We start from the raw sequence: 56,579 nt of genomic DNA, 5'->3' as shown, positions 1-56,579 counted from the left end.
CACCGACAGCGCCGACTCCTTCCAGCAGCTGGATCTGTTGGAGGCCCCGGTGGTTTCCCGGCAGCAGGAAAAGCAGGAGAAGCTGGAGCGCACCATGGACGCCATCCGTGGAAAATACGGCCGGGGTTCCATCTCCTTCGGCCTACCGGGGGAGGATCGTGCTGGCTGGGACGACTGACCCATAGCGCCGCACAGGGGCAGGGCCATCCCCAAGGCTCCCAACCTCCGCCCTCAGGTCCGTTCCCCTGAGAACCATTTCCATCCAGTACAGCGTAAAAGCATGTCCGCATAAATAGCGCAGCCGCATAAAATGTGCCTGCGTAAAGGGTTCAGCTGCGTAAAAGCGTGACCGTGTAAAGGCTTCGTCCGCATAGAAAAGCATGACAGCGCAAAAGCACGACTGCATGAAAGGACTGCACAAAAGAGTGGCCGCATAAGCGGTACAGAGGCGTACTGCATAAAAGTATGACGGCATAGAAGTGCGTCGGCGCAAAAACGTAACTGCATAAAAAAGAGACGCACCCGCAGGTGCGTCTCTTTTTCACGCCGGGATGCCCCGGCCTTGGATCACAAAATGGCTTACAGCTTCTCCCGAACCTTGGCGGCCTTGCCGACACGGTCACGCAGGTAGTAGAGCTTGGCACGACGGACATAGCCGTGGCGCACAGTCTCCACCTTCACGATAGAGGGAGAGTGAACGGGGAACACCTTCTCCACGCCTACGCCGTAGGAGATACGACGGACGGTGAAGGTCTCCTCGATGCCGCCGTGCTTCTTGGCGATGACGGTACCCTCGAACACCTGAACACGCTCGCGGGCGCCTTCCTTGACCTTCACGTGGACACGGACAGTATCGCCCACTTCCACCTGAGGCACGTCGTTCTGCAGCTGCTTTTCATTCAGTGCTTTGATGAGATCCATGGATTTTTCCTCCTAAATTATAGGCGTTCATGCCGTCATTTCCGTGGCGTCCCACCTTTTTCGGGACACCGGCGACAGAGGACCGCCCTTTTCATGCCATGATAGAATATCACAGATGTCCGCCAAATGCAAGCATTATTTCCTGTTTTGACAAAAAAAGTATCGAAATAGGCTCCAACAAGCCCATTTCCCCTTGTTCATCCATGTACGCCAGCATGATACGGTGTACGCCAGCATGATACGGTGTACGCCAGCATGATACGGCTGAAAATCACTCGCCCTTCTGCAAAAGGTCCCGCAGCTCATACAGCCGCAGCCGGGCGGATGCGTCCGTGGGGTCTTGGGCCAGAGGTTCCATGACGGCGATGATCTCCGGCAGATGGGCCTTGGCTCCATCCGGGTGCAGCAGCTGCCCGTAAACGGCGCTGCATACGGCATCGCTCCCCTGCTCCGGCAAAAGGGCGCAGGCCTGCTGGAAGGTTCGGAAAGCAGCCACGCCGCCCCAGTAATCGCCATCATCCCCGTGGACCTGATAGTCCGAAAAGCGGGTACAGGTCTCCGCCGCTCCGGAGCGGGCCAGCGTCACAAGGTCTGAATGGTCCCGCCGTGCTCCTTGCCACAGGAGACAGAACACCATGGTGGCCAATGTCGTCAGGGTCAGCAAAATCAAGGGCCGTCGCTTCATCAGGGCATCCTCTTTTGTTTCTCTGTCCCCATTGTACCAAAAAGTACCGGAGCTGTCCATCAAAACGTCCACTTATGCGTCCACAATGTGTCCGCAATCCGTCCATTTTTACGGGCAAAATCACGCCCGGAGGGAAAAAGCATCCCTCCGGGTGGTACGGTTTTTCTACCGGAAAATTTCCCCTGCCTCGTCCAGCAGCTCCCGGCGGCGGACCCGAACAAAGTCCGGGGACAGATCCGGCCGGTAGCGGGCGATAGCCTTTTCCAGCAGCTGGGGGTTCAGGCCGGGGTTCTGCGCCCGGACCGTTACCGCCGCCCGGAGAAGATCCTTCTCCTCCGCAAAGGCGATGCTCCGGATCATGGGGGCGATATCCACCTCCGCCAGCTGCTTGCGCTTGGTGCGCTTTTCGATCAGCAGCTCCGGGCGGTGAAACAGCTCCATAAGCGCCTCTGCGGCGCCCTCCGGTACACCGTGGTCATACTCCATCTCCATGTCCGCCCGCAGATACGCCAGCTCCCGCACCGGACGCTTGGCCTCGTAGCAATCCAGCACCCGCAGCCCCTCCGGCAGGCCCTCGTTGAGCTTTTCGGCAATGCCGCTGCCGTCGGTATCCTGCGTCACCTCGAAGTCCAGCAGCTCGCAGTCGCTGGACTGGGCCACCGGCAGGGGCAGCACAATGGAGATGATGGGATGGGGATGGAAGCCCTGAGAGTGCTTGATCTCCAGCTCCGTCCGGGGAAAGGCCCGCTGCACCGTCCGCAGCAGATCCAGATGGGAGATATAGGCCGCCGTTCCCTCTTTCACAAACAGAAGCCGCAGCTTAGACATCGCACTTCCCTCCTACCAGTCGATTGGCGCCGCAGCCGTTGCAGTGGGTGCGGCAGTCTGGGGTGGTGACCCCGGCAAAGGCACGCTCCCGCTCCCGGCGGAGGTATGCCGTGGTAACGCCGCTGGAGATCATGTCCCAGGGCATCTTTTCATCCAGTGAACGGGTACGGTTGGCGTAGAAGTGGGGATCCAGCCCGCACTCCTCAAAGGCCTCCAGCCAGCGGTCCAGCGAGAAATACTCCTCCCATGCATCCAGCTTGGAGCCCTTGCGCCACGCCGTCTCCAACACCTTGCACATCCGGCGGTCGCCACGGGCCAGCACAGCCTCCAGAAAGCTGGTGTCGGAGTCGTGCCAGTTATAGGTGACGGTTTTGGTCTTGATGGCCTCCCGCAGCAAGGCCACCCGCCGCTCATACTCCTCCTTGGAGATCTGCGGCTCCCACTGAAAGGCCGTATGGGGCTTGGGAACGAACCACGATGTGGAGACGGTGATGCGGACGCCCCGGTTTTTATTGCTGGCGCTCTCCCGCCATGTATGCATGACACGGGCCGCCAGATCGGCAATGCCCAGCACGTCCTCATCGGTCTCCGTGGGCAAGCCCAGCATGAAGTACAGCTTCACGGCGTTATAGCCCCCGGCAAAGGCCGTGCGGCAGGACTGAAGCAGATCCTCCTGGGTGACATTTTTGTTGATGACATCCCGCAGCCGCTGGGTACCGGCCTCCGGGGCGAAGGTCAGGCCGCTCTTGCGGCCCTTGGCCAGCCGCTCCATCAGGTTCATGGAGAAGTTGTCCGCCCGCAGACTGGGCAGGGACAGATTCACATGGCGCTGCTGACAGAAATCCTCCAGCTGGTCGCACAGCTGGGTCAGGGGCGGGTAGTCGCTGGTGGAGAGGCTGGACAGCGTCACCTCCTGATACCCGGAGCCGTCGCAGCTCTCCACGGCGTACTGGGCGCACAGGGCCTCGCTGCGGTTGCGGACCGGACGGTACACATACCCCGCCTGACAGAACCGGCAGCCCCGGATGCAGCCCCGGAACAGCTCCAGCATCACCCGATCCTGCACGATCTCCGTGGAGGGGACGATGGTCTGAGTGGGGAAAAAGGCCTTGTCCATATCGTGGACGATACGCTTGGTGACCACCGTCGGAGCGCCCTCCAGCGGCGTGATCTCCGCCACGGTGCCGTCGTCATGATACGTCACCTCGTACAGACTGGGGACGTAGATGCCCGGCAGCTGGGCCGCCGCACGGAGAAACTGCGTCTTGCTCCAGCCCTCCCGGCGGGCCTTGCGGTGCAGCTCCACCAACTCCACGGTGATGTCCTCTCCCTCCCCCAGACTCACCAGATCGATGAAGTCGGCAATGGGCTCGGCATTATACATGGCGGTGCCGCCGGCGATGACCAGCGGCGTCAGACCGGTGCGCTCTGCGCTATGGATGGGGATGCCCGCCAGATCCAGCATATTCAGAATGGCAGGAAAGGCCATCTCATAGCCCACGGAAAAGGCCACGATATCAAAGTCCGTGATAGGCTCCCCGGACTCCAGGGCAAACAGGGGCATCCCGGCCCGGCGCATCTCCTCCTCCATGTCCCCCCAAGGGGCAAAGACCCGCTGGCACCATACACCGTCCATGTTGTTCATGACGCCGTAGAGGATCCGCATCCCCAGATTGGACATTCCGATCTCGTAGGTGTCCGGGAAGCAGAAGGCGATGCGGGTGTCCACCTGCGCCGGGTCCTTTTTCACAGCATTATATTCCCCGCCCACATAACGGGCAGGCTTCTGCACTCGTGGCAGAATACGTTCCAATCGTTTATCCACAGTATATCTCCTGTATTCTTTGGTTTAACATCTTATTTTACCCGTTTTATCCCCCTTTGGCAAGCTTTATTTCCCGCAGATTCCATCCGGTCAGCCCCACGGCCCCCACCAGCAAAAAGGGGCTGCCGCCCTGCCGCCAGATGAACCATCCGCCACCCAGCAGCAGCGCCAGCGACACCGCAAGGCTCACCGCCGACAGCACCCGCTGGGCGGTATAGGGCTCCGTCAGCCACGCCAGCGCCAGCCACAGGATACGGCCGCCATCCAGCGGCAGGGCAGGCAGCAGGTTGAAGGCCCCCAGTACCAGCTGCGCCCCGGCAAAGAGATACAGCGGCTCCCACCACCGGCCCAGAAGGCCCATGGCCGCCGCCAGCAGCAGATTGCTCACCGGGCCTGCGGCGGCGGTCAGCAGCTCGCCGCCGTAGGAGATGCGGCGGTCATCCACCTGCATCTCGGCGCCGAACACGGTGATATGCAGTCTTTGGATCCGGCCTCCTACCCTTCGCAGCACCAGCCAGTGGCCCAGCTCATGGCACACCGCCGCCGACAGGATAGCCCCCAGCAGCAGTGGGGAGGCCAGCCACACGAAGGCCGCCAGCAGCAGCGGCACCCCCGGCGAGATCCGCAGGCGCTCAGCCAATGCCATAGTAGGCGGGATCCAGATAGACGGTGTCCTTCTGGAGTGCGAAGTGGAGGTGCGGGCCAGTGGCGTTGCCGGTCTCCCCCACCTCGGCAATGGGATCGCCCAGCGCCACCTGCTGGCCGGAGGAGGCAGTAATGCGGCTGCAATGGGCATACAGGGTGGTAAAGGCCCCGGCGTGGGACACGGTCACATAGTTGCCCAGTTGGCTGCTGTCCCCCACCGCCGTGACGGTGCCGTCAGCGAAGCTGGAGATGACGGTCCCGGCGTCGGCGGCGATGTCCGTGCCGTAGTGGAAGGCGTTCTCCCGCCATCCGAAGCCGTCGGTGACGGTCCCCTGCACCGGGGCGGCGTAGGCAAAGCCCAGCACCTGCTGGGTCAGGCACACGTCCTCTGGGGTGTTCTCCGCCGTGTAGGTGGCTGCGGTGGGCTGCGCCTGCCGGGGGCCGAACACCGCCGTGTAGGCGTCGTCCAGTGCTCCGGTCAGAGAGCCGTCAAAGGCGTGACCTACGGCCGAAAAGGCCGCCGTAAAATCTGTGTCGCCGCCCATCAGCATCAAGAGTCTCTGACGGTAAGGCTCCAGCGTGTCCGGGGCCGTCAGCTTTATGGCCACCACCCCCAGCAGCAGCGCTCCGCACACCACCAGTTGCCACAGGCGGCCCACGGCGGGGCGGGGCCTCTGGCCTGCGGTGGGCCTGCGCTGCGGCGTGCGGCGGGCCATCGGGCGGCGCAGAGGCTGCCCGTGTGCCAGTGTGCGGCGGGCGGGCCGGCGGTGCTTTGTCTCGGTCATGCCATCCCCTCCTTTTGCGTTCAGTGTATGCGCCCTTCGGGCAGGGCAGAACCTCCGGGGCGGAGGGAAATTTCCCTCTTGACAGAAACGTTTCTGCACCGTATAATAGTTAGGCTGACGGGGTGTAGCGCAGCTGGTAGCGCGCTTGGTTCGGGACCAAGAGGCCGGGGGTTCAAGTCCCCCCACTCCGACCATGCAGAGTGTCCTTATAGGATCTGAGTATCCTGTAATGGACACTCTGCTTTTTTATTTCCCACAAAGTTCATACTGCAAGGCGTTCCGGGGCGTAGCTGAGTGCTACGCCTTTTCTTTTTTCCATGATAATGTCGGCCTCCGGGATCTTCCGGCGATCCGGCACATCAAAGGCACCGATGCAGTTGTAGTAGATCACGACACGCTGATTGGTAACGCCGTCCTGCTTTTCAGCGTGGTACACCTCAATGTGGTCGATCAGCTCTGCAACCATCCGCCTTGTAATGGTGGCTGCGTCTGTGTACCGCCGCACCGTTTCAAGAAAATCGTCAATGTCCATGCGCTTGCTCTCGTCCTTTTTCAGTTCCAGCCGCCACCAGCTCGGCGCAGGCCACCGGTACCAGCGCATAATACTCCCCCGCAGCGTCAAAAAAATCGTGAAAAACTCCATGCAGGCTCCTTTTATTCCCCGATGTCAGTCATCTCTCCACATGAAAACACGCCCCAATGTGGCGGAGCGTTGGATGGTCAGTGTGGAAAAAATTTCATCTGTGGAACGTCGGGCCGATGCTCCGTGCAGCTCAGGCCAAACCGGAGCGAGGCGACAAAAAAAGAGCGTTCCCTGCGGAACGCTCTTTTCCATATGAAGAATTACTTACTTCAGCTCGACCTTGCCGCCGACTTCCTCGACCTGCTTCTTCAGAGCCTCGGCATCCTCCTTGGACAGACCCTCCTTCATGGTGGTGGGAGCGCCCTCGACGGCAGCCTTGGCCTCGGCCAGACCCAGACCCATGACCTCACGGATGACCTTGATAACCTTGATCTTCTGAGCGGCATCGAAGCCAGTCAGAACGACGTCGAAGTCGGTCTTCTCCTCAGCAGCGGGAGCAGCAGCACCAGCAGCAGGAGCAGCCATGGCAGCGGCGGAAACGCCGAACTCCTCCTCCAGAGCGTGAACCAGCTCGCTGAGCTCCAGAACGGTCAGGCCCTTGATTTCTTCGATCATAGCAGTAACTTTCTCGGACATTTTGATAAGCCTCCTAATTGTAAGATGTTTTTTAGATAGGGGTCGAGACGAAACGTCTCATTACTCGGCAGCGGCTTCCTCAGCGGGAGCGCCCTGCTTCTCTGCAATTTGCTTCAGCACGCAGGCCAGAGCGGAAATGGGAGCCAGCATGGTACCCAGAACCTGAGCCTGCAGCACGGGCAGAGCGGGGATGGCAGCCAGAGCATTGACGGTCTCCAGGGAGACGACCTTGCCGTCCATGAAGCCGCCCTTGATCTCGAACTTGCCGTTGAGTTTCTTTGCGAACTCTGCGATCACACGGGCCGGAGCGACGGGGTCATCCATGCACACGGCCAGAGACGTGGCGCCGTTGAGCTGATCGTCCAGCTCGTTCAGGCCCACATTGTTGAAAGCAAAGCGCAGCAGGGTGTTCTTGACGACAGCGTAGTCAATGTTGTTCTCACGGCACTGGGTACGCAGAGTGGTATCCTCTGCCACCGTGATGCCCTTGTAATCAACGATGACACCGGCAGCTGCGTTCTGCAGCTTCTCGGTCAGCGCCGCCACGACGGCCTGCTTCTCAGACAGAACTTTTGCGTTGGGCATTCTTTGATTTCACCTCCGGAAAAATTGTCGGTGCGTTCAAAAAAAGGAAACCGTCCCTGTATCCAAGGACACAAGGACGGTGTAAGCAATCAAAATCGATTTGCCATCCTCGGCAGGACTTACGGCTTGCGCCACCTGCTGTCTTTGGAACGCATCAAATATTATACCAGCGGCCGGGCGCTTTGTCAAGCACCCTACCGAAGATATTGAAGCGTTTCGGGTCGAATCGGCCCGGTGCAGCGTCAGATCTGCTTGTTGGCGTTCATCTTCACGCCGGGGCCCATGGTGGCGGCAGCCACGCAGGACTTGATATACTGGCCCTTGGCAGCGGCGGGCTTGGCCTTGATGATGGCGCCGATGAGAGCAGAATAGTTCTCATACAGCTTGTCAGCGCCGAAGGACACCTTGCCGATGGGGCAGTGGATGATGTTGGTCTTGTCCAGACGATACTCCACCTTACCGGCCTTGACCTCCTTCACGGCCTTGGCCACGTCGGGAGTGACGGTGCCGGCCTTGGGGGAGGGCATCAGGCCCTTGGGGCCCAGCAGCTTACCCAGACGGCCCACAACACCCATCATGTCGGGGGAAGCGACCACCACGTCGAAGTCGAACCAGTTCTCCTTCTGGATCTTCTCCACCATGTCCATATCGCCCACGAAATCGGCGCCGGCCTCACGGGCAGCGTCGGCCTTGTCGCCCTTGGCGAACACCAGCACACGGGCGGTCTTGCCGGTACCGTTGGGCAGCACGATGGCGCCACGGACCTGCTGATCGGCGTGACGGGAGTCAACGCCCAGCTTCACGTGCAGCTCGACGGTCTCGTCGAACTTGGCGGAAGCGGTCTTGCATACCAGCTCCAGACCCTCCTTGGGATCGTACAGGGTCCCACGGTCGATCTGCTTTGCACTGTCTTTATACTTCTTACCTCTAAACATCTCTTACACCCTCCTTATTCGCCCACGACGACGCCCATAGAACGGGCGGTGCCGGCGATCATGCTCATGGCAGCTTCCAGAGAAGCAGCGTTCAGATCACGCATCTTCAGCTCAGCGATCTTCTGAATGGAGGCCTTGGAGATGGTGGCCACCTTGGTCTTGTTAGGCACACCGGAGCCGGACTCGATGTTGCACTCCTTCTTGATCAGCACCGCAGCCGGGGGGGTCTTGGTGATGAAGGTGAAAGAGCGATCGGCGTACACGGTGATGACCACGGGGATGATGAGACCCATGTCATTCTTGGTGCGCTCGTTGAACTCCTTGGTGAAAGCGGCGATGTTCACGCCGTGCTGACCCAGAGCGGGGCCAACGGGGGGTGCGGGGGTTGCCTTGCCTGCAGGGATCTGCAGTTTTACATAACCAACGACTTTCTGTGCCATAAAGAGGCACCTCCTTCATAAAAATGTGGTAGCAGCCGGTCAAATACCGGACCTGCTCTTGGCGAGACGCACAGCGTCTCTCCCACTTGCGCCGGAGGGGATGCTCCGGCCTGTGTGCGTCCGACGCACTCAGGGCTGGACGACCTCGACCTGATCGAGCTCCAGCTCTACGGGAGTCTCTCTCCCGAACATGGAGACCACCACACGGACCTTGTTCTTGTCGGCGTCGATCTCCTCCACGGTACCCATGAAGCTGGCCAGAGGGCCGTCCGTGATCTTCACGGTATCGCCCACGTTGTACAGCACCACGATCTCGTGCTTTTCCACACCCAGTGCAGCGACCTCCTCCTCCGTCAGGGGGATGGCCTTGTTGGCCTCTCCTACGAAGCCGGTGACGCCACGGATGTTGCGGATCAGATGCCAGGTGTCATCTGTCAAGATCATCTTAATGAGGACGTAACCGGGGAACACCTTGCGCTCCACTTCCTTCATGACACCCGACTCAGTGACCTCGGTGACGGTCTCCATAGGGATCTCCATCTTCAGGACCATGTCGGACATATTGCGGTTCACCACGGACTTTTCAATGGCCGCCTTCACCGCATTTTCATAGCCGGAATAGGTGTGGATGACATACCATTTTGCGTTATCAGCCATGCTCCGCTCCTTAGTGCGTAAACAGGCCGATCAGCGTCTTGACAGCCAGCACAGCCACGCCGTCAAAGATCCAGATGCAGGCGCCCACACCCAGAGAGCACAGCAGCACAGTGCCGGTGTTCTTGGCCGTGGTCTTGGCGCTGGGCCATACCACCTTCATCAGTTCGCTTCTCATTTCACGGAACCACTTGCCGTGATCCTTCTTGACTTTCTTTTCCTCTGCCATCGCTGTTTCTCCTTCCAATTACTTGGTTTCGGTATGGACCGTATGCTTTCTGCAGAAGGGGCAATACTTGTTCATTTCAAGACGGTCAGGGTTGTTCTTCTTGTTCTTCATCGTGTTGTAGTTTCTCTGCTTGCACTCATTGCATCTCAAAGTGATCTTCACTCGCATCTAACGGCACCTCCTTATTAGATTGACGGCTCCGGCCCCGCCGGACCGCCGCTTGCCTCCCTGAAGGGCGCAGCCTCTTTTCTGCGTCAGAAGCGAAAAAACGCATGAAAAGAAAGCCCATGTCCACAGGTAAGGACTATTCTAACACAGGCAAGTCCCTCCGTCAAGGCGTTTTTTCACGAAAAGGAGAAGATTTTTCATGAAAACGGCGCTTTTCTCCCCCTTCTCCGGTTTTTTCTCTGCCACCGGTTGCGCCGGAGGGAAAAGTTGTGTATGATAGAGAAAAATTCACCCTGCGAGGTATGCGAGAATGAAGATCATGGCCATTGATTACGGCGACGCCCACACCGGCATCGCCATCTCCGACGCCACCGGCACGCTGGCAGGCTTCACCACCGTCATCGACAGCCGCAAGGCGGAGGTGGTGGTACAGGAGATCCTCCGGCTGATCCCGGAGCATGGGGTCACGGAGCTGGTGCTGGGCTATCCCAAGAACATGGACGGCACCGTGGGTCCCCGTGCCGAGAAGGCCGCCGCCTTTGCTGAGACACTGCGGCAGGCAGCGGGCCTCCCCGTGACCCTGTGGGACGAGCGGCGCACCACGGTGGATGCCCACAACATCCTATTTAACAATGGAAAGAACGCCAAAAAGCGCAAAAAGGTGGTGGACGCCGTGGCGGCGTCCCTGATGCTGGAGGGCTATCTCACCCGCAAGCGGCTGGAGGCACAGCGCCATGAGTGAGGTCTGCATCATCGGCGGCGGGGCCTCCGGCCTGATGGCGGCGCTGACGGCCCTCTCCGACCCCCGGAACCGGGTGACGCTGCTGGAGCGGCAGGGCCGGGTAGGCCGCAAGCTGCTGTCCACCGGCAACGGGCGGTGCAACCTCTCCAACCGCCATGCCTCCCCGGCTCACTACCACGGAGCCGACTCGGACTTCTGCCGCCCTGCGCTGGAGGCCTTCCCGGTGGCGGAAACACTGCGCTTTTTCCACCAGCTGGGCCTTGTCACGGTGGAGGAGCCCGACGGCAAGCTATATCCCCGCTCCAACACCGCCAATTCCGTGCTGGATGTGCTGCGTCTGGCGCTGGAGGGACAGCCGGATCGGCTGACCCTGCGGACCGGCGACCCCGTCACGTCCCTGAAGCGCCGGGGACAGGGCTTTGCCGTGACACTGGAGAGCGGTGAGATCCTCCGGGACATGGACTGCGTCATTCTGGCCGCAGGCGGCGCTGCCGGCAGCAAGGTGGGCGGCGTGCTGGACGGCTATCGGCTGGCCAAGGGGCTGGGCCACCACCGCACGGCTCTGACCCCGGCGCTGGTGCAGCTCAAGACCGATCCCACCTATCCCCGCTCCCTGAAGGGCGTGAAAACCACCGCCCGCATTACTCTGCGGCGGGGCCGGGAGGTGCTGGCGGAGAACCACGGAGAAATTCTCTTCACCGAGTACGGCGTCAGCGGCCCCGCCATCTTCGAGATCTCCCGCTATGCCATTGGTGAGGACGTGACCCTGTCGCTGGATCTGTGGCCGGAACAGTCAGAAGCGGACACCGCCGCATGGCTCCGCCGCCGGCAGGCGCTGGCGCTCCGCAATCGGGAGCTCACCTGCGGACAGGCCTTCACCGGCGCCCTCCACAGCCGTCTGAGCCAGATGGCGGCCAAGTACGCCGGGCTCTCCCCCTCCCTCCCCCTGGCAGACGCCCCGGAGGAGGCACTGGCGGCGCTGGCCCACAGCTGCAAGCATTTTGACCTGCCCGTCACCGGCACCTGCGGCTTCGATCAGGCACAGGTCACTGCCGGAGGGCTCCGTACCGACGAGTTCGATCCCCACACCCTCCAAAGCCGTCTGGTCCCAGGCCTGTACGCCTGCGGTGAGGTGCTGGATGTGGACGGCGACTGCGGCGGCTACAATCTGCAATGGGCATGGTCCAGCGGCCATCTGGCCGGGCAGCTTCGATAAAAACAGCAGGATATTGCGTATGATACGCAATATCCTGCTGTTTTACGGCATTTCTCTGGCTTCCTTCTTGGTCTCCATGGGATATACCGCCAGCTGATCGCCGCCGGCCGCCATAGCCAGCAGCACCTCCTCCGGGCCGTGATATCCCTTCTCCCGCAGCTTCCGCTCCAGCCACACGCCGTCCCTTCCCGCCTTCTGCAAATTCTCCGGCAGCACCCGGCCGTCTTGCACCACCGGGGTCTGGAGCAGCTCCTGCCGGGGCTGCATGGACAGGTCCGCCGGCGTCACCGGCCGCTGCATGGCCGCCGGCAGGAACGTCACCGTGCCGTTGTGCTCTAAAATGGCGGTCTGGATCTGGTTGAGGTCAAAATACCCCGATACCCGGCAGTACATGAGAAATTCGTTGAGATCCATCCGGGCTCGCCGCAGGTTTTTCCGGTAGATGACGCCGCTGTCCATAAGGATCAGCGGCTTGCCGGTGATGAACCGCCGTACCCGGATGGATCTGTTGGTCAGCAGGGCGATGCCCCACGCCGTCAGCCCATACACCACCATGGCCCAAAGGGGCCGCAGAGGCGACTCCAGCTCCGAGGCCATTTCGGCGGCGATGGAGCCGATGGTAATGCCCATCACATAGTCAAACAGGTTCATCTGGGACACCTGCTTGTTGCCGGAGAGCTTGGTCAGCAAAAACAGGGCCGCCAGCGACCCCAGCGCCGTCAGGGCGATCTGTCCCCCCTGCTGCAGGATATCCTCCATAAAAAACACGCCTCCCGAAGCACTGATTTTCTCTCAGTATGCCCCGGCAGGCGTATTCTTATGTACCTTTACTCGTGGGTTCGGACGTTGATGAACTCCGCCCGCAGCTTGGAGTAGAGGATGGTCTGGCTGCTGTACAGCCCACAGTAGCCGGAGATCAGATAGCTGATGGAGCAGGCCATGGCGAAATACAGCAGATCGCCGGAGCCGAACAGCTCCACACTGAGGATGATGGAGGCCAGCGGGCAGTTCACCGCCCCGCAGAACACCGACACCAGCCCCATAGCGGCCCCGAAGCCCGCCGGAAGGCCCAGCCAGCCCGCCGCCACGCAGCCGAAGGCGGCTCCCACGAAGAAGGAGGGTACCACCTCGCCGCCCTTGAAGCCGCACCCGATGGTGATGGCGGTGAAGAGCAGCTTCCACACCCATGCCCACGGATCCGCCTGTCCGGCGATGGCCCGACCGATGACCTCCATGCCTGCGCCGTTGTAGTCTCCATTGGTAAGCAGCGTCAAGCCGATGAGCACCGCCGCTCCCACCGCCACCCGCAGGTAGGGGTTTTTCAGCGTCCGCTTCAGCAGACGCTCCACTCCGTGGAGCCCCCGGCAGAACAGGATGCTGACCACGGCGCACAGCAGCGCCAGCACCATCACCAGCAGCATGGTCCGCACCTCCAGCCCCGGAACCGTCACCGTGAACCGGGTGGGCGGCACCCCCATGAGCACCGACACCAGATAGCCCGTCAAGGCCGCCGTCAGGCACGGCACCAGTCCGGCATAGTACAGAACGCCCACGCTGATGACCTCCAGCGCAAACACCGTGGCCGTCAGGGGTGTGCCGAACAGGGCGGCGAACACGCCGCTCATGCCGCACAGGGTAGCCAGCGGCAGATCCTTCTCCCCCAGACGCAGCAGCCGCCCCGCCTGATAACCGATGCCGCCGCCGATCTGCAGGGCAGCGCCCTCACGGCCGGCGCTGCCGCCGCACAGGTGGGTGATGACCGTGGACACGAAGATCACCGGCACCAGCAGCCCCGGCACCTGTTCCCCGAAGTGGACGGAGGCGATGACGTCGTTGGTACCCTTTCCCTCCGTTTTGGTGAGCCGATACAGCCCCACGATGGCAAGGCCCCCCACCGGCATCAGGTACAGCACCCACGAATGGGCCAGACGCACCTGTGTGGCGGTGTCCACGCCGATGTGGAACAGGGAGCCAATGATCCCGCCCACCAGTCCGATGACACCGCCCAACACCATCCATTTCAGCAGCGTCACCGCATATTGTCCGATGTGGGCCACCCGCTCCTTCAGCCGTTCCATGTCCCGTCCCTCCGCTTTTTTACAGTATCTTTATATCCTGTCTGTTATATCATTTCCTGCGGCGCCTGTCAATCGCCGCCGCTGCCGCCCTACGAAATTTTTGTCAAGCTGAAAATCTTTCAGCCCATCTCACATTTTTTATTTTTCCCTGTTGATTCTCACGACGGGATGCACTATAATATGGGTAACTGGCAAAAACAAGGAAAACAACGCTTGAATGGAAAAAGGAGGAACCACAAGATGAAATACGGTCGTACATTCAATTTCTCCGCCGGTCCCGCTATGATGCCGGAGCCCGTGCTGGAGGAGATCCGGGACGAGATGATGAACTACCGCGGCAGCGGTATGTGCGTCATGGAGATGAGCCACCGCTCCAAGGTGTTCCAGCAGATCGCCGACGAGGCCGAGGCCGACCTGCGCAAGCTGATGCACATCCCCGACAACTACAAGGTCCTGTTCATTCAGGGCGGCGGCACTGTACAGTTCGCCATGGTGGCCATGAACCTCATGAAGAACGGTAAGGCCTGCTATGTGGAGACCGGCGCATGGTCCAAGAAGGCCATTGCCGAGGCCAAGAAGTTCGGCGAGGTGGACGTCATCGCCTCCTCCAAGGATAAGAACTTCTCCTATATCCCCGATTGCAGCGATCTGGACATCCCCGACGACTGCGACTATGTCTACATCTGCGAAAACGAGACCATCAACGGCACCACCTGGAACAAGCTGCCCAACACCAAGGGCCATGTGCTGGTGTCCGACCAGTCCTCCATGTTCCTCTCCCGCCCCTGCAACGTCTCCGACTACGGCCTGATCTGGGCCGGTGTGCAGAAGAACGTGGGCCCCGCCGGCATGGCCGTGGTCATCATCCGTGAGGATCTGATCCGTGACGATCTGGACCCCAAGACCCCCATCTACCTGATGTACAAGACCCATGCCGACAACGGCTCCATGTACAACACCCCCAACTGCTGGGCCATCTACTGCTGCGGCAAGGTATTCAAGTACCTGCTGAACATGGGCGGTCTGGAGGAGATGGAGAAGCGCAACATCGAAAAGGCCAAGGTGCTGTATGACTTCCTGGATTCCTCCAAGCTCTTCAAGGGCGCCGTGGTGCCTCAGGATCGCAGCCTCATGAACGTCCCCTTCGTCACCGGCGACAAGGATCTGGATGCCGCTGTGGTGGCCGCCTCCAAGGAGGCCGGCTTCGACAACCTGAAGGGCCACAAGTCTGTGGGCGGTCTCCGGGCCTCCATCTATAACGCCATGCCCAAGGAGGGTGTGGAGGCTCTGGTGGAGTTCCTCACCAAGTTCGAGGCTGAGCATCAGGCGTAACGTCTGTCTCTCGGGACGCAGGTCCGGAAAACCGGACAAATCGCCACATTCCGACAATAAAACGTATCATCGAAGGAGAATATTACTATGCGTATTCTTATTACAGACGGTATGGACAAGGCCGCCATGGCGCAGCTGCGTGAGCTGGGCCACGAGGTGGTGGAGCAGTTCTATGAGCCGGATCAGCTGGGCGCCGCCCTGCGGGACTTTGACGCCGTGGTGGTCCGCTCCAAGACCAAGGTCCGTGCCAATCATATCGACGAGGCCAAGGGCGGCAAGCTGAAGCTCATCATCCGCGGCGGCGTGGGCGTGGACAACATCGACGTCAAGTACGCCGAGGAGAACGGCATTGCCGTCCGCAACACCCCCGGTGCTTCCTCCCAGTCCGTGGCGGAGCTGGCCATGGGCCATATGTTCGCCTGCACCCGCTATATCTCCATCGCCGGTCATACCATGCGTGAGGGCAAGTGGGAGAAGAAGGCCTACGGCAAGGGCATCGAGCTGCAGGGCAAGGCTCTGGGCATCATCGGCTTCGGCCGCATCGGCCAGCATCTGGGCGTCATGGCCAAGGCCATCGGCATGAACGTCGCCGCTTACAGCACCACCCGCCGTCCGGAGGTGGAGGCCAAATTCGGCATCCCCTATGTGACGCTGGAGGAGCTGCTGGCTCAGTCTGACTTCATCTCTCTCCACGCTCCCGCTGCACCCGGCGCTCCCCTCATCAACGCCGATACCATCGCCAAGATGAAGGACGGCGTGGTCATCATCAACACCTCCCGTGGTGCCAACGTGGACGAGGACGCCCTGCTGGCCGCTCTGGAGTCCGGCAAGGTTCGGGCCGCCGGTCTGGACGTCTACGCCGACGAGCCCACTGCCAACGCCGCTCTGTACAGCCATCCCATGGTGTCCTGCACGCCCCACATCGGCGCTGCCACCGTGGAGGCTCAGAAGCGCATCGGCACCGAGATCGTGGATATCATCCGCAGCTTCTGATCTCCCTATTATGCAAGAAAAGAAGGGGTACGGCAGAGCCATACCCCTTCTTTTTCACCGCCTCGCAAGAATGCAGCCTGTGAGCACCGCTCACAGGCTGCATTTTCGTTTCTCTACTTACGGTCGTTTCCACCAGCTGCCGCCGCCTCTAACGCCGCCGGAGTCCCCAACGCCGCCGGAGTCCTCAGCGCCGCCGGTATCCGGCGTGGTGGGATCTGTCGGATCCGTGGGGGTCGTCGGTTTGGTGGGGGTTGTCGGTTTGGTGGGGTCGGTAGGTGTCACCGGTGTGATGGCCTTCTGGTGCGCCGGGCAGATATCATCCTTGGGATCGTTGGGCGTAGCGGAGCCGTCCAGCACCTTCAACAGGTACTCATGGTCCCTGGCCTTGATATCGTTGAACAGCGCCCGGTTCCAGTCCAGCACCGCCACCTGCTTCACCTTGTCCTTGGGGCAGTACTGGGTGGCAATATGCTTCCCCTCGGTGCAATAATCCACCATCTTGTGAACGTTACAGGTCGCCGTGGGAGCCGTATCCGCCGCCACCGTCACGGTGCGGACACGGTTGCCCCGCAGGTCCTTGGTGCAGGCATCCGTGGCCAGCAGGCCGCTGTCGGAGCACACCGTCACCTGCGTCAGGCCGGTGCAGCTGTCGAAGGCCTTGTCCTCCAGATCACCATGGATCTCCCGCATCACCTGCTTCCACAGCTGCGCCGAGCCGTTGCCCATACCGTAGGACAGCTCATCGTTGGACTCATAGCCCGTCCATACCGCAGCGCAGTAGTAGGGGCTGAAGCCCACGAAATAACGGTCCCGGTTGTCATCCGTGGTACCGGTCTTACCGGCGATGGTCATGCCGGAGAAATATGCCTCCGTACCGGTACCGCTGGTGATAACGCTCTCCAGTATATCCCGCAGCAGATAGGCGGTAGTCTCCTTCATGGCGCTGTGGGCGGAGGTCTCGTTCTCCATGACGACATTCCCCTCGGAGTCCTCCACCCGCAGCCATGTCCGGGGCTTGGTGTATACGCCGTCGTTGGCGATGGCGGCATAGGCCGCAGCCATCTCCTCCGTGGTGACACCCACATCGTAACCGCCCAGGCCCATGTTACCGGACTGCTGGCTGTCCCGCTGGGTCAGGGTGGTGAAGCCCAGCTTCTCCACCATATAATTATAGGAGGCCGCCGAGCCGTAGCTCTCATTGACCCGCACGGCGCAGGTATTCAGAGACTCCACCAGCGCCGTCCATACGGTGGTCAGGCCGTAGAAACCGGAATGGGAGTTCTTGGGCCATGCGCCGTAGCCACTCAAATCCCGGACAGGATAGTCGTCGATGGCGGAGGCAGCGGTGATGGTACCGTCATCCAGCGCCGGGGCATAGTCGGAGATGGGCTTGGTAGCAGAACCGCACTGCCGGGGCTCCGTGGCCCAGTTCCAGCCACGGTCCACCGTCTTGGCGCCCAGACCGCCCACCATAGCCACCACGTTGCCGGTGGAATTGTCCACCAGCGTGATAGCCGCCTGCAAGGGCTTGCCGTAGTCATCAGTATACTCCACCAGATCGCTGTTTTCAAAAACGCTCTCCGCAATGGACTGGAGCTTGCTGTCCTGCAGCGTATAGATCTTATAGCCGCTGCTGTAAATCTTGCTGACGGCCTTCTCCTGTGCCGTACGGACGTTGCCGTTCTCGTCGGGTGCATCGTCCTCCAGCCCCAGCTTCTCCACCAGCGCCGCCGCCACATCGGAGATGACCTGATCCGTATAATAGGAGTTGTTGGCGGTGGACTGCACGGTGGGCTTCTCCGGGGTCTCCTGATCCTCCGTAGGCTCGGTGAAATTGCCGAGATTCGTATACCCGTCGCTGAACTGGACCTCCTCCGCCACGGCGGCATCGTAGGTGGCCTGATCGATCTTCTCCTGACCGAGCATCTCGTCCAGGATGGTCAGCTGCCGCTCCCGGTTGTTCTCACGGGCCCAGTCGCTGAGCAGAGGATCATACATGGAGGGATTGTTGGTGATGCCGATGAGACAGGCACACTCCGCCAGCGTCAGGTCCTTCACATCCTTGTGGAAGTACATCCGGGCAGCCGTCTGCACGCCGTAGCACTGCTCTCCCAGATAGATGGTGTTGAGATACATCTCCAGGATCTGGGACTTGGAGTAATCCTTCTCCAGCGCCAGCGCCCGGTAGATCTCCGTGATCTTCCGCTTCACCGTCACCTGATTGTCGCCGGTGACGTTTTTCAGCAGCTGCTGGGTGATGGTGGAGCCGCCCTGTGCGCCGCTGCCGGTCAGGGTCCTGGTGATGGCCCGCAGGGTCCCCCTCCAGTCCACCCCGTGGTGGGTCTCGAAGCGCTTGTCCTCGATGGCGATGGTGGCCTCCTGCAAATACTTGGGGATGTCCCCGATATCCACCCAGATGCGGTTTTCATCGCTGAACAGCGTCTGATACATCTCCCATGTCTCGCCGTCCGTCCCCAGACGGTACAGCTCCGTGGATACCTTCCGGTCATATTCGGACATATCCGCCTCTACGTGGCCCTTCAGGGACTTATTGATGTAGGTCATGAAGATCCCCACAAAAATGGCCATGGTCAGCACGCCCACCAGCACGATGGTGCCGATGACGCCCCAGACCCTCTTGGCCCGTCCCTTCCCTCGGTTTTTCCTCTGATGGGCGCTCTGCTCTGCCTTATCACGGTCGTTGGAGTGTTCTTTCATGGACAGCGCACCTCACTTTCTGTTTCGTTGTTCCGGCCGCCGGGCGGCCTCAGGCTTTTTATACGGCTTCTCCCTGCCGCTCTGCTCCGGAAGGTCCCGGCTGCGGCAAAAAGCACATATTAAACCAATATAAGAGTTATTTTACCACACCTGTCAACCGATAAAAATACCTTTTTGCGTAAAAAACGCAATCATCGTATCCTTTGACCCGGCACATAGGTTCCGTTTTGTGCTGCTTTTCCAATTTTTGTGCGGAAATCGGCAGCGCCGCCCTCTTGCAATTTCTGTGGAAATCCGTTATAGTAGGGGGACATCAACCTATGCAGGAGGTATTTTCTCATGAGCGATGAGTTTGGCCCCAGCTTTATCACCCTCACTGACGAGGACGGCAACGATATCGAGCTGGAGTATGTGGACGCACTGGAGCACGAGGGGCAGACCTATATGGCCTTCTTCCCCGCCGTGGAGGACGAGGCGGACGAGGAATCCGAGGACTATGGTCTGGTGATCCTGAAATCCGTCACGGAAAACGGCGAGGAGCTGCTCAGCACGCTGGATGACGAAGCGGAGCTGGAGAAGATCTATGATCTGTTCATGGAACAGCTGCTGGCCGACGAGGAATAAAATTCCTGACCATTTCTGCAAAACCCCCTTTTATTTTCCCACCGGGTCTGTTATAATAGGGTTGTCGCCGGAAGGCGATGGTCCCGCAGGGATGTGACGGGTCTTTTTTATCCTCACATTTTGTTATAGGGGATGTCGGATCAGTATGTGGATCGCAGGCCTCCCGGCTGCCGTCTGCGGCTGGAAGTTGGAAGCGGTGAAGCACGCTGGAGACAACCCACCTGCTGAAACGGTGCAGGTTATAACTTGGCCCCCACGCCCGGCGGGACAACTGGTAAAAGCCCGGTCAGCTCCGGAATGCCTCCGGAGCTGACCGCTTTTTCGGCCTATGGCCGGATAATTTCCGTTTCCCCCTTGCACAGCAGACAGATTTCCTGTATAATCACAATTAACTTTACGAAGTCGGGTCGTAATGACCCCTATTTTGAGAGGATGAAACAACTATGAGCGCATCAAGAGAAAAGAAGAACCGGCAGGAGGTCGCCGCCAGCGGCGTCGCAGACCCCAAGACTGCCCGTCAAGCTCAGGAGCAGGCCAAGGAGCGCCGTTCCAACCGGCTCTATGCCATCATCGCCATCGCCTTTGTGGTGGTCGCCATTGGCCTGGTGGTGTGGAACTCCAACATCATCCAGCGCGGCACCACTGCCGTCACGGTGGAGGGCGAGTCCTATTCCGCCGCCGAGGTCAGCTACTACTATCACAATGCCTATAACAGTATCGTCAACTCCAAGTATGCCAGTCTCTACGGCATTGACAAGAATACCTCCCTGTCTCAGCAGAGCCTGAACGACACCGCCAAGATGATGTTGCGTGTCAGCGAGGACATGACCTGGGACGCCTACTTCCGTGACGCCGCCAAGAAGAGTCTCATTCAGCTGACCATGCTGAAGAAGGGCGCCGCCGAGAAGGGCATGACCTTCAACGACGATATGCAGAAGGAAGTGGACAGCACCGTGGAGACCTTCTCCACCTATGCTAAGAAGGCCGGCTACTCCACCAGCGCTTACCTGAAGCTGATGTACGGCAACAACATGACCATGTCCACCTTCAAGAGCATTCTGAAGGACACCCTTCTGGCCTCCCACTATCAGCAGGACTACATCGACAGCCTCACCTACACCGACGAGGAAGTGGAGACCTACTATAACGAGCACAAGAACAACTTCGACGTGGCCGACTACGAGTACATCTACTTCAAGGGTACTGCCGACTCCACCAAGGATGCCGACGGCAACACCGTGAAGCCCACCGACGAGGAGAACGCCGCCGCCAAGGAGGCTGCCTCCGCCAATGCCAACGCCGCTCTGGAGGCTGTCCGCAACGGTCTTCTGATGGAGAAGGCCGCCGACAACTACGATAACGGCACCTACACCGACCGTCCCACCGGTACCTACAGCGGCGACGCCGTCACCGAGTGGGTGTTCAACGAGGAGCGTCAGGAGGGTGATCTGACCCTCATCGAGAGCGGCGACAACTACTATGTGGTCCTGTTCCACAGCCGTGGCCGCAACGACTACAACACCGTGGACGTGCGCCACATTCTGTTCAAGGTGGATACCTCCGATCTGGACAGCAAGGCTGACGACTATCAGGAGAAGCTGGACGCCCGCAAGGCCGAGCAGAAGGAGGCCGCCGAGGCCGCTCTGAAGAAGTGGGAAGACGGTGCCAAAACCGAGGATAGCTTTGCCGAGCTGGCCAATGAGCTGTCCTCCGACACCGGCTCCAACACCAACGGCGGCCTGTATACCGAGGTGTATAAGGGCCAGATGGTCACCGAGTTCAATGACTGGTGCTTCGACGAGTCCCGTCAGCCCGGCGACACCGGCATCGTCTACAACGAGGGCAGCTACACCGGCTACCATGTCATATACTTTGTGGGTACCGACGCCCCCTATTGGCAGGTGCAGGTCCGCAACGCCATGAAGAACGCCGACTACACCCAGTGGAACAACGCTCTCGTGAAGGATATCACCGCCACCGAGACCTCCGGTATGAAGTACCTCGCCTGATGAATTTCCAAAAAAGACCGGCCTCGGCCGGTCTTTTTTGATACTGCTTTGAAGCAAAGGAGCCTATTTATGCACGAACAGTTTTTGCGCACCGAGATGGTGCTGGGCCAGCCGGCGCTGGAGCGCCTGCAAAGCGCCCATGTGGCCGTGTTCGGTCTGGGCGGCGTGGGCAGCTATGCCGCCGAGATCCTGGCCCGCTCCGGCGTAGGTGAGCTGACGCTGGTGGATCAGGACACCGTCAGTGTCACCAACATCAACCGCCAGCTCTGCGCCCTCCACTCCACCGTGGGCCAGTCCAAGGCGGAGGTCACCGCCCGCCGTTGCCGGGACATCTCCCCCAGCGCCGTCATCCACCCCATCTGCGCCACCTACGACGCCGCCCATCGGGAGAATTTCTTCTCCGCCCAATATGACTACATTGCCGACTGCATCGATCTGGTGACCTGCAAGCTGGATCTGATCCAGCAGGCCATGGCCCGAAGCATCCCCATCCTGTCGGCGCTGGGGACCGGCAACAAGCTGGACCCCACCCTGCTGCGGGTGACGGACATCTCCCAGACCAGCGGCTGCCCGCTGGCCCGTGTCATGCGGAAGGAACTGCGCAGCCGTGGCATCCGCCACCTGAAGGTGGTGTTCAGCCCGGAGCAGCCTGCCGCCACTGCCCAGCTGGAGGCCCCCTCCCCCGGCCGCCGCAGCGTCCCGGCCAGTGTGCCATGGGTCCCCTCCACCGCCGGTATCCTGCTGGCCGGCGCCATCGTGCGGGACCTCATCGGATGAGGGGCGGCGACATCGCCGGACTGCTGATCCGGCAGGCCCGCCTTCAGCGGGACTGGAGTCAGGAGGGTCTGTGCCGTGGCATCTGCGCCCCCTCCTATCTGTCCAAAATCGAGCAGGGCAAGGCCGCCCCCTCCCCGGAGGTGACGGAGCTGCTGCTGCACCGGCTGGGTCTTGTCTGGACTCCGGAGCCGGAGGGCTTAGCGCCCTGCTGGAAGGCCCTGCTCTCCGGCAGCCCGAATTTCGATTCTCTCTATGAACAGCTGGTGCAGCCCCGGCGGGAGATTCTTGCATTCAGTCCGCTGGCAGCGGACGCCCTGCTGCTGGATGCCTTTTACGCCGACGAGATGCGCCCTCTGCCGGTGGAGTGGGAGCCCTTTCTCTCCACCCGGCAGCTGGCCTTACAGCGAGGCCTGCAAGGCCGGTGGGAGGAAGCGGTGCGGCTGGAGCCGCTGCCGCTGCTGGCTGCCCACTACGGAGAGTTCCTCTACGCCGAGGGCGAATACACCGCCGCCATCGAGGTGCTGCGGGACGCCTACCGCTCGGCATCGGACGCCGGCTACCCCCACCTGATGCTGTCCTGCCGCCTGTGGATGGGCAACTGCTACTCGGATCTGGGCCGCATGGAGGAGATGCTGACCCACTACTCTGTAGCGGAGCGTCTGGCAGAAGCCCTGAGGGATACCGGCAGCTTGTCTGCCCTCCGCTACAATGTTGCCTCCACTCAACTGGAACTGGGTCAACCGGAAAAGGCCCTGCCCTACTTTGCCTCCCTCCCCCGCCCCGGCTTTCTGGACCTGCACAAACTGGCCATCTGCCACGAGCAGTTGGGCCATCGGGAGCAGGCGCTGACCGCCGTCCAGCAGGCGGAGCCTATGGCCTCCGGCGAAATGGAGCAGCGGATGCTGGCGCTGGTGCGCTATCGGCTGGAGCACCCGGACTACCTCCACGACGATACCTACGGCACCCAACTTCTGGACTGCTTCCAGCGTCTGCGAGACACATATCCTATGGGCTTCACCCGTTTCCACCTGCCGTGGGTGCTGGCGTGGTACAAGGCCAACCGTCAGTACCGTCAAGCCTGCCGCCTGTTGGAGGAGTTTCCTGCAAAATAGCATTTTTGCCCCATTAAGAGGGTCATCACGGGAATAACTTTCCCACGATGGCCCCCTTTTCTTTTGTAAGCAGCTGTGGGATAATCATAGCAGTGAGGTGAACGCTATGAAACAAACTCTCTGGACACGGAATTTTACCCGCATCACCGCCGCCACGACGCTGGGCGCTGCCGGCGGCATCATCAGTCAATTCGCCCTGTCCTTTCTGGTCTTTGACGAGACAGGCAGCACTCTGGCCTCGGCGCTGGTGGTGGCCATTCAGCTGATCCCCATGGTGCTGCTGCCGCTGGTCGTCGCCCCCATGATGGACCGCCTGCCCCGCAAGCCCTTTCTGGTGTGGGGCGACCTGCTCAACGGCTTGTGCTACGCCGGGGCGGGACTGTTCCTGCTGCGCAGTGCCTTCTCCTACACCGCCTATCTGGCCTTTTCCCTGCTGGTATCGTGCCTTGCAGCCTTCGATGAGCTGGCCTACAACAGCTTCTACCCCCTGCTGCTGCCGGAGGGGCAGGAGGAGCGGGCCTACACCGTCTCCGCCATGCTCTATCCCATTCTGAAGGTCCTCATGATGCCGCTGGCGGCGCTGCTGTACGACACCTTAGGCGTGGGACGGCTGCTGCTGATCCAAGGCGCACTGTCGGTGCTGGCCGCCCTCATCGAAAACCGCATCCATGTGCAGGAGAGCCGCCGGGATCAAGAGCCGCTGCTGTCCCTGAAAACCTGGTGGCGGGACATCCGGGAGGCCGCCGCCTATCTTCGGCAGGAGCACGGCCTCCACGGCCTCTATGAGTACATGGCCGTCACCAACGGCATGGCCATGGGCTATTCTCCCCTGCTCATCGCCTTCTTTCGCACAGCGCCGGGCTTCACCACCGCCATGTACTCCTTCTTCTCCGTGGCGGAGTTTGCCGGGCGCACCATCGGCGGCGCCGTCCGCTACCGCTACTCCCTGCCGGAGCGAAAGCGATTCGGCTTCCTGTTCGGGGTGTATCAGACCTACGAACTGATGGACACCTGCCTTCTGTGGCTGCCGTATCCCCTGATGCTGGTGAACCGAGCCGTCTGCGGCTTTCTGGGCATCCAGAGTGCCACCATCCGGCAGGCGGCGGTGCAGCGCTACATCCCCGACCGGCTGCGGGCTCGGCTCAATGCCTATGAGTCCATGCTCTGCACAGCGGCGGGAGCGGTGCTGTCGCTGGCCATCGGTGCTTTGGGCGAGGTGCTGGACTATCGGCTCTGCATGACCATCTGCGGCTTGATCGTCATGGCGGTTTGCTGGCTGACGGTATTCCTGCGGCGGCGTCAGGTGCAGCTGGTGCTGACTGACCGCCCCGGCGAGACCCCGTCCGATACACTTTCATAACGCTCCATTCTAAAAAGAAGGCCCCAAAGGCTTTGCCTTTGGGTCCTTCTTTTTGCTCGATTCCATCAGCGCTGAAGGCGCTTGCCGCCGTGACGGGCCACCGCCTCGTCCCGCTTGCCGGAGGTCTGCCGCCGCCCGGTCTCTGCAGGCCGCTGTACCTCCGCCGCAGGCTCAGGTTTCGGTATCTCTACCGCAGGCTTAGGCACCTTCACAGGCTCAGATACCTCCGCAGACGCAGGCTTTTCCGTCAAGGTGGGGACTTCCTCCTCCATCGCCGCAGCCTGCACCGATTCGGTGGGAGCTTTCTCTCCCACATTCGTCGCCATGCATCTCCCGGTGGGGGATTCTTCCGTTTTCTCTCCCTTTCGGCGTCGCAGGGGGAAGATGCACAGCAACGCCAGCACCACAGCAGCCCCCAGCACCAGATACAGTCCCGGCGGCCGGCTGATATAGCCGGACACATAGCCCAGACCATCGATGCCCCACAGGGGCTGCCCCAGCACATTGTCCCAGTAGACCGGGGCTCCCTCCACATAGAAGAAGCGCCGCTCTGTGTCCACGGAACCGATGACGCCCCCCTCCAGCGATAGGTCACTGTCCGTGACGTAGGCGATGGTGTCCCCAAGCTGCAGCGTCTCCGGCTGCTCCTGCCGCACGTACAGCAGCGCCCCGGCGGACCACGGAAGCCCCTCCATGTCCGCCGGTACCACATAAGGCGTGATGCCGAAGGCCCGCACCCCCATGAGCCCCGCCGCCATCAATAGGATGCACAGGGTCAAAAGCGTCGCCAGTACGCCGCATATTCCTCTGAAAAACTTTCTCATGTTGTCTCCGCTCATTTCCACAGGCTGCCGCATAGGTGTTTTTTATCATCTTACCATGTTCCCGCCCCAAAGACAAGCCCTTTCGCTATCCTCCTACCCCTTTCGCAGCTCCTTTTCCAGTTTCTCCAGCGCCCGCTTCTCGATGCGGGAGACATAGCTTCGGCTGATGCCGTATACCGCCGCCACCTGCCGCTGGGTCTGGGGCGGATGCCCCTCCAGCCCGTACCGCCTCCGGATGATGTCCGCCTCCCGCTCCGTCAGGCAGTCCCGCACCAAGCGCCGCAGCAATAGCTGCTCCTCCCGGTCCTGCAGGTCCGACAGCATGGTGTCGTCGGTCCCCACCACGTCCAGCAGATACAGCGAGCCCCCCTCCTTATCCGTGTCGATGGCGTCGGACAGGGACACCTCCCCCTGCAGCTTCCGCTGGGAGCGGAAGTACATAAGGATCTCATTTTCAATGCACCTCGACGCATAAGTAGCCAGCTTGATGCCCCGGTCTGCCCGGAAGGTGTTGACGGCCTTGATGAGTCCAATGGTGCCGATGGAGATCAGATCCTCCTGATTGTCCGCCTGTGTATAGTATTTCTTGATGATGTGGGCCACCAGCCGGAGATTGTGCTCCACCAGCCGGTTCCGAGCCTCCAGATCCCCCTGCGCCCACCGCTCCAGACACGCCCGCTCCTCCTCCGGCGGCAGCGGCCGGGGGAACGAACCGGGATTCCCCGTCAGACGCAGGGACAAAAACAGGCTGTTGGACAGCAGCAGCAACGCCGCAGACAGCATACAGATCCCTCCTCTTCTGCCAGCCTATGCCCTCAGAGGAAGTCCCTATGCTTGCCGCAGCGCCAGAAGTGGGGTACAATACATTGCAGAATAATTAAAACGTTTCTATCTCCATCAAATTTTCTGGAGGATTTTATGGGTTTCATCTATCAGGAGGCCAATGCATACGGCGTAGAGGCCTTGGTGGCCTTGGAGCGCCACTACACCCCCACGGAGGAAAAATACTGCACCGCCGTCACAGAGGCCGTCCGCATCTGCGACACCTACGGCATCCCGGAGCGGGAGCTGGTGCCGCAGGTGCGCCATATCGCCGCCGCAGAGGAGTACCTGCTGGAGCACCTGTCAGAGGACGAGGAGACGCTGCAATTCCTGTTCACTCCTCTCTCCGGCAGCAACACCTGTCTGGCATGGTTTCTGGTCTGGGATTATGTTCGCCCCGGCGGCGAAAAAGCTTATAAATATACAGGCCACACACCCCAGCAGCGGCTGCGGGACATCATTTCCGCCGTGGGCCAGTATCAGGAGGACCCCCTCCCCCCGCCGCAGCAGCTGAACACCGGTGACTACACCCCCATCGCCGTGGAGGTCACCTGCGATCACGACCACACCACCCGCACCGAGACCCCTGCCACCTGTACCGAGGACGGCTCTGTCACCGTCGTCTGCGATGACTGCGATGAGGTACTGTCCACCGAGACGCTGCCCGCCACCGGTCACAGCACCGTGGTGAAAAACGCCAAGGACGCCACCTGCACCGAGCCCGGCTACACCGGCGATAAGGTCTGCACCGTCTGCGGCGAGACCGGCGAGACCGGCGAGGTCATCCCCGCCGCCGGCCACAGCTACAAGGACGGCAAGTGTACCGTCTGCGGCGCCGCCGATCCCAACGCCAACAGCGGCGGCAATACCGGCAATGAGGCCACCGACAGCCCCAACACCGCTGACGGAGCCGCCATGGGCCTGTGGCTGAGCCTCATGACCGTGGCCGCTCTGGCCGGAGCCGTTCTGGTTCTCGGCAAGAGGCACCGGGCCTGATTCCCCCCTTTCGCAGCGCTCCTCTTAGGCGATAAAAGCCCTTGGCGGCACAGCCTCTTGGCGGCGTAGCCCCTTGGCGGCGTAGCCCCTTGGCGGCAAGGCTCCTTGAAATAGCGCATCTCTCTTTCTGTAAAGGCGGAGGGGGGACCCAGTCTGTAAAGGCGGAGGGGGGACCCAGTAGGGTCCCCCTCCGCCTTTTGCTTTTCCGAATCCACCCGGCTTCTCCGCCGCCGCCTGATTTCCCGCTGCTTCCTGATTTTCTCGATACCGTTTCATCTTCTGATACGATTCGATTTTTGCTGCCGCTTTTCCCTGATGCCGCCACGCTGCCAGAATCGAAAAATCCGGAGCGGCTCTGTGACCCTTCTGCGCCCCAGTATTTTCTCCATGCGAAATATTCAAAAAATTCATGCTCCCAGCAGGAAAATTTTTCCGAAAAATCATTGCTATTTCTCCGGATCTCGTATATACTGGGAGGTGTATAGGTCATCCCTCCCTGCGCCGCAAGCAGGTGAGCTCTCCTCCTGTACAGCCGCATCCGGCGGCAAGCAGGCGGGGAAGGCAATTTTGCCTTCCCCGCCTTTTTTTGCTGTTTTTCTATTCTGCCGGTATTCGTATTTTCAGCGTTGGCATTGCTCCGTATTTTCGCTCTCACGGCTCTGCTATCGTTCCGGTACCTGCGCTTTCGGCACTGCTGCCGGACCGGCTTTTGCACTTCTCCGGCTTCTTTGATTGGCCCGATATTCCCCCGTTTCCGACTCTGTCATCGGCATGAATCCCGCCTTTTCCCGGCGCTGCTATCATCTCGGCTCCTGCTTCTTTTCGGTGCCGATCATATGCCGGTATTTTCTCTTTTTCGGAATCGATAGCAGTCCGGAGCTTGGAAGTTTTTTCTCTGCCGGTGTTCCGTTCTTGGATTTCAGAGGGGGCTGCTTTTATCCCTTTGGGTTTTTGCGCTGTCGTTTTTTCGGTCTGCATCCGCCGGTTTTGTCCAGTTACTGCCCCATTTTCTGACCTTGGAGCGTCCCGGTTTTTGTCCAGCTTTTGTCCAGCATTGGACACCTTTTTGTCCAGTCGCCGGTGGTGCCTCCCTTATTGAACCTCTTTGGGAAGCTTCTTATCCTCCGGTTTCGATCCGCAGGGGGCCTTCGGTTTTTTATCCTTCACCAAAATGAACGAGGTGATGAGCGCCGTCAGGGGGACCGCCAGAATGACGCCGATGCTGCTGGCGATGCCGCTGATGACCTCCGTGGCCATATAGGGGGAGCTGATGAGTTGCCGGGGATCCAGCCCCAGCGAATACAGATAGATGATGAAGGACAGGCCGCTGCCCAAAAATGCCAGGATCAGGGTGTTGGTCATGGTACCTACCATATCCCGGCCGATATTCATACCGGAGCGGAACAGAGCCCGGCCGTCCCGGTCCGGGGCCACGGTATGTACCTCCGTCAGCGCAGAGGAGATGCTCATGGCCACGTCCATCACGGCGCCCAGCGCACTGATGACTACCCCCGCCACCAGCAGGCCCCGCAGGCCCAAGGGCGTACCCGTCTGCCGCAGCTGCAGCAGCGGTTCCACATCCGTCAGCCGCAGGCCGTCGATCCGCAGAAGGCTCTGAGACAGCAGGCCGAACAGCAGCGCCAGCGCCGTACCGGCCACCGTACCCAGCGCAGCACACACCGTCTTGCGGCACACGCCGCCCAAGATCACCATCGTCACCACGGTGATGTAGGCGCACACCAGAAACACCGTCAGCAGCGTGGACGCTCCCTTCATCAGCAGGGGGATCAGGATCCAGAACAGGCACACCAGCGTCACCGCCAGCGCCACCAGAGACTTGGCTCCCACCTTGCCGCCAACAGCCACTGTTGCCAGCAGGAACAGGCCCACGGTCACCGCCAGACCCACCGCCCGGTCATACTCGTACACCGTGGCGGTGTGGCTCCCGTCTCTATAAGTGGAGATCAGCAGCACCGCCCGCTGCCCCACCTTCAGGGGCTGGCCGTACAGCGGCCCCACATAGTTATACACCTGCATGGTCTCGCCCTTGTACTGGCCGGAGCGCACCTGTGCCAGCAGCAGCTGCTCCCCCCGATAGCCGCCGTCGGCCACGGTATCTGCCTCGGTATTGTCCGACAGGATATCCGTGACGACGCCGGTCTCGTACTCGGCATATTCATCCCCTCGGGGCTGGGGCTGCTCAAAGGTCACAGCCGCCATCCGCACGACGATGAACAGCACCAGCGCCGCCGCCAGAATGACGCAGCTCCACCGGTTCCTGCTCCACCAGGCCCCGGCTGTCAGCCGGTCCGCATTCCCCTTCTTCCGCTTCATGGGCGTTTCCTCCGTCAATGATATTTGGTTACAGCATAGCAACTTCCGCCCCTGATGTCAATAGTGTTCACTAGTCAGCTACATCTGTCAATAGACTTTGCAGATATTATACAAACTTATTGCACGTTTCTGACAAAATCATTGAAAAAGGGGTAGCCATTTGGGCAGCTTTATGATAGACTGTTACCATCGGTCAAAGGCGGTATGTACGGCCAAAAGCGGCGTACACGGTTTTGACCGGCAGCACGATACACGAAAGGTTTGTCTTTGCTCAACGGTATCCCCCACAGTCTGCCTGTTTCAGCTGATCGGAGCCCTTGACGCTGCCTCCGTGCCAAAAACAGGATAGCTTGTGGAAGGTCGTCTGCCCGCCGGATGCGGGTCAGGCGGCTTTGTACTATCTCCGGGGGGACGGAAGGACAGAAGCAGGCCGCCGTGTAAACGTGTAATATTGAACAGGAGGGATCTCATTGAAGAAGAGAGGACTCAGCAGTCGGATCATGTCCGTGCTGCTGTCGCTGATGATGCTGCTCTCGCTGCTGCCCACAGCAGTTCTGGCAGACGAATCAGCGACAAAGACCTACACCAAGGTCACGTCCGCCGATGAACTGGTCACCGGCGAGTATGTGATGGTAGCCAACAACGGTTACGCCCCCGGTGTGCTGGACAGCACATGGGTCACGGCAGTGGCCGTGACAGCTGCCAACGATCAGGTCGTTGATCCCACGGGCGGCGTCTGGACGCTGACCGTGGACAAGAATGGTACCATTCTCAGCGACGCCAACGGCAAGCCCATTGCTCCCAAAGGCGGCAACAACAATGGCATTAAAAGCGGCAGCTACCGGTGGGCCGTGGATTTCGATGCCACCGACGGGACCTTTACCTTCGCCGGACAGGGCGATGACACGGTCAAGCTGGCCAGCAACGCCAGCGCCCAGAACAAGTTCCGTGCTTACAAAAATGAAACCATTACGAAGTCTCCCGGCGGCTACCCCTGCCACTTCACCCTCTATAAGCTGGGTGGCGGGCTGGAGCAGGTAGCTGCCCCCACCGGTACCGCCTCCGGCGATGTGAAGGTGGGCGACACCGTGGCCTTTGCCTGCAAGACGGCGGATGCCACCCTGCGGTACAAGGTGGATGACGGCGCCTATCAGGACTACACCGGCCCCGTGACCATCACCGCCTCCTGCACCATCACCGTCAAGGCTGTGAAGGACGGCATGACCGACAGTCAGGAGGTCGTGTTCACCTACAAGGCCTATCGTCTGGTGGACAAGTACGTCAAGACCGCTGCCCTCACCGGCGGCGACAAGGTGGTCATTTTCAACGCCGGCAACGGCTTTGCCGTCAGCTCCACCGTGATGAGCAATTACTACCTGACCCCCGTGGCCGCCACGGTGGAAAAGGATGTGCTGACTGCCAACGCCATGGATGCGCTGGTATGGGATGTCACCGCCAACGATGACGGCACCTATACCTTCACCCAGAACGACAAGACGCTGACGCTGGGTGAAAATAATGGCAAGTTCCATCTCAACATGGACGCCAAGGGCACCACTCGCTGGGATGTGGAGACCTGCAATGCCGAGAACGCCTCCTACTACCTCTCCGGCAGCGGCGTCACCGGGCAGTACGGCAAGGTCTACCTGGAATACTTCGCCAAGTTCACCGAGTTCTCCGCCTACTGCACCAGCACTGACCGGCTGAAGGAATCGGACTTCGGCATGACCTTCTACAAGCTGGCGCAGGAGAAGCAGTACGTGGACGCCACCCCGGAGCCTGATCCGGAGGAGCCCGCCACCGTACCCATCCGCACGGCGCTGGAGGGCGCCACCGACACCGAGTTCACCGTCAAGGGCGTTGTGACACTGGTGGACGGCCAGAACTACTATCTGCAGGACGCCACCGGTGCTATCTGTCTGCGGCTGGCCGCCAAGACCGATGAGATCGCTCTGGGCGACACCATCATCGGTACCGGCAAGCGGGCCGAGTTCAGGGGCATGGCGCAGCTGGGCAGCGGCACCTTCGTCAAGTCCAGCGGCCTGACCCTGAACGCCAAACCCACCACCATCGCCGCCCTGACCGCCGACGATGTGTGTACCTATGTGCAGCTGAAGGGGCTGGAGATCACTGAGATCTATGACAACAACGGTCAGTACGCCAACCCCAACGTCACCTTCAAGGATGCCGACGGCAAGACCATCCAGCTCTATAAGGCAGTTCTGCCCAAGAACGGCGACAGCTGGGCCTTTGCCGTGGGCGACAAGGTAGATGTTACCGCCGCCGTGGGCACCAACAACGGTACCCTGCAGCTGCGGAATACCGTTGCCGACGAGATCCGGGCCGCCGGTTCCGTCAATGACCCCATCACGGACGACATGATCCCCGACGGGACGCTCACCGTCAAGGAGGCCGGGGCCATCACCACCAAGACCGAAAATGTCTCCGTGGTGGGTCAGGTGGTGTATCACTACGGCAACGCCTATAACGGCGCTGCCAGCATCAGTTCCATCATTCTGGAGGACGTCATCGGCGGTGAGATCTACGGCTTCCAGGTCTATGATTACGCCAACCACGCCAACTATAAGGTAGGCGACGTGGTGAAGGTCACCGGCACCGTTAGCCTCTACGGCGGCGTGCCTCAGATGCAGTCCCCTGCCATGGAGGTGGTAAAGGCCGGCGTGGAGGCCATCCCCGCACAGGAGATCACCGTCTCCCAGATGGGCGCCGACTATCTCAGTGAGTACGTCTACATCAAGGACGTGACACTGGGTACCTACAACGCTTCCGGCAGCACCCCCGTCACCGACGCCACCGGCAGCACCAAGCTCTTCAAGGGTGTGCCGCTGCCTGCCAATACTACTGAGGCCGATGTCACGGCCCTGTACGCCTGCTGCTCCGCCTACAACGGCACCTATCAGCTCCGCAACGGCGCCAGCAGCGACTACGTCACCAACGTGACGCCTCCCACCACCGGCCAGCTGCCTCAGGCCGGCGATCAGGTGGTCATCTACAACCAGAACGCTGAGGCGGTTCTGGCGGAGCAAAATGACAACACCGACAGCCCCGCCATCAACAAGGCGGCCGCCACCATTGCCAACGGCAAGGCTGTCTGCTCCAACGGCGCCGTGGTCTTTACCGTGGAAAAGAGCGGCGAGTACTATCGCTTCCGCAACGACACCTACGGCTATCTGTGTGCCAACGGCACCGGCAACAACGCCTTCTATTCCCTCACCGCCAGTGAGGACGCCGACTGGCTGGTCCGGGAGTGCTCCGGCAACGTGGGCGGCTACGAAATGGAGAGCCGCACCGCCAAGTATAACGGCAAATACAGCCAGTGGCTGGAGTATTACAGCGACAGCTTCAAGGTGTACAGTATGTACAGCTCCACCGGTGATCTGGACTACACCATCTACTCCTTCTCCTTCTATCCCGTGGCGGAGGGGACGGAGCTGACCGGCGGCATCGTGAATATGCCCGCCGTGGTCATCGACCACCTGTATGACGCCTATGTGGGGCAGGCCTACACCTTTAGCTTCACCGTGGATGCTCCCTTCGGTGTCAAGGGCGACATGACCGCCACGCTGGCGGGCGAGGCCCTGACTGTCACCGAGGAGGAGGGTGTTTACACCGTCACCATCCCCGTGGAGAAGGTGACGGGCGACAAGCTCACCGTAACCATCAGCGGCGTGGACAATCAGGGCAAGGCCATCACCCGCACGGTGGAGATCCCCGTGAAGGACGAGCCGGTGTTCTCCGATCCCACGCCCATGCGGGGCGCTCAGACCGGCAGCGACAAGCGGCCCGCCATCTCCGTGGCGCTGGCCAATGCCGGGACGGAGCCCACCATCACCATGACGGTGAACGGCAAGACCGCGGACGCCGTGTATGAAGGCGGCCGTGTCACTTACACGCCCGCTGCCGACCTCACCGACGGCCGCACGGAGGTGGTGGTCACCGCCAAGCGTGCCGACGGCAAGGAGGCCAGCTTCAACTGGTTCTTCACCGTAGGCAAGACCCAGTATCAGCTGTACTTCGGTCAGCTCCACAGCCACACCCAGTATTCCGACGGCTCCGGTACGCTGACCTCTGCGCTGGACTACATCAAGAGCATCCCCGCCAGCGCCAACGTGCAGTTCGTAGCCTTCACCGACCACTCCAACTACTTCGACTCCAAGACCAATGCCAACGTGGAGGGCGCTCTGTATGACACCTCTCTGGTGAAGGATTCCGACGCCAACCACAGCTGGAGCACCTATAAGAGCACCATCGACGCCTTCAACGCCGAGAACGCCGGTTCCATCGTGGCGCTGGGCGGCTTCGAGATGACATGGTCCGGCGGCCCCGGCCACATCAACACCTTCAACACCCCCGGCGTGGTCTCCCGCAACAACACCACCCTCAACAACAAGACCGACGACGCCGGTATGAAGGCCTACTACGCTCTGCTGAGTCAGGCCGAGGGCGTGGACTCCATCAGCCAGTTCAACCATCCCGGCACCACCTTCGGCAACTTCAGTGACTTCTCCTACTGGGATCCCGTCATTGACAGCCGTATGTATATGGTGGAGGTGGGTAACGGCGAGGGCCAGATCGGCGCCGGCGGCTACTATCCCAGCTATGAGCAGTACATCATGGCGCTGGATAAGGGCTGGCATCTGGCTCCCACCAACAACCAGGACAACCACAAGGGCCGCTGGGGCAATGCCAACGACGCCCGTGACGTTATCCTCACCGACAACTTCACCGAAGATGGCATCTACGAGGCCATCCGGGCCCTGCGGATGTACGCCACCGAGGATAAGAACCTGGAGCTGGGCTACACCGTCAACGGTCAGATGATGGGCTCCAGCATCACCGAGGTCCCCGAGAAGCTGAATCTGGGGGTCACCGTCAACGATCCCGACAAGAGCGACTCCATCTCCAAGGTGGAGGTGGTGGTCAACTCCGGCAAGGTGGTCCACACCTGGTCCGACCCCGCCGAGCTGAATCAGGGCAGCCTGTCCGTGACGCTGGATCCGGATTACAGCTACTATTTCATCCGTGTCACCGAGGGTGACGGCGATCTGGCGGTCACCTCCCCCGTGTGGGTGGGTGAGAGCCTGAAGCTGGGCATCTCCAACATGGTCTGCGGCACCGCCACTCCCGTCACCGACGAGGAGCTGACCCTGACCACCACCCTCTTCAACAGCGAGGACACCGACGCCACCATCAAGTCCCTGACCTACACCATCGGCGGCACCGTCATCGGCGTGGATAAGGGCGAGGGCGACAAGGGCTACACGCTGGGCAAGAGCAGCACGCTGGATGTCTCCTTCCACTACACCCCCACCGCCGCCCGTGTGTTCACCGTTCAGGTCACCGCCGTGGTGGAGCAGAACGGCAAGGAGTACACCTTCACCAAGACCATCGATCTGGATGTGCTCAATGCGGATGCGCTGGTGTACATCGGCATCGACGCTTCCCACTACAACGAGTATGTGGCGGGCAACTATAAGGATTCCATGGGCAACTTCAGCAATCTGGCCGCTGAATACAGCGTCCGGACCGTGCAGCTGAACTCCAGCGAGGAGCTTATTGCCGCCTGCAGCAATCCCAAGTTCAAGGCTCTGATCCTCACCGCTCCCAGCCGCCGTCTGGAGGCCGCTCAGGCCGATCCCAAGACGTACAGCGCTGACGAGCTGGCGGCCATCGACGCCTTCAACGCAGCCGGAGGCACCGTCATTCTGGCGGGCTGGTCCGACAACTACGAGAACTACGACGTCATTCAGAGCAACCCCGCCATCAAGCACATGGCAGCCACCCAGAATGAGGTGCTGGCGGCCCTGGGCTCCAGCCTCCGCATCAGCGACGACGCCACCTATGACGACGTTCGCAGCGCCGCCGACGGCGTGGATAAGTGGCGGCTGTACTTCAGCTCCTACAACATGGACAACCCCCTGATGGACGGCGTGGAGGTCGATCCCGACCATCCCTATGACAAGCTCTACACCGAGCGCTTCAGCCACTACGGCGGCGCTTCCATCTATGCCGTGGACGCAAGCGGCAACGCCACCTCCGTTCTGCCCGCCACCGTGTCCCCCGTGGTGTATGGCCATGCCACCACCTACTCTGTGGACGTGGATCAGGACGGTCTGGGCGGCGCCGGTACGCCCAAGTATGCCTTTGCCGAAAACGACAGCCGCCTGATGGTCATGGCTACCGAGCAGCTGGAGGGCCGTGGCATGGTGGTGGTCTCCGGTGCGGCCTTCATGTCCAACTTTGAGGTGCAGGCCAGCATCAGCGACAACGGCTCCGAGAAGAACTACTCCAACTACAAGATCTGCGAGAATCTGCTGCAGCTCATCAACCCCGTGCAGATCACGCCCATCGCCGAGGTGCAGGCCCAGACCGAGGATGGCTACAAGTACACCATTGAGGGTGTGGTCACCTCCAACGCCTCCGGCTACGACAAGGAGACGGCCTTCTTCGACTGCATCTATGTGCAGGACGAGACCGGCGGCATCAACTGCTTCCCTGTGGCCGGCGGCTTCAAGATCGGCGACCGGGTGCGTGTGTCCGGCACCACCAGCTCCTATCAGGGTGAGCACCAGCTGGCCGTCACCGACATCGTCAAGCTGGGCGAGGGTGAGGCCGTGACCCCCAGAGAGGTCACCTCCACCCAGGTCAACGACGGCTCCGTGCTGGGCCAGCTCATCACCCTGAAGGGCTATGTGGTGGGCATCGAGATGGCCAACGGTCTGGTGCAGACCATTCTGGTTCGTGACAGCGCCGGTGTGGTGTCCCGTGTGTTCATCGACGGTTACATCTGCCCCAACGACGAGGTGAAGAACCTGGCACCGGGCTGCGAGATCTCCGCCACGGGTCTGGCCTCCTACGACAACACCTTCGTGCTGGCTGACGGCACCGCTATGGCGCCCCGTATCCGCATCAGCAACCGTGCCGACATCATCTGCACCGCCCACACCCACCAGTTCGGTGAGTGGGAGGTCACCACTCCCGCCACCTGCACCGGGGACGGCGTGGAGACCCGCACCTGCCCCTGCGGCGAGACGGAGACCCGTGTGCTCCCCGCCACCGGTCATACGGATGCGGACAAGGACGGCAAGTGTGATACCTGCGGCGCTGAGCTGAATCCCGTGGAGCCCGGCAAGCCCGATCAGCCCGGTAAACCCGGCCAGCCCACCGATCCCACCAAGCCCGCCACCGGCGACGAGAGCCGTCTGGTGCTGTGGGTCTCCCTGATGGGGATCACGGCCATGGCCGGTGCGGCCCTGCTGGTTGGCAAGAAGCGCCGGGGATAAGGGAAAATCTTCCGACGCATGACCACCCGCCGCAAGGCATAAGCGCATAAGCGAAAAGGCGGGACCCTTACGGGTCCCGCCTTTTATCTGCCACCTGCGGGCCGTGATGCGCCGTTTACAGACTGTGATCCGCCCTTGTTAGAATCAGCAGAGGGTCTCTCCCGTGGGAAAGGCCCTCTCCTGCCCCACTCCATTGTCTTGCGCCGAGAGGGACGCCCGCAGCATACAGGAGAGCGCATAAGGGAAGGGACACGGGGTGCTTCCGTGTCCCTTCCCTTATGGCATTTTCTGCGCCCGTCAGTCCTTATGGCACTGGCCGTGCATGGCGCAGTGGGCGCATCCGGCCCCGCAGGAGGACTTCCCCTGTTTTTTCTGCCGGATCAGGCTCCGGACGATCAACGCTACGATGACGATGAGTCCTATACAAATCAAAATGGTGCCTACATTCTCGTTGATCCATTGCAGCATGGAAACTCACTCCTTTTCTGACATACTTGGAAAATTCAAGATACTTGCAGCATCTTCAGACATGGGTCCGAAGGGGCGGCGTGGGTCCCGTCTCCCGAAGGAGACGGAACCGCTGGCCTTGCGTACCGATGTGAAAAGATGGATCGGCTGCTTACACCTTGGCGCTGAGCTTGGTGGCCTCCTTGTAGGGGCGCACCAGCATATAGACGATCATGGCCAGCGCAGCCAGAGCAGCGATCAGGCCGATGATGTTCAGGCTGCCGGTGAAGGCGTTGCCGAACTGGTTGATCATCAGGCCGACGAGATAGGCGAAGCCGCACTGATAGCCGATGGCGAACCAAGTCCACTTGTGGTTGTTCATCTCACGCTTGATGGCGCCGATGGCGGCGAAGCAGGGGGCGCACAGGAGGTTGAACACCAGGAAGCTGTAACCGGTGATGCCGGTGAAGGCCTGAGCGATGTTCTGGTACACGGTGCCGTCGCCGCCGCCATACAGGATACCCAGCGTACCCACGATGTTCTCCTTAGCCACCAGACCGGTGATGGAGGCCACGGTCGCCTGCCAGTTGCCCCAGCCCAGGGGCTTGAAGATCCAGCAGATGGCGCCGCCGATGGCAGCCAGAATGGAGGAGTCGATCTCGGACTCATCCAGCATACGGAAGGTGCCGTCCACCCAGCCGAAGTATGTGGTGAACCACACGAAAATGGTGGACAGCAGAATGATGGTACCGGCCTTCTTGATGAAGGACCAGCCACGCTCCCACATGGAGCGCAGAACGTTGCCCAGAGTGGGCCAGTGGTAGGCAGGCAGCTCCATGACAAAGGGAGCGGGGTCGCCGGCGAACATCTTGGTCTTTTTCAGCATAATGCCGGAGACGATGATGGCGGCCATGCCGATGAAGTAAGCGGAGGTGGAAACCCATGCGCTGCCGCCGAAGATGGCGCCGGCGATCATGGCGATGAAGGGGACCTTGGCGCCGCAGGGGATGAACGTGGTGGTCATGATGGTCATGCGGCGGTCACGCTCATTTTCGATGGTACGGGAGGCCATGATGCCGGGTACGCCGCAGCCCACGCCGATGAGCATGGGGATGAAGGACTTACCGGACAGGCCGAACTTGCGGAACACACGGTCCAGAACGAAGGCGATACGGGCCATATAGCCGCAGGCCTCCAGAAAAGCCAGCATCAGGAACAGCACCAGCATCTGAGGCACGAAGCCCAGCACGGCGCCGACACCGGCCACGATACCGTCAAGGATCAGGCCGCTGAGCCAATCGGCTGCGCCGGCAGACTCCAGACCGCTCTCCACCAGAACAGGCACGCCGGGAACCCACACGCCGTAGTCGGCGGGATCGGGGGCGTCAAAGCCGTTCTTGTTGAGGTAGGCCACGGCGTCCACATAGGTGACACCCACGGTGCTGTCCTTGTCGGCACCCTCAGGGATGGCGTCGTAGTAGGCGGTCATGGTGTTGATGGCCAGCGTCTCCTCATCCTCCACGTCCACGGTAGCGGTGGTGTTGCTGTTGGCGGTGAAGGCGTTCATCTGAGCAACGACGGCAGAGGGATCAAAGTCATCGGCCTCGGGATCGATCTCGATGCCCAGAAAGGCCTCCACAGCCTGCAGGGATGCGGTGTACTCGTCGTTGACCTCGTTATAGGCCTTGGAGCCGATACCCAGCAGGTGCCAGCCGTCGCCGAACAGGCCGTCGTTGGCCCAGTCGGTAGCGGGGGCGCCCACGGCCACCATGGCGATCCAGTACACCAGGAACATCACCAGAGCGAAGATGGGCAGGCCCAGCCAGCGGTTGGTGACGATCTGGTCGATCTTATCGGAGGCGGAGAGCTGACCCTTGCGCTTCTGCTTGTAGCAGCCCTTGATGATCTCGGCGATGTAGACATAGCGCTCGTTGGTGATGATGCTCTCGGCATCGTCATCCAGCTCCTTCTCGGCGGCCTGAATGTCCGTCTCGATGTGCTGCATCACGTCGGCGGGGATGCTGAGCTTTTCCAGCACCTTGTCGTCACGCTCGAAGATCTTGATGGCGTACCAGCGCTGCTGCTCCTCGGGCATGGTATGTACGGCGGCCTCCTCGATGTGGGCAATGGTATGCTCCACGGGGCCGGAGAAGGTGTGCATGGGGATGGTCTTGCCGTTCTTGGCAGCCTCCACGGCGGCCTCGGCGGCCTCCATGACACCGGTACCCTTCAGGGCGGAGATCTCCACCACCGGGCAGCCCAGCTCACGGGACAGCTCCCCGGTGTTGATCTGGTCGCCGTTCTTGCGGACCACATCCATCATGTTGATGGCGATGACCACGGGGATGCCCAGCTCGGTAAGCTGGGTGGTCAGGTAGAGGTTACGCTCCAGATTGGTGCCGTCGATGATGTTGAGGATGGCGTCGGGCCGCTCACCGATCAGGTAGTTACGAGCCACCACCTCCTCCAGCGTGTAGGGAGACAGGGAGTAGATGCCGGGCAGGTCCATGATGACCACATCCTCGTGCTTCTTCAGCTTGCCTTCCTTCTTCTCCACGGTAACACCGGGCCAGTTACCAACAAACTGGTTCGAGCCCGTCAACGCATTGAACAGCGTGGTCTTACCGCAGTTCGGGTTGCCCGCCAGGGCAATTTTGATCTGCTTCTCCATTGATGCTTGCTCCTTTTGGTTTGATTTCTCTAACTTATCACTAACAAAAATCAGGGCCTATGAAGGCCGGGTTCGCTCCATCCGCAACGGGACACTTACTCGACCTCGATCATCTCGGTGTCGGCCTTTCGCAGGCTCAGCTCATAGCCACGGACGGTGACCTCCATGGGATCGCCCAGAGGGGCTACCTTGCGGACGAATACCTCGGTGCCGCGGGTGATGCCCATGTCCATGATGCGGCGCTTGACAGGGCCCTCGCCGTGGAGCTTTACCACCTTGACGGTCTCGCCGATCTTGACCTCACGCAGTGTTTTCATACTTTTCTCTCCTTTTTTGTCAAATCATGATCTTCCGTGCCATCTCTTCACTGATGGCGATACGGGATTCCTTGATCTTCACGATGATATTGCCGCCCAGCGTAGCCACTACCGTAGCCGTACCGCCGGCTACAAAGCCCAGATCCTCCAGATGCTTCTTTACTTCCGGGCTTCCGCCCACCTTCCGAATGAGATTCTCCTCGCCGGGGTTGGCCAGTGCCAAAGGCATCATCACATCATTCCTCCCAACCAAACGGTTAGCACCCGCTAACCTCTGTGCCAAAATTAAAGTTAAGTTACCCTAACCATCGACTAAGTTTAACCGCTCTAACCAACTTTGTCAAGGGGATTTGGAAAATTTTTTTCTCTCCTTGCATTTTTGGTTAGTCTGTGTTAACCTATAAGAAATACCCGAAAAAGGTTGGTGCAGTTTGCCATGAAGATACAGAAATCCTCTCAGGACTATCTGGAGGCCATGCTGATGATGCAGCAGGAGCACGGCTATATCCGTTCCATCGATGTGGCGGAGCATTTGGGTGTCACCAAGCCCAGTGTCAGCTACGCCACCAAGCGGCTGCGGGAAAACGGCTATATCACCATGGACCGGGAGGGGTTCATCACCCTGACGGACTCCGGCATGGCCATTGCCGCCAGTATGCTGGACCGGCACCACACTCTGACCCGCTTCCTCATCACTCTGGGGGTGGACCCCAAGGTGGCGGAGGAGGACGCCTGCAAGATCGAGCACGACATCAGCGACGAGACCTTTGCCGCCATCTGCGCCCACGCCGTGCGGCACGGCGAGAAGAAATAAGCGCACACGAATACGCAGCAAAAGGCGGGGCCGGACAAGTTGTCCGGCCCCGCCTTTTTTGTGTTGGGGCGAAACGGCGTACAGGTGTCAAAGGTCGCAGGCGCTGCGGGCCGCTGCGGCCTGTGGCTGCGGCGGCTGGGGCTGCGGGCAGCTGCATGGTGCAGCGCTTGCGGGGTCACTGCTCCATCTGCCGGTACAGGGCGTTCAGCGCATCGGAGAGAGTCCCCACCCGGTCCATAAGGCCCTCGGCCACGGCCTCCTCCCCGTAGACGATGCTGCCCACGTCGTTGGCCATATCGCCGCTGGAGAGCATCAGCTGGCGGAAGCGCTCCTCGGTGATATGGGAGTGAGCCGCCACAAAGCGGGTGATACGGTCCTGCAGGCGCTCGAAATAGTGGTAGGTCTGAGGAGCGGCGATCATCAAACCGGACATCCGGATGGGGTGGATGGTCATGGAGGCCGAGGGGGCCATCAGCGTCACCTTGCCGGCCACCGCCAGCGGGATGCCGATGGAGTGGCCGCCGCCCAATACCAGCGTCACCGTGGGCTTGGTCATGCCGGCGATCATCTCTGCGATGGCCAGCCCCGCCTCCACGTCGCCGCCCATGGTGTGCAGCAGCACCAACAGGCCGTCCACCTCCTGAGACTCCTCGATGGAGGCCAGCAGAGGCAGGACGTGTTCATATTTGGTGGTCTTTGTTCCGGAGGGGGCCTGCCCGTGTCCCTCGATCTGGCCGATGATGGTGAGGCAGTGGACGGTGCCGTGGTCGTTGGTCACCACGGAGGAGCCAAGGTCCACGATCTGGCGGACCCGGCTGTCCTCCTCTTCCTCCTGTGCGGGCTTGGTGGGTTCTGTGTTCATGGCTGCGCCTCCTTTTCTTCCGCCTTAGTCTGCGCCGATGGAGAGCGGGCTATACACCCTTGTGTTTCAGGTGGTACTGCAGTATACTGAGGTCATATAAGGAGGTGCGACATATGAAGCTCTATTTTAAGCAGCGCTTGTTCTCGTGGTTTGACAGCTACGATATCTATGACTACGACACCGGCGATGTGGTGTATACGGTGGAGGGGCAGCTGGCCTGGGGTCACTGTCTGCACATTCTGGACGCAGACGGGCGGCACATCGCCACGGTGAAGCAGCGGGTACTGACGTTCCTGCCGAAGTTCGACCTGTATCTGGGAGACGCCTGCATCGGCACCATCTGCAAGGAGTTCACCATCGTGCGCCCACTGTTTACGCTGGACTTCAACGGCTGGCAGGTGGAGGGGGACTTCATGGGCTGGGAGTATGCGATCACAGACGGGCAGCGGCAGGTGGCCGCCATCTCCAAGGAGCTGCTCCACTGGACGGATACCTATGTCATCGACGTGGCCGACGGGCGGGATGGGCTGTGCGCCCTGATGGTGGTGTTGGCCATCGACGCCGAAAAATGTTCCCGCAACAGCTGAGAGGGCTTGCAGTTTTCTGCGAATTCTGCTAAAATAAGATGTTCAGATACCAATTCACAAAGGAGTTTTTCACTATGACCTATACGTATATCCCCAAGGGCGTCTGTTCCCGGAAGATGACGGTGGAGCTGAACGACGACCACACCATTCAGGCCGTCCGGGTAGAGGGCGGCTGCAACGGCAACCTGCAGGGCATCAGCCGTCTGGTGGTGGGCATGGACGCTCAGGAGGCCATCCGCCGGATGAGGGGCATCCAGTGCGGCTTCAAGCCCACCTCCTGTCCCGATCAGTTGGCCACAGCGCTGGAGCAGGCATTGCAGCAGGGTTAAGCGCCATGTCCCAGTTTTTTGAGCTGCACTATCACCTGCCGGAGGATCCAGCAAGGCTGTTTGACGTGGCTCAGGGGCTGGCGGGCCGCCGCAGCGTCCTGAAGCGGGGCGGGACCGTCAAGGTCAAGCCCTTCACGGAGACCTGCCGCCGCCTGCTGTTCCAGTGCATCGCCTTTGCGGTGCTGACGGCGCTGGCCGCTGTGCTGGTCTGGGCCTTGCATGCCAAGCTGAAGGTGCTGTTCTTCCTGTGTCTGGTGATGTCACTGGTGACCTTCTGGACCTATCAAGCGGGCCGCATGGGCTATCGCAAGTCCTGGACGCAGTTCCGGAAGGACAACCGTCCCGACGGCACCGTCACCTTCACCGCCTCCGGTATCCGGGAGTGGAACGCCTCCGACCACACCGAGCAGTTCACATGGGAGCAGTGGGACTGCTGCATCATCAGCCAGGAGGTCATCGTACTGACCTTCCACCAGCCCATGCTGGTGCTGCCGCCCTACACGCAGGAGTCCGAGAGCACCGTGGTGCAGGCCCTGAACGCCTTCGGCAAGCAGGACACCATTTACAAGGTTTGACGTGCTTCTCCCCGGCGGAACCGCCGGGGAGTAATTCTTCACGGAGGCTGGTTTTGTCTATTTTCTAATACGCCGGAAAATCTTCCCCGTTGACTTTGCCGGGGAGTGCTTTACAATGGGGCGTATCGCTTGTATGTTTCGCAATTTGGGAGGTTTCCATGCACATTCTTATTACTGTTCTCGTCTGCTTTTTCGCCGGGATGGGGGCCGGCCTTGGCACCGGCTTCGCCGGGATGAGCGCCGCCGCCGTCATCAGTCCCATGCTCATCACCTTTCTGGGCATGGACCCGTATCTGGCGGTGGGCATCGCCCTGTCCTCGGACGTGCTGGCCAGTGCCGTATCTGCCTATACCTACGGGAAGAACAAGAATCTGGACATTCGCAATGGGCTTATTATGATGGCCAGCGTGCTGGCCTTTACCGTGGTGGGCAGCTACATCGCCAGTATCGTCCCCTCGGCCACCATGGGGAGCTTTTCCGTGGTAATGACCTTCCTGCTGGGTGTGAAGTTCATCGTCCGGCCGGTGATGACCACCAAGGAGGCCATGCAGAGCGTCAGCGCCAAGAAGCGGGCGGTGCAGTCGGTGGTGTGCGGCGTGATCGTCGGCTTCATCTGCGGCTTCGTCGGGGCCGGCGGGGGCATGATGATGCTGCTGATCCTCACCTCCGTGCTGGGGTATGAGCTGAAGACCGCCGTTGGCACCAGCGTGTTTATTATGGCCTTCACCGCTCTCACCGGTGCCGTGTCCCACTTCGTCATCGGCGGAGCGCCGGACTGGACGGTATTTGCGCTGTGCGTGGTGTTTACCCTGCTGTGGGCCCGCATCGCCGCCGTGTTCGCCAACAAGGCTGCGCCCAAGACCCTGAACCGGGCCACCGGCGTGGTGCTGGTGGTGCTGGGAGCCGTGGTGCTGCTGTTCAAGCTGGTGGGGTAAGTAAAAACATCTGCCGCACAAGCTCTTTTCGTCAGATAAACGGTCAGAAAGCGGGCCGCCGTCCAGAGGGACGGCGGCCCGCTTTCTGACCGTTGGCTTCCCCTTGGCGTTTTCCTCAGGCGGGAAACCGGAAGCTTTTGTCCTTTTTCGTTTTTCCCTGTTATTTTCTGGAAGAAACCATTGCCTTTTCCAGACATTGCGGTGTATAATGAGCTGAATATTTTACGGATACCCGTCCCTTGGGGCGGCGGACCCGCAGGAGGATACTATGGAACGAAAAAAGCTGCTGATCGCAGACGATTCGGAGATGAACCGGGCCATTCTGGCCAATATGCTGGAGCAGGATTTCGAGATCATGGAGGTCTCCGACGGCAAGGAGGCTCTCGCCGCATTGCAGATCTATCGCAAGGACCTGTCGGCCCTGCTGCTGGACATCGTTATGCCGGAGATGGACGGTTTTCAGGTGCTGGAGGAGATGAAGCAGCGCCAGTGGCTGGAGGATGTGCCGACGGTGATGATCTCCGCCGAGACGGGCAGCGGCTACATCGACCGGGCCTTTGAGCTGGGGGCGGTGGACTACATCAACCGCCCCTTCTCCGCCACGGTGGTGCGGCAGCGCATCATCAACACCATCCTGCTCCACACCCGGAGGCAGGAGATGATGGACATCCTCACCAGCCAGGTCTACCAGCAGGAGAAGAGCAGCGAGGTGATGCTGTCCATCCTGAACTTCGCCGTGGAATACCGCAACGGCGAGGGCGGCGGCCATATGTCCGGCGTGGAGTACCTGACAGGGCTTCTGCTGCGGCGGCTGATGGCGGTGACGGCGCAATACTCCCTGACCCCGGAGGATGTGAACCTCATCTGCACAGCGTCGGGTCTGCACGATATCGGGAAGCTGCTGGTGCCGGAGGATATCCTGCAAAAGCCCGGCAAGCTGACGGACGAGGAGTTCGCCATCATCAAGACCCACACCAAGCTGGGGGCGCAGATCCTGTCGGAGCTGCCCATGCACCGCAACGAGAAGCTGGTGAAGTACGCCATTGAGATCTGCCGGTGGCACCATGAGCGCTGGAACGGCGAGGGGTATCCCGACGGACTGGCCGGGGATCACATCCCCATCGCCGCACAGGTGGTGTCGCTGGCGGACGCCTATGATGCCCTGACCAGCAAGCGCAGCTACAAGCAGGCTTTTTCCCACGAGAAGGCCGTTGAAATGATCCACAACGGCGAGTGCGGCAGCTACAATCCCCTGCTGCTGCGCTGTCTGGACGACGTGTCCGACACGGCCAAGCAGGGCATGAAGGACGCCGGGCAGACGGTGGCGCCCCTGCGGCGGGTGGTGGAGGAGCTGTATAAAGGACAGGATCTGGCCGCTGCACGGATGACCCAGCAGCTGGAGGATGCCTACGCCAAGCAGGACTTCTTTACCTCCCTCAGCGATGAGCTGTGGTTCGACTATACTGCCCAGCCCTCCTCCCTGCACCTGTCCCGTGGACTGGCGGAGCAGACGGGTTTGCCGTCGGTGATGCTGGAGCCGCTGCAAAGCCCGACGTTACAGATGTATCTGGGCAAGGAGCTGACAGAGGGCCTTAAACGGCAGTTGGAGGGCCTGACGCTGGAGGAGACACGGCTGGATCTGACCACGAAATTGCGGCTGCGGGGGCGACTGCGCCGGTGTCAGCTATCGGTGCAGATCACGTGGTCTGCCCGGAAGCAGAGGCGCTGCGCCGCTCTGCTGGGGAAAGTCACCGACATTGAGGACCGCAGCCAGTGCATCGAGCAGCTGCGGGCGGAGATACAGCACGCCGAAACGCCTCAGGCCCTGCCGCAGCATTCCCTGCCGATATCGGCCAGCAACGGCGTGATCCGCATCACTCACCATCAGCTGTCCCATCTGTTCCACACCTATCAGCCACTGTTCGAGACGGTGCGGCTGGTGGATCCCGGCATCTGTATGCAGGTGACACCGGGGCCGGACGGACCCAGCGTCCGGGAGAACGACTACTGCTATGCCATGTGGTGCAAAAAGCAACGCTGTGAGCGGTGTATCTCGCAGGATGCCGTGCGTACCCGGCAGATACAAAACAAGGTGGAGTCCATCGGCAAGGATATGTACTACATCATCGCCGTCTGCATCGAGGTGGACGGGACCCCGTATTCACTGGAGTGCATAAATCCCATCCGGCTGGACAATGGCCCCGGCGGACAGGAGGAGCACCTGTTGAACCAACTGCTGATGCGGAACCGGCAGGTATACATGGACTCGGCTACCCAAGTCTTTAATCGGCGCTACTATGACGAGCAGCTGCGGGAGCTCAGCGGCGAATATGCTGTGGCTATGATCGACGTGGACAACTTCAAGCAGGTCAATGACCGCTTCGGCCACGCCGCCGGAGATGCCGCCCTGTATCGCGTGGCCCAGACGATGCGCTCCCTGCTGCGGAGCAGCGATGCACTGGTCCGCTACGGCGGCGACGAATTTTTTCTGCTGTTTCAGAGTCTGCCCCGTGCCGTGCTGCACCAGAAGCTGGAGGTTCTGTGCTGCGCCGTGCGGGAGCTGAAGCTGCCGGAATTTCCCGAGCTGCACCTGACCATCAGCGTGGGCGGCGTCCACGGGCAGGGGCGGGTGCGGGACCTGATCTTACAGGCGGATACCGCCCTTTATGAAGCCAAAATCAAGAAGGACTGCGTGGTGGTCTATGAGGAGGATGCCAATGAAGCTGAATGAATTTTACGTGGCCGTGGACGGCAACTATGAGGACGCCATGGAGCGCCTGCAAAACGAGATGTTCGTGGGGAAATTCCTGCGGATGCTGCCCCGTGACGGCAGCATGATGCTGCTGGAGAAGGCCATGGCCGACGGGCGGACCAACGATGCCTTCCGGGCCGTACACACCCTGAAGGGCATTGCCCTGAATCTGAGTCTGACCAAATTGGCTGCTGCCTGTTCCCCGCTGACGGAGGCGCTGCGGGGCGCAGACACCATCCCCCAGCAGGCCCGTGAGCTGCTGATCCCCGTCCGGCAGGAGTACGCCCGCATTCGTGCTGCACTGGAGGAGCTGGATGCGTAAGCTCCCCATGATGGGCTGCTGCAATCGGAAAATGTGACCCCCAGCGGAGGCAGAGCCTCCGCTGGGGGTCTTCAGCATATCCATGCGGGAAAAGAGACATACTCTTGTGGGGAAGCCCCGGTAAAAAACTATACCTTCAGGACGAAATGGCTTTTATGGAAATCCAGAAGGCCGTCCTTTTTCATTTTCCCCAGCTCCAGCGACAGGCCGCTGCGCTCCACCGCCAGATAATCCGCCAGCTGCTGACGGGAGAAGGGGACATCAAACTCATACGTTCCCAGCCGCTGGGCCTCGGCGGAGAAGTAGGACATGAGCTTGGCCCGTGTGGTGCGCTGGCCCATGTGGGTGAGCTTTTCGCCAAAGCGCAGGTTCTTTTCCGCCAGCTCCCCCAGCAGGTTGCGGATGATCCGGCTGTGGTGGGTGCAGGCGGAGGGGCAGACGTTCAGGATGCGCTTGACGTTCATGAGCAGCACCGTGACGGGCGTCTCCGCCACCACGCTGACGTTCAGCACCGAGCCGGGAGCGCAGGCATAGGCGGCAGCGAAGGTCTGGCCCGGCCCCGCCTTGGAGAGGATATTGCGGTTGCCCCAGATATCCTCCTGAATGACCAGCACGCTGCCGGACAGCACCAGACCGATGGACTCCGCCGTGTCTCCGGAGCGCAGCAGAAAGGCCTCCTTGGGAAAGCTCCGCTTTTCTGCTCCCAGACAGGTGAGCATGGCGGTGAGTTCCTCCTCCGAGACACCGGAGAAAAGCTGAGAAGAACGGAGCACCGGGAAAAATTCTTTCATAAAAAATCCTCTTTCGTTGAAAATTCAACCGACTTGTTGATTTTATTCTACTATAATCAGGTCAAAAAAACAAGGAGGCATGATCATGAAAAGAAGGATCATTGAAATCGACCAGGAGAAATGCAACGGCTGCGGCGCCTGCGCCGAGGCCTGTCATGAGGGGGCCATCGCCATGGTAGAGGGCAAGGCCCAACTGATGCGGGACGACTACTGCGACGGACTGGGGGACTGTCTGCCTGCCTGTCCCACCGGGGCCATCTCCTTTGTGGAGCAGGAGGCAGCCGCCTATGACGAGCAGGCGGTGCTGGCCAATAAGCAGAAGAAGATGCAGGAAAAGATGCGGAAGGAGGGTACTCCCCTGCCCTGCGGATGTCCGGGGAGCCAGTCCAGAAGCATCCGGCACACGGAGACCCGGCAGGCGGAGACCGTCTGCGCCGAACCGGTCAGCCGGCTGTCCCAGTGGCCGGTGCAGATCAAGCTGGTCCCGGTGCGGGCGCCGTATTTTGACGGGGCCAAGCTGCTCATTGCCGCCGACTGCACGGCCTACGCCTACGCCGCCTTCCATGAGCGGTTCATCAAGGGGCATATCACGCTGGTGGGCTGCCCGAAGCTGGACGGCGTGGATTACGCCGAGAAGCTGACGGAGATCATCCGCAGCAACGACATCCAGAGCGTGACCATCGTGCGGATGGAGGTCCCCTGCTGCGGCGGGCTGGAACACACCGCAAAGACAGCATTGCAGCAGAGCGGAAAATTTATTCCGTGGCAGGTGGTGACCATCTCCACCGACGGAAGAATCCTGGACTGAGGAAACACACTCCGATACCGGAAGCATCCCGGCAGGCGGCGTTGAAGAAGGTCATTCGTCTGCAGTCACAAAATGACTATCGAGATTTTCCAGAATCTCTACCCAGCCAGCTGCACCGATCCGATCATACCTGCCGGGAGCTTCGCCGTAATCGCAGATATTATCAAAGAAATGGATGGATTCGCCCTCCCATTCATCATACAGGTCATCATCCAGTTCCAATCGTGCAAGCGCCGAAACGAGCTGTTCCATCGACGCAAACGGAGTTTTTTCCGGACTTCACCTCGCACCTAATTTTGCGATATATACACCCACAGGTATCGTACCAATGCTTTGCTGCCCTGCCAATCAGCGCACCGCAAGCCATGCAGACAGCCGCAGCCACAAGCGCAATGCCCAGCGTTTCCCATAGCCACGAGAGTTCATATAGGATCTTCATGCGATCATCATCTTATGTTCGGCAAACTGGAAGTTATCATATTCCCATCACATAGATTTGGCAGGGATTCCACTCATCCCATAACGTAGGGAACACTTCCAACTCCTTAAAGCCCAGAGAAATGTAGAACTGATTTGTTTGATCATATTCTTCGTATTTCCCCATTTCAACAGTTTTTACCTGAATAAATGAATAGCCGCTTTCCTTCAAGCTATCCTTTGCACACTTAAATAGCGCTTTTCCGATTCCTTTGCGATGGTATTCTTTCAGTACGCCCATAACCGCAAGCTCAACCGTATCTTTCCCCGTCTGCTTGAGATACAAAAATCCCACGGCTTTTTCATTTTCTTCAGCACAAAAGAAAGTTCTTCCCGCACTGTCGCGGATATATTCTTCTCGTGCCTCAGGGATTCCAAACCATTCAGGCAGTTCTTCCAATATATTTCTGGTTATTCTCTTTTTATCCTCATCATTTGCTATTTGAATAATATGCATGTCAAAAGTTCTCCTCCAAAAATCCCAATTTGTCTGCCCCTTAAAGTCCAAGTCCTTCAACCCACGCCGCAAGCTCCTGATGCCCGACGCTGCCCTTGAAGACCTTGCCGTCCATCGGTTTTGAGCCTTTGCAGCTTGGCGCAGAGCCGCTGCACGTTGCCGGATCGAATGAAGCGCTCGTCCAAGATGACCTGATCACACTTCAAAGCCAGTGTGCGCTTCATATCAATGACAGCTATGCTTACCGCAGCCGTGGTCACCGCAGGTGTGACCAGCTTCGCCGTGCGCATGGTCATGGTGGTCACAGTGAACATTGGGATCGTAGCCCAGATTTCCGCTGAGCAATGCGCTCACCGCTGCGTCAGCGTCCCCGCTGACACCGCCGTAGAGCTTAATGCCCGCCTCGGCCAGAGCTGCCTGCGCACCGCCGCCGATGCCTCCGCAGATCAAAGTGTCTACACCGTGCTGCATCAGGAAGCCTGCCAGTGCGCCGTGACCGCTGCCGTTGGTATCAACGACCTCCGCATGCGTGACTTTACCGTCTGCAGCTTCATAAAGCTTGAACTGTTCGGTATGGCCGAAATGCTGAAAGATTTGACCGTTTTCATAGGTGACTGCAATTTTCATAATGGAATCTCCTTTGCATTTTTTGTTGAATTTTTCCGTGTTGGCTCTCTGCATCCGGCAGCAGCGGCCGCAGTGGGCTGCCTCCTGTCCTCCGCAGATACGGTAGTTTCCCCCGGTGATGTGCAGCGGTTTCCCGTGGACAAGACACGCTGCGATCTTGCGCCGTGCGCTTTCGTAAATCTCCTGCACGGTAGAGCGGGAAATGTCCATTTGTGCGGCACATTGCTCGTGGGTTTGCTGCTCCAAGTCAACCAGCCGAATGGCCTCGTACTCGTCCAGCGTCAGCAGGATCGGCTCGGCATCCCCGCATCCGTTGGGGCAGAAGGTATCGACTTGTGGTGCGCCACAAATCCGGCGGCACCGTGGCGGTCTTGGCATGGATACGCCCCCTTCGTTTTCGGTATATACCGATTATAGCACTTGGGGCAGAAAAAAGCAATCTTCTTTTCAAAAGCCACTGCATTTTCCGTCCTCATATAGATACGGACTGATATTCGGAGTCGAAAACCACGTGTGAGCCATGTTCGTATTCTCAGATCATCTGCATTCGACAGAGCTTCGCAGGGCAAGATGAATTTGCTTGGATCCCTTATGGGTTTAGTTTCCATACAAGCCGTTCACGGGTGGTTGTCCACCTATGAACGGCTTGTAAATTCTCACCCCTACGGCATATTATGCCAGCGCAGGCAGGGCCACCCGCAACCCAATTCCGGCAAATCCATATCTATGGGCAGACGAAGCTGTAAAGCACATTCTTGAAAATAGGCAGTACACCGGGTGCGCGGTAAACTTCAAAAGCACAACAGTCAGCTTCAAGGTTCACAAGAAGATCTACAACCCCGTAGAGGAGCAGCAAATCATTCCGAATATGCAGGAGCCGATCATCTCCGAGGAACTGTTTGACCGTGTACAGGAGACCCGCCAAAACCCGCAGCAGTTCAAATTTTCTGCATAGAGCAGAACACGGTGCAGCCCCTTTTCAGAGACTGCACCGTATCCTGCATAAAAACTTCGTTATCCGCCCGTCACAAATCTCTGACTGGCTTTTTTACATTTTCTTATGATTTCGACTACCGACAGCGCCACATGGTGGCGCACGCAAAGCTCCTTTTTCACGGCAATCTGCTGCTTCTCAGTTCTTCAGGCTCTGCAGCGGAGCGGGGATGCGGCCGCCACGGGCGATGAAATCTGTGCTGGCGGCTTCATGGACCGGCATCACCGGCGCAGAACCCAACAGGCCGCCCAGTTCCACCATGTCACCCACATCCTTCCCCTCCACGGGGATGATACGGACAGCGGTGGTCTTGCTGTTGACCATGCCCACCGCCGCCTCGTCAGCGATGATGGCGGAGATGGTCTCGGCAGTGGTGCTGCCGGGCACGGCGATCATATCCAGCCCCACGGAGCATACGCAGGTCATGGCCTCCAGCTTATCCAGCGTCAGGGTACCGTCCAGGGCGGCGGCGATCATGCCCTCGTCCTCCGACACCGGGATAAAGGCGCCGGACAGCCCGCCCACATGGGAGGATGCCATGACACCGCCCTTCTTCACGGCGTCGTTCAGCAGCGCCAGCGCCGCCGTGGTGCCGTGGGTTCCGCAGACGGACAGCCCCATCTCCTCCAGGATCCGGGCCACGCTGTCTCCGATGGCAGGAGTGGGCGCCAGAGACAGGTCTACGATGCCGAAGGGAGTATCCAGCCGCCGGGAGGCCTCGGTGGCCACCATCTGGCCCACACGGGTGATCTGGAAAGCCGTCTTTTTGATGGTCTCCGCCACCACGTCAAAGGGCTGGTCCTTGCAGGACCGCAAGGCGTGGTGTACCACGCCGGGGCCGGAGACGCCCACATTGATGACGCTGTCGGCCTCACCTACGCCGTGGAAAGCCCCTGCCATAAAGGGGTTATCCTCCACGGCGTTGCAGAACACCACCAGCTTGGCGCAGCCCAGCCCGTCGGTGTCACGGGTCAGATGGGCCGTCTCCTTAATGATGCGCCCCATGCGGGCCACGGCGTCCATGTTGATGCCCGCCTTGGTGGAGCCCACGTTGACACTGGAGCAGACGATATCCGTCTCCGCCAGCGCCTGCGGAATGGCCCGCAGCAGCAGCTCGTCGCCGTGGGCAAAGCCCTTCTGCACCAGCGCCGAGTAGCCGCCGATGAAGTCCACGCCGCAGGTCTTGGCAGCCCGGTCCATAGCGTGGGCAAAGGGAACGTAGTCCTCCGTGTCGCAGCCGCCGGCCACCAGCGCCATGGGGGTCACGGAGATGCGCTTGTTGACGATGGGGATACCGAACTCCCCCTGAATCTCCTCGCCCGTCCGCACCAGATGCTGCGCCCGGCGGCAGATCTTGTCATAGATTTTCTCGCAGCAGCGCTTGGGATCCTCACTGACGCAGTCCAGCAGGGAGATACCCATGGTGATGGTGCGGATATCCAGATGGCGCTTATCGATCATGTCGATGGTATCAAAAATGTGATGTATACTCAGCATGGCTCCCCCTCTTACAGCTTGTGCATTGCGTCGAAGATGTCCTCCCGCTGGATACGCAGAGACAGGTCACGGGCCTCGCTGTAGGCGGTGATGTCGGTCCGCAGCTGCTCGAAGGAACCCTGGCACCCTGCCAGATCCACCACCATCATCATGGTAAAGCACCCCTCCATGATGGTCTGGCTGATCTCCAGCACGTTGACCCCATGCTGGGCCAGTGTGCCGCACACACCGGCAATGATGCCCACCTGATCTCTTCCTACCACGGTCACGATGGCTTTCATATTTTTCCACTCCGTTCTGTAATTCTTCCGTCAGCTTGACATTTCTCTGCCCAGTGGACAGATATCTGACGCTTTCCTGACGCATTATTATACCGGATTTTTCCCGGACTGACAAGCGTTTTTGCCAAATTGGATGCCCTCCGTCATAAATGGCAAGAACCCCCGGCCGGACATCCATCCGGCCGGGGGTCTGATCCGATTTTACGTCAATCCGTCTGAACCGATATTTTACATTGGCAGCTTCCCCTACACGCCCAGACGGGTCCAGAGGCGATCGTACAGGCGCAGGGTCTCAGCGGGGAGATTCTCATAGATCTCACAGCGACGGAGCACCTCCTCCGAGGGGGCCATGATCTCGTAGATCTCCGGGTCCAGCGGCTCCTCGTTGACCTCCTCATAGTAGGCCGGGTACTCCTCCAGCGCCTCGCCGTTGGGGGAGGCGTACCAGATGTAGTCCATGTTGGCCAGATTGGCCTTTGTAGATGCGATGAAGTTGATCCACTCCTCCGCCTCGGACATATGCTGGCTGCTCTTCAGGATGCACATGGCATCCACAAACCAGTTGCTGCCCTCCTCCGGGACAACGAAGGCCAGGTCCTCGTTATTCTCCAGCATGGTCAGGTAATCGCCGGCATAGTACATGGCCACAGCAGCGTTGCCGCCCTCCATTTTCTGGAACACCTCATCCATGACGAAAGCCTGATACACGCCGCTGTCCTTGGCCTGCTTCAGCAGGGCAAAGGCCTCCTCCAGCTGGTTCTCGTCGGTGGTATTGATGCTGTATCCCAGATACAGCAGGGCCGCCGCCAGAGCGTCACGGGAGTTGTTGATCATCAGCACCTGTCCGGCGTACTGGGGGTCGAACATGGCGCTCCAGCTGGTGATAGGCTGAGAGACCATGGTGGTGTTGTAGATGATGCCCAGTGTACCCCATGTATAGGGGACGGTGTACTTGTTCTCCGGGTCGTAGCTGAGGTTCTTATAGGTATCGGCAATGAGGTCAAAGTTGGGGATGTGGCTGTAATCCAACTCCGCCAGCATATCCTCGTCAATGAGCCGGGCGATCATATAGTCCGAGGGGACGATGACATCGAAGTCGGCGCCTCCCATTTTGATGAGGGAGTACAGAGCCTCGTTGCTCTCCGCCGTCTGGTAGTTGACCCGGATGCCGGTCTCCTCCTCAAACTGGGTGATGAGGCTCTCGTCGATATACTCGCCCCAGGAGCACACGTTCACCACCCGGTCGGACCGGGCGGAGCGGCCGGTGACGATCAGCGTCACCACCAGCACGCAGGCTGCCAGTCCCGCCCCCACACGGCGCAGGGTCTTATGGAGCTTGCTGCGGTTGGGGTGATGGGCCGCTGGGGCGGTGTGGTGCTCCGCCTTCAGGCGGTGGTCGGCACGGCTCTCCCGCAGGTTCACGACGGCCAGCAGCACCAGCACCGTCACGAACAGCAGGGTGGAGATGGCGTTGATCTCCGGGCTGACCCGCTTTTTGGTCATGCCATAGATGGTCATGGCCAGCGTGGAGGAGCTGGTACCGGCGGTGAAGTAGCTGATGATGAAGTCATCCACAGACATGGTGAAGGCCGTCAGAGCGCCGGAGACGATACCGGGCTTGATCTCCGGGATCACCACACGCCAGAAGGCCTGCATCCACGTGCAGCCCAGATCCTGCGCCGCATCGATGAGGTTGCGGTCCATCTGGCGCAGCTTGGGTCCCACGGACAGGATCACATAGGGGATGTTGAAGCAGATATGGGCGATCAGCAGTGTGCCGAAGCCCATGGTCAGGCGCTCCGGCAGCACCACCAAAGACTGCCACGAATTCATCCACCCGGCGAAAGCGCCCCAGCCGTTGAAGAACACCACGAACAGCAGGCACAGGCTGACGCCGGTGACGATATCCGCATTCATCATGGGGATGTTGTTGACGGCGTTCACCGCCGCACGACGGCGGCGGCTCATGGCGTACAGGCCGATGGCGGCGAAGGTGCCGGCGATGGACGCCACGATGGTGGACAGCAGCGACACCAGCAGCGTGGTATAGACGCTGTTCATAATGAGCCGGTTGGAGAGAAGGGACTCGTACCATTTCAGGGAGAAGCCCTTCCACACGCTGGAGCTGGTACCGGCATCGAAGGAAAAGACGATCAGGATGATGATGGGTGCATAGAGAAACAGGAACACCAGCGCCATCAGCAGCCGGTCGCCAAAGCGATTCTGGGTGCGGCTCATAGCTTCACCGCCTGTTCCTCGCCCTCACCGAAGCGATTCATCACCAGCATACATACCAGCACGATAATCATCATCACCAGCGAAATGGCGGCGCCCAGCTGGGGGTTGTAGGCACCCCCCAGAAACTGCCGCTCAATGAGGTCGCCCAGCAGCAGCTCCGTGCCGCCGCCCAGCATCCGGCTGATGGCGAAGGTGGACACCGACGGCACGAACACCATGGTGATGCCCGACACCACGCCCGGCAGGGACAGGGGCAGGATCACCCGGCGGAACACCGTCATACTGCCGGCCCCCAGATCACGGGCGGCCTCCAGCAGGGAGTGGTCCAGCTTGATGATGACGGAATAGATGGGCAGGATCATAAAGGGCAGGTAGTTATACACCATGCCCAGCACCACAGCCCCCTGGGTATTCATCATGGGGAAATACTCCAAGTTGGTGCCGAAGATGTGATTATAGAGGCTGATAAGGCCGATCTTCTGGAACAGCTGGTTCAAAAGACCGTTGTTTTCCAGAATGGTCATCCACGAATAGGTCCGCAGCAGGAAGTTCATCCACATGGGCAGCATAATGAGCACCATGGCCGTCCGCTGAAAGGAGGCCCCCTCCCGGCTCATGAGATAGGACACCGGGTAGCC

56 protein-coding genes, 1 tRNA gene, 1 other RNA gene and 1 other annotated feature (2 of these 59 cut by a window edge) are annotated in these 56,579 nt (G+C 60.2%); of the genes, 23 read left to right on the top strand and 35 right to left on the bottom strand.

All coding sequences use genetic code 11. From position 1 onward, the window contains the following. Positions 1-178 carry the 3' portion of a DNA polymerase IV gene (gene dinB / locus KJS28_RS01695; protein ID WP_213541492.1) on the top strand. Its footprint begins 1,040 nt before the window's first position, so 178 of the gene's 1,218 nt are visible here — the last part of the coding sequence; the start codon falls outside the window, past its left edge; it ends in the stop codon at positions 176-178. Positions 179-579: 401 nt separating this feature from the next. On the opposite strand, the gene rplS is transcribed toward dinB, so the two are convergent. The 6 genes from rplS to KJS28_RS01665 all read right to left on the bottom strand — a co-directional run bounded on the left by rplS (position 580) and on the right by KJS28_RS01665 (position 5,689). After that, a complete protein-coding gene (gene rplS, locus KJS28_RS01690) occupies positions 580-921 on the bottom strand; it encodes a 50S ribosomal protein L19 (protein ID WP_213541491.1) in 342 nt (113 codons plus the stop codon). Positions 922-1,192: 271 nt separating this feature from the next. Then, positions 1,193-1,606, bottom strand: a complete 414-nt coding sequence (locus KJS28_RS01685; RefSeq protein WP_213541490.1) for a hypothetical protein — start codon at positions 1,604-1,606, stop codon at positions 1,193-1,195. 165 nt (positions 1,607-1,771) lie between these two features. Beyond that, the gene (locus KJS28_RS01680) at positions 1,772-2,434 is read right to left on the bottom strand and encodes a TIGR03936 family radical SAM-associated protein (protein ID WP_213541489.1); all 663 of its coding nucleotides are present in this window, start codon (positions 2,432-2,434) and stop codon (positions 1,772-1,774) included. Further along, positions 2,427-4,259: a TIGR03960 family B12-binding radical SAM protein gene (locus tag KJS28_RS01675; RefSeq protein WP_213541488.1), complete on the bottom strand. Its 1,833-nt coding sequence runs from the start codon at positions 4,257-4,259 to the stop codon at positions 2,427-2,429. Before KJS28_RS01675 ends, KJS28_RS01680 begins: the two co-directional genes overlap by 8 nt. A gap of 46 nt (positions 4,260-4,305) precedes the next feature. Then, positions 4,306-4,905, bottom strand: a complete 600-nt coding sequence (locus KJS28_RS01670) for a metalloprotease (protein ID WP_213541487.1) — start codon at positions 4,903-4,905, stop codon at positions 4,306-4,308. Further along, on the bottom strand, positions 4,892-5,689 hold the full coding sequence (locus KJS28_RS01665; protein WP_213541486.1) for a M23 family metallopeptidase: 798 nt from the start codon (positions 5,687-5,689) through the stop codon (positions 4,892-4,894). The genes KJS28_RS01670 and KJS28_RS01665 overlap by 14 nt, the downstream gene beginning before the upstream one ends. A gap of 118 nt (positions 5,690-5,807) precedes the next feature. Here KJS28_RS01665 and KJS28_RS01660 point away from each other — a divergent pair. After that, positions 5,808-5,883: transfer RNA gene (locus tag KJS28_RS01660), tRNA-Pro, on the top strand. Between the two features lie 68 nt (positions 5,884-5,951). Here KJS28_RS01660 and KJS28_RS01655 read toward each other — a convergent pair. The 8 genes from KJS28_RS01655 to rpmG all read right to left on the bottom strand — a co-directional run bounded on the left by KJS28_RS01655 (position 5,952) and on the right by rpmG (position 9,919). After that, positions 5,952-6,332 (bottom strand): DUF4368 domain-containing protein, encoded by a 381-nt coding sequence (locus KJS28_RS01655; protein WP_228298411.1) that lies wholly within the window; start codon positions 6,330-6,332, stop codon positions 5,952-5,954. A 204-nt stretch (positions 6,333-6,536) separates the two neighbouring features. Beyond that, complete coding sequence (gene rplL / locus KJS28_RS01650; RefSeq protein WP_213541485.1) at positions 6,537-6,908, bottom strand: 50S ribosomal protein L7/L12; 372 nt, start codon at positions 6,906-6,908, stop codon at positions 6,537-6,539. A 60-nt stretch (positions 6,909-6,968) separates the two neighbouring features. Next, the gene (rplJ, locus tag KJS28_RS01645; RefSeq protein WP_213541484.1) at positions 6,969-7,493 is read right to left on the bottom strand and encodes a 50S ribosomal protein L10; all 525 of its coding nucleotides are present in this window, start codon (positions 7,491-7,493) and stop codon (positions 6,969-6,971) included. A gap of 35 nt (positions 7,494-7,528) precedes the next feature. Next, positions 7,529-7,659: a sequence feature (ribosomal protein L10 leader region), on the bottom strand. Between the two features lie 76 nt (positions 7,660-7,735). Next, on the bottom strand, positions 7,736-8,428 hold the full coding sequence (rplA, locus tag KJS28_RS01640; RefSeq protein WP_021858363.1) for a 50S ribosomal protein L1: 693 nt from the start codon (positions 8,426-8,428) through the stop codon (positions 7,736-7,738). Positions 8,429-8,442: 14 nt separating this feature from the next. Continuing rightward, a complete protein-coding gene (gene rplK, locus KJS28_RS01635; RefSeq protein ID WP_021858362.1) occupies positions 8,443-8,868 on the bottom strand; it encodes a 50S ribosomal protein L11 in 426 nt (141 codons plus the stop codon). Positions 8,869-8,997: 129 nt separating this feature from the next. Then, complete coding sequence (gene nusG / locus KJS28_RS01630; protein WP_021858361.1) at positions 8,998-9,525, bottom strand: transcription termination/antitermination protein NusG; 528 nt, start codon at positions 9,523-9,525, stop codon at positions 8,998-9,000. A 10-nt stretch (positions 9,526-9,535) separates the two neighbouring features. Beyond that, positions 9,536-9,751: a preprotein translocase subunit SecE gene (secE, locus tag KJS28_RS01625; RefSeq protein ID WP_213541483.1), complete on the bottom strand. Its 216-nt coding sequence runs from the start codon at positions 9,749-9,751 to the stop codon at positions 9,536-9,538. Between the two features lie 18 nt (positions 9,752-9,769). Then, positions 9,770-9,919, bottom strand: a complete 150-nt coding sequence (rpmG, locus tag KJS28_RS01620; protein ID WP_021858359.1) for a 50S ribosomal protein L33 — start codon at positions 9,917-9,919, stop codon at positions 9,770-9,772. 310 nt (positions 9,920-10,229) lie between these two features. Here rpmG and ruvX point away from each other — a divergent pair, with 310 nt between their 5' ends. Then, positions 10,230-10,661, top strand: a complete 432-nt coding sequence (gene ruvX, locus KJS28_RS01615; protein ID WP_213541482.1) for a Holliday junction resolvase RuvX — start codon at positions 10,230-10,232, stop codon at positions 10,659-10,661. Then, positions 10,654-11,877, top strand: a complete 1,224-nt coding sequence (locus KJS28_RS01610; protein WP_213541481.1) for a BaiN/RdsA family NAD(P)/FAD-dependent oxidoreductase — start codon at positions 10,654-10,656, stop codon at positions 11,875-11,877. Before ruvX ends, KJS28_RS01610 begins: the two co-directional genes overlap by 8 nt. Before the next feature lie 42 nt (positions 11,878-11,919). On the opposite strand, the gene KJS28_RS01605 is transcribed toward KJS28_RS01610, so the two are convergent. Together KJS28_RS01605 and KJS28_RS01600 are read right to left on the bottom strand one after the other, a co-directional pair. Continuing rightward, positions 11,920-12,636 (bottom strand): DUF421 domain-containing protein, encoded by a 717-nt coding sequence (locus tag KJS28_RS01605; protein WP_213541480.1) that lies wholly within the window; start codon positions 12,634-12,636, stop codon positions 11,920-11,922. Positions 12,637-12,704: 68 nt separating this feature from the next. Next, positions 12,705-13,955, bottom strand: coding sequence for a chloride channel protein (locus KJS28_RS01600; RefSeq protein WP_213541479.1), 1,251 nt, complete (start codon positions 13,953-13,955; stop codon positions 12,705-12,707). Between the two features lie 240 nt (positions 13,956-14,195). Between KJS28_RS01600 and serC the strand changes: the two genes are divergently transcribed. Both serC and KJS28_RS01590 read left to right on the top strand, forming a co-directional pair. Continuing rightward, the gene (gene serC, locus KJS28_RS01595; protein WP_021858354.1) at positions 14,196-15,287 is read left to right on the top strand and encodes a 3-phosphoserine/phosphohydroxythreonine transaminase; all 1,092 of its coding nucleotides are present in this window, start codon (positions 14,196-14,198) and stop codon (positions 15,285-15,287) included. A gap of 87 nt (positions 15,288-15,374) precedes the next feature. Next, complete coding sequence (locus tag KJS28_RS01590) at positions 15,375-16,280, top strand: D-2-hydroxyacid dehydrogenase (RefSeq protein ID WP_213541478.1); 906 nt, start codon at positions 15,375-15,377, stop codon at positions 16,278-16,280. Between the two features lie 117 nt (positions 16,281-16,397). Here the strand turns inward: KJS28_RS01590 and KJS28_RS01585 are convergent, their stop codons facing one another. Continuing rightward, positions 16,398-18,998: a transglycosylase domain-containing protein gene (locus tag KJS28_RS01585; protein ID WP_213541477.1), complete on the bottom strand. Its 2,601-nt coding sequence runs from the start codon at positions 18,996-18,998 to the stop codon at positions 16,398-16,400. 339 nt (positions 18,999-19,337) lie between these two features. On the opposite strand from KJS28_RS01585, the gene KJS28_RS01580 reads away from it, so the two are divergent. From KJS28_RS01580 to KJS28_RS01555, 6 genes are all read left to right on the top strand, one after another. Next, complete coding sequence (locus tag KJS28_RS01580) at positions 19,338-19,622, top strand: DUF1292 domain-containing protein (RefSeq protein ID WP_213541476.1); 285 nt, start codon at positions 19,338-19,340, stop codon at positions 19,620-19,622. Positions 19,623-19,699: 77 nt separating this feature from the next. Continuing rightward, positions 19,700-19,895, top strand: a non-coding RNA gene (gene ssrS, locus KJS28_RS01575) — 6S RNA. A 170-nt stretch (positions 19,896-20,065) separates the two neighbouring features. After that, on the top strand, positions 20,066-21,631 hold the full coding sequence (locus tag KJS28_RS01570) for a peptidylprolyl isomerase (protein ID WP_213541475.1): 1,566 nt from the start codon (positions 20,066-20,068) through the stop codon (positions 21,629-21,631). Positions 21,632-21,700: 69 nt separating this feature from the next. Then, positions 21,701-22,408 (top strand): tRNA threonylcarbamoyladenosine dehydratase, encoded by a 708-nt coding sequence (locus KJS28_RS01565; RefSeq protein WP_213541474.1) that lies wholly within the window; start codon positions 21,701-21,703, stop codon positions 22,406-22,408. Continuing rightward, positions 22,405-23,520, top strand: a complete 1,116-nt coding sequence (locus KJS28_RS01560) for a helix-turn-helix domain-containing protein (RefSeq protein WP_213541473.1) — start codon at positions 22,405-22,407, stop codon at positions 23,518-23,520. Before KJS28_RS01565 ends, KJS28_RS01560 begins: the two co-directional genes overlap by 4 nt. A gap of 106 nt (positions 23,521-23,626) precedes the next feature. Continuing rightward, positions 23,627-24,880, top strand: coding sequence for an MFS transporter (locus KJS28_RS01555; protein ID WP_213541472.1), 1,254 nt, complete (start codon positions 23,627-23,629; stop codon positions 24,878-24,880). A gap of 65 nt (positions 24,881-24,945) precedes the next feature. Here the strand turns inward: KJS28_RS01555 and KJS28_RS01550 are convergent, their stop codons facing one another. Beyond that, on the bottom strand, positions 24,946-25,704 hold the full coding sequence (locus tag KJS28_RS01550) for an ABC transporter permease (RefSeq protein WP_213541471.1): 759 nt from the start codon (positions 25,702-25,704) through the stop codon (positions 24,946-24,948). Between the two features lie 93 nt (positions 25,705-25,797). Then, a complete protein-coding gene (sigK, locus tag KJS28_RS01545; RefSeq protein WP_021858344.1) occupies positions 25,798-26,487 on the bottom strand; it encodes an RNA polymerase sporulation sigma factor SigK in 690 nt (229 codons plus the stop codon). A 135-nt stretch (positions 26,488-26,622) separates the two neighbouring features. On the opposite strand from sigK, the gene KJS28_RS01540 reads away from it, so the two are divergent. Next, complete coding sequence (locus tag KJS28_RS01540; RefSeq protein WP_213541470.1) at positions 26,623-27,522, top strand: hypothetical protein; 900 nt, start codon at positions 26,623-26,625, stop codon at positions 27,520-27,522. Between the two features lie 24 nt (positions 27,523-27,546). Here the strand turns inward: KJS28_RS01540 and KJS28_RS01535 are convergent, their stop codons facing one another. From KJS28_RS01535 to KJS28_RS01525, 3 genes are all read right to left on the bottom strand, one after another. Continuing rightward, positions 27,547-27,966: a hypothetical protein gene (locus tag KJS28_RS01535; RefSeq protein WP_213541469.1), complete on the bottom strand. Its 420-nt coding sequence runs from the start codon at positions 27,964-27,966 to the stop codon at positions 27,547-27,549. Positions 27,967-28,173: 207 nt separating this feature from the next. Further along, on the bottom strand, positions 28,174-28,500 hold the full coding sequence (locus KJS28_RS01530) for a hypothetical protein (protein WP_213541468.1): 327 nt from the start codon (positions 28,498-28,500) through the stop codon (positions 28,174-28,176). Positions 28,501-28,614: 114 nt separating this feature from the next. Next, positions 28,615-29,856: a YibE/F family protein gene (locus KJS28_RS01525; protein WP_213541467.1), complete on the bottom strand. Its 1,242-nt coding sequence runs from the start codon at positions 29,854-29,856 to the stop codon at positions 28,615-28,617. 470 nt (positions 29,857-30,326) lie between these two features. Here KJS28_RS01525 and KJS28_RS01520 point away from each other — a divergent pair, with 470 nt between their 5' ends. Further along, a complete protein-coding gene (locus KJS28_RS01520; protein WP_213541466.1) occupies positions 30,327-37,160 on the top strand; it encodes a CehA/McbA family metallohydrolase in 6,834 nt (2,277 codons plus the stop codon). Positions 37,161-37,457: 297 nt separating this feature from the next. Here KJS28_RS01520 and KJS28_RS01515 read toward each other — a convergent pair whose 3' ends face one another. The 4 genes from KJS28_RS01515 to KJS28_RS01500 form a co-directional block, all read right to left on the bottom strand. Next, positions 37,458-37,628: a FeoB-associated Cys-rich membrane protein gene (locus KJS28_RS01515; RefSeq protein WP_213541465.1), complete on the bottom strand. Its 171-nt coding sequence runs from the start codon at positions 37,626-37,628 to the stop codon at positions 37,458-37,460. Between the two features lie 151 nt (positions 37,629-37,779). Next, the gene (feoB, locus tag KJS28_RS01510) at positions 37,780-40,278 is read right to left on the bottom strand and encodes a ferrous iron transport protein B (protein ID WP_213541464.1); all 2,499 of its coding nucleotides are present in this window, start codon (positions 40,276-40,278) and stop codon (positions 37,780-37,782) included. Between the two features lie 95 nt (positions 40,279-40,373). Further along, entirely contained in the window at positions 40,374-40,595 is a 222-nt protein-coding gene (locus KJS28_RS01505) for a FeoA family protein (protein ID WP_021858627.1), read from the bottom strand. Positions 40,596-40,614: 19 nt separating this feature from the next. Then, positions 40,615-40,827 (bottom strand): FeoA family protein, encoded by a 213-nt coding sequence (locus KJS28_RS01500; protein WP_021858628.1) that lies wholly within the window; start codon positions 40,825-40,827, stop codon positions 40,615-40,617. Between the two features lie 204 nt (positions 40,828-41,031). Here KJS28_RS01500 and KJS28_RS01495 point away from each other — a divergent pair, with 204 nt between their 5' ends. Beyond that, positions 41,032-41,409 carry a metal-dependent transcriptional regulator gene (locus KJS28_RS01495; protein WP_213541463.1) on the top strand — a complete coding sequence of 126 codons (378 nt, stop codon included), beginning with the start codon at positions 41,032-41,034 and terminating at the stop codon, positions 41,407-41,409. A gap of 175 nt (positions 41,410-41,584) precedes the next feature. On the opposite strand, the gene KJS28_RS01490 is transcribed toward KJS28_RS01495, so the two are convergent. Beyond that, positions 41,585-42,271, bottom strand: coding sequence for a ClpP family protease (locus KJS28_RS01490; protein ID WP_213541462.1), 687 nt, complete (start codon positions 42,269-42,271; stop codon positions 41,585-41,587). A gap of 113 nt (positions 42,272-42,384) precedes the next feature. On the opposite strand from KJS28_RS01490, the gene KJS28_RS01485 reads away from it, so the two are divergent. The 6 genes from KJS28_RS01485 to KJS28_RS01460 all read left to right on the top strand — a co-directional run bounded on the left by KJS28_RS01485 (position 42,385) and on the right by KJS28_RS01460 (position 47,771). Further along, positions 42,385-42,858, top strand: coding sequence for an LURP-one-related/scramblase family protein (locus KJS28_RS01485; RefSeq protein ID WP_213541461.1), 474 nt, complete (start codon positions 42,385-42,387; stop codon positions 42,856-42,858). Between the two features lie 74 nt (positions 42,859-42,932). Next, entirely contained in the window at positions 42,933-43,187 is a 255-nt protein-coding gene (locus tag KJS28_RS01480) for a TIGR03905 family TSCPD domain-containing protein (RefSeq protein WP_021858632.1), read from the top strand. A gap of 5 nt (positions 43,188-43,192) precedes the next feature. Then, positions 43,193-43,762: a hypothetical protein gene (locus KJS28_RS01475; RefSeq protein WP_213541460.1), complete on the top strand. Its 570-nt coding sequence runs from the start codon at positions 43,193-43,195 to the stop codon at positions 43,760-43,762. Positions 43,763-43,920: 158 nt separating this feature from the next. Further along, the gene (locus KJS28_RS01470; protein ID WP_213541459.1) at positions 43,921-44,697 is read left to right on the top strand and encodes a sulfite exporter TauE/SafE family protein; all 777 of its coding nucleotides are present in this window, start codon (positions 43,921-43,923) and stop codon (positions 44,695-44,697) included. Between the two features lie 268 nt (positions 44,698-44,965). Next, complete coding sequence (locus KJS28_RS01465) at positions 44,966-47,428, top strand: diguanylate cyclase domain-containing protein (protein ID WP_213541458.1); 2,463 nt, start codon at positions 44,966-44,968, stop codon at positions 47,426-47,428. Beyond that, a complete protein-coding gene (locus tag KJS28_RS01460) occupies positions 47,415-47,771 on the top strand; it encodes an Hpt domain-containing protein (protein WP_213541457.1) in 357 nt (118 codons plus the stop codon). The genes KJS28_RS01465 and KJS28_RS01460 overlap by 14 nt, the downstream gene beginning before the upstream one ends. Positions 47,772-47,899: 128 nt before the next feature. Here the strand turns inward: KJS28_RS01460 and KJS28_RS01455 are convergent, their stop codons facing one another. Further along, entirely contained in the window at positions 47,900-48,562 is a 663-nt protein-coding gene (locus KJS28_RS01455; protein ID WP_021858637.1) for a Crp/Fnr family transcriptional regulator, read from the bottom strand. An 85-nt stretch (positions 48,563-48,647) separates the two neighbouring features. Between KJS28_RS01455 and KJS28_RS01450 the strand changes: the two genes are divergently transcribed. Further along, positions 48,648-49,370: a 4Fe-4S binding protein gene (locus KJS28_RS01450; RefSeq protein WP_213541456.1), complete on the top strand. Its 723-nt coding sequence runs from the start codon at positions 48,648-48,650 to the stop codon at positions 49,368-49,370. Positions 49,371-49,421: 51 nt separating this feature from the next. On the opposite strand, the gene KJS28_RS01445 is transcribed toward KJS28_RS01450, so the two are convergent. The 3 genes from KJS28_RS01445 to KJS28_RS01435 all read right to left on the bottom strand — a co-directional run bounded on the left by KJS28_RS01445 (position 49,422) and on the right by KJS28_RS01435 (position 51,309). Continuing rightward, positions 49,422-49,592 carry a hypothetical protein gene (locus tag KJS28_RS01445; protein WP_213541455.1) on the bottom strand — a complete coding sequence of 57 codons (171 nt, stop codon included), beginning with the start codon at positions 49,590-49,592 and terminating at the stop codon, positions 49,422-49,424. A gap of 253 nt (positions 49,593-49,845) precedes the next feature. Next, entirely contained in the window at positions 49,846-50,304 is a 459-nt protein-coding gene (locus KJS28_RS01440; protein ID WP_213541454.1) for a GNAT family N-acetyltransferase, read from the bottom strand. 225 nt (positions 50,305-50,529) lie between these two features. Next, positions 50,530-51,309 (bottom strand): DUF134 domain-containing protein, encoded by a 780-nt coding sequence (locus tag KJS28_RS01435; protein WP_213541453.1) that lies wholly within the window; start codon positions 51,307-51,309, stop codon positions 50,530-50,532. A 274-nt stretch (positions 51,310-51,583) separates the two neighbouring features. On the opposite strand from KJS28_RS01435, the gene KJS28_RS12745 reads away from it, so the two are divergent. Next, positions 51,584-51,886, top strand: coding sequence for a recombinase family protein (locus KJS28_RS12745; protein WP_213542200.1), 303 nt, complete (start codon positions 51,584-51,586; stop codon positions 51,884-51,886). Between the two features lie 177 nt (positions 51,887-52,063). On the opposite strand, the gene KJS28_RS01425 is transcribed toward KJS28_RS12745, so the two are convergent. From KJS28_RS01425 to KJS28_RS01410, 4 genes are all read right to left on the bottom strand, one after another. Then, complete coding sequence (locus KJS28_RS01425; RefSeq protein ID WP_213541452.1) at positions 52,064-53,422, bottom strand: PFL family protein; 1,359 nt, start codon at positions 53,420-53,422, stop codon at positions 52,064-52,066. Positions 53,423-53,433: 11 nt separating this feature from the next. Next, a complete protein-coding gene (locus tag KJS28_RS01420; RefSeq protein ID WP_213541451.1) occupies positions 53,434-53,703 on the bottom strand; it encodes an ACT domain-containing protein in 270 nt (89 codons plus the stop codon). A 246-nt stretch (positions 53,704-53,949) separates the two neighbouring features. Then, positions 53,950-55,941 (bottom strand): extracellular solute-binding protein, encoded by a 1,992-nt coding sequence (locus tag KJS28_RS01415; RefSeq protein WP_213541450.1) that lies wholly within the window; start codon positions 55,939-55,941, stop codon positions 53,950-53,952. Beyond that, positions 55,938-56,579, bottom strand: partial view of an ABC transporter permease gene (locus KJS28_RS01410; protein ID WP_213541449.1) — the 3' portion only. The gene runs 213 nt beyond the window's last position; only the last 642 of its 855 coding nucleotides appear in the window; its start codon lies off the right edge, out of view — the gene reads right to left on this strand; it ends in the stop codon at positions 55,938-55,940. Before KJS28_RS01410 ends, KJS28_RS01415 begins: the two co-directional genes overlap by 4 nt.

This window comes from Vescimonas coprocola, assembly GCF_018408575.1.
GTDB lineage: Bacteria > Bacillota > Clostridia > Oscillospirales > Oscillospiraceae > Vescimonas > Vescimonas coprocola.
The sequence above is the reverse complement of the archived record's forward strand: the minus strand, read 5'-3'. Positions and strand labels throughout refer to the sequence as shown.

Coding starts and splice junctions, on each gene's coding strand:
- rplS (WP_213541491.1), bottom strand. CDS start 921: ATGGATCTCATCAAAGCACTGAATGAAAAGCAGCTGCAGAACGACGTG.
- KJS28_RS01685 (WP_213541490.1), bottom strand. CDS start 1,606: ATGAAGCGACGGCCCTTGATTTTGCTGACCCTGACGACATTGGCCACC.
- KJS28_RS01680 (WP_213541489.1), bottom strand. CDS start 2,434: ATGTCTAAGCTGCGGCTTCTGTTTGTGAAAGAGGGAACGGCGGCCTAT.
- KJS28_RS01670 (WP_213541487.1), bottom strand. CDS start 4,905: ATGGCATTGGCTGAGCGCCTGCGGATCTCGCCGGGGGTGCCGCTGCTG.
- KJS28_RS01665 (WP_213541486.1), bottom strand. CDS start 5,689: ATGACCGAGACAAAGCACCGCCGGCCCGCCCGCCGCACACTGGCACAC.
- KJS28_RS01655 (WP_228298411.1), bottom strand. CDS start 6,332: ATGGAGTTTTTCACGATTTTTTTGACGCTGCGGGGGAGTATTATGCGC.
- rplL (WP_213541485.1), bottom strand. CDS start 6,908: ATGTCCGAGAAAGTTACTGCTATGATCGAAGAAATCAAGGGCCTGACC.
- rplJ (WP_213541484.1), bottom strand. CDS start 7,493: ATGCCCAACGCAAAAGTTCTGTCTGAGAAGCAGGCCGTCGTGGCGGCG.
- rplA (WP_021858363.1), bottom strand. CDS start 8,428: ATGTTTAGAGGTAAGAAGTATAAAGACAGTGCAAAGCAGATCGACCGT.
- rplK (WP_021858362.1), bottom strand. CDS start 8,868: ATGGCACAGAAAGTCGTTGGTTATGTAAAACTGCAGATCCCTGCAGGC.
- nusG (WP_021858361.1), bottom strand. CDS start 9,525: ATGGCTGATAACGCAAAATGGTATGTCATCCACACCTATTCCGGCTAT.
- secE (WP_213541483.1), bottom strand. CDS start 9,751: ATGGCAGAGGAAAAGAAAGTCAAGAAGGATCACGGCAAGTGGTTCCGT.
- rpmG (WP_021858359.1), bottom strand. CDS start 9,919: ATGCGAGTGAAGATCACTTTGAGATGCAATGAGTGCAAGCAGAGAAAC.
- ruvX (WP_213541482.1), top strand. CDS start 10,230: ATGAAGATCATGGCCATTGATTACGGCGACGCCCACACCGGCATCGCC.
- KJS28_RS01610 (WP_213541481.1), top strand. CDS start 10,654: ATGAGTGAGGTCTGCATCATCGGCGGCGGGGCCTCCGGCCTGATGGCG.
- KJS28_RS01605 (WP_213541480.1), bottom strand. CDS start 12,636: ATGGAGGATATCCTGCAGCAGGGGGGACAGATCGCCCTGACGGCGCTG.
- KJS28_RS01600 (WP_213541479.1), bottom strand. CDS start 13,955: ATGGAACGGCTGAAGGAGCGGGTGGCCCACATCGGACAATATGCGGTG.
- serC (WP_021858354.1), top strand. CDS start 14,196: ATGAAATACGGTCGTACATTCAATTTCTCCGCCGGTCCCGCTATGATG.
- KJS28_RS01590 (WP_213541478.1), top strand. CDS start 15,375: ATGCGTATTCTTATTACAGACGGTATGGACAAGGCCGCCATGGCGCAG.
- KJS28_RS01585 (WP_213541477.1), bottom strand. CDS start 18,998: ATGAAAGAACACTCCAACGACCGTGATAAGGCAGAGCAGAGCGCCCAT.
- KJS28_RS01580 (WP_213541476.1), top strand. CDS start 19,338: ATGAGCGATGAGTTTGGCCCCAGCTTTATCACCCTCACTGACGAGGAC.
- KJS28_RS01570 (WP_213541475.1), top strand. CDS start 20,066: ATGAGCGCATCAAGAGAAAAGAAGAACCGGCAGGAGGTCGCCGCCAGC.
- KJS28_RS01565 (WP_213541474.1), top strand. CDS start 21,701: ATGCACGAACAGTTTTTGCGCACCGAGATGGTGCTGGGCCAGCCGGCG.
- KJS28_RS01560 (WP_213541473.1), top strand. CDS start 22,405: ATGAGGGGCGGCGACATCGCCGGACTGCTGATCCGGCAGGCCCGCCTT.
- KJS28_RS01555 (WP_213541472.1), top strand. CDS start 23,627: ATGAAACAAACTCTCTGGACACGGAATTTTACCCGCATCACCGCCGCC.
- KJS28_RS01550 (WP_213541471.1), bottom strand. CDS start 25,704: ATGAGAAAGTTTTTCAGAGGAATATGCGGCGTACTGGCGACGCTTTTG.
- sigK (WP_021858344.1), bottom strand. CDS start 26,487: ATGCTGTCTGCGGCGTTGCTGCTGCTGTCCAACAGCCTGTTTTTGTCC.
- KJS28_RS01540 (WP_213541470.1), top strand. CDS start 26,623: ATGGGTTTCATCTATCAGGAGGCCAATGCATACGGCGTAGAGGCCTTG.
- KJS28_RS01535 (WP_213541469.1), bottom strand. CDS start 27,966: ATGATTTTTCGGAAAAATTTTCCTGCTGGGAGCATGAATTTTTTGAAT.
- KJS28_RS01530 (WP_213541468.1), bottom strand. CDS start 28,500: ATGCAGACCGAAAAAACGACAGCGCAAAAACCCAAAGGGATAAAAGCA.
- KJS28_RS01525 (WP_213541467.1), bottom strand. CDS start 29,856: ATGAAGCGGAAGAAGGGGAATGCGGACCGGCTGACAGCCGGGGCCTGG.
- KJS28_RS01515 (WP_213541465.1), bottom strand. CDS start 37,628: ATGCTGCAATGGATCAACGAGAATGTAGGCACCATTTTGATTTGTATA.
- feoB (WP_213541464.1), bottom strand. CDS start 40,278: ATGGAGAAGCAGATCAAAATTGCCCTGGCGGGCAACCCGAACTGCGGT.
- KJS28_RS01505 (WP_021858627.1), bottom strand. CDS start 40,595: ATGAAAACACTGCGTGAGGTCAAGATCGGCGAGACCGTCAAGGTGGTA.
- KJS28_RS01500 (WP_021858628.1), bottom strand. CDS start 40,827: ATGATGCCTTTGGCACTGGCCAACCCCGGCGAGGAGAATCTCATTCGG.
- KJS28_RS01495 (WP_213541463.1), top strand. CDS start 41,032: ATGAAGATACAGAAATCCTCTCAGGACTATCTGGAGGCCATGCTGATG.
- KJS28_RS01490 (WP_213541462.1), bottom strand. CDS start 42,271: ATGAACACAGAACCCACCAAGCCCGCACAGGAGGAAGAGGAGGACAGC.
- KJS28_RS01485 (WP_213541461.1), top strand. CDS start 42,385: ATGAAGCTCTATTTTAAGCAGCGCTTGTTCTCGTGGTTTGACAGCTAC.
- KJS28_RS01480 (WP_021858632.1), top strand. CDS start 42,933: ATGACCTATACGTATATCCCCAAGGGCGTCTGTTCCCGGAAGATGACG.
- KJS28_RS01475 (WP_213541460.1), top strand. CDS start 43,193: ATGTCCCAGTTTTTTGAGCTGCACTATCACCTGCCGGAGGATCCAGCA.
- KJS28_RS01470 (WP_213541459.1), top strand. CDS start 43,921: ATGCACATTCTTATTACTGTTCTCGTCTGCTTTTTCGCCGGGATGGGG.
- KJS28_RS01465 (WP_213541458.1), top strand. CDS start 44,966: ATGGAACGAAAAAAGCTGCTGATCGCAGACGATTCGGAGATGAACCGG.
- KJS28_RS01460 (WP_213541457.1), top strand. CDS start 47,415: ATGAAGCTGAATGAATTTTACGTGGCCGTGGACGGCAACTATGAGGAC.
- KJS28_RS01455 (WP_021858637.1), bottom strand. CDS start 48,562: ATGAAAGAATTTTTCCCGGTGCTCCGTTCTTCTCAGCTTTTCTCCGGT.
- KJS28_RS01450 (WP_213541456.1), top strand. CDS start 48,648: ATGAAAAGAAGGATCATTGAAATCGACCAGGAGAAATGCAACGGCTGC.
- KJS28_RS01440 (WP_213541454.1), bottom strand. CDS start 50,304: ATGCATATTATTCAAATAGCAAATGATGAGGATAAAAAGAGAATAACC.
- KJS28_RS01435 (WP_213541453.1), bottom strand. CDS start 51,309: ATGCCAAGACCGCCACGGTGCCGCCGGATTTGTGGCGCACCACAAGTC.
- KJS28_RS01425 (WP_213541452.1), bottom strand. CDS start 53,422: ATGCTGAGTATACATCACATTTTTGATACCATCGACATGATCGATAAG.
- KJS28_RS01420 (WP_213541451.1), bottom strand. CDS start 53,703: ATGAAAGCCATCGTGACCGTGGTAGGAAGAGATCAGGTGGGCATCATT.
- KJS28_RS01415 (WP_213541450.1), bottom strand. CDS start 55,941: ATGAGCCGCACCCAGAATCGCTTTGGCGACCGGCTGCTGATGGCGCTG.